Consider the following 46,367-nt stretch of genomic DNA (forward strand, 5'->3'; position numbering starts at 1 on the left):
AATGTATTAGGATCGAGTTCTAAAATTTCCTTTCCTTTTTTCAAGAAGAATCCCTGTCCGGATTTACTCCCAAGCCAGCCGTTTTCAATCATCTTTTTCAAAAATTCCGGCACCTTGAATGCTTCTTTTTCTTCGCCATCGACTTTTTCATAGACGTTGCCAGCAACATGATAGAAGGTATCTAACCCGACCACATCCAATGTACGGAAGGTAGCGCTCTTTGCTCTGCCAATCAGCGGACCTGTGATCGAGTCCACTTCACCGACACTGAGCCCCGCTTTCAGCATTTCCTGGACAGTGACTAAAAGTCCATAAGTACCAATACGGTTCGCGATAAAGTTTGGTGTATCTTTGGCGACTACTACGCCTTTGCCTAATACATCTTCACCAAAGGTTTTCATAAAGAACAAAACTTCTGGATCCGTGTATTGAGTGGGGATGACTTCAAGCAATTTTAAATAGCGCGGCGGGTTAAAGAAGTGTGTCCCGAGGAAGTGCTTCTGAAAGTCTTCGGAACGCCCCTCCGCCATTGCCTCTACAGAAATGCCGGAAGTGTTAGAGCTGACAATGCTGCCCGGCTTGCGGAACTGGTCTACTTGCGCAAACACCTGTTTTTTTACGTTCAGGTTTTCAACTACGACTTCGATAATCCAATCCACATCCTTCAGTTTGACCAGATCATCCTCTAGGTTGCCTGCTTCGATTAAGGCGATATTTTTCTTTGATGTCAGGGGTGCAGGCTTTTGTTTTAATAATTTTTGAATGTTTGCCGCACTGATACGATTCCGTACCTGTTTATCCTCTAAAGTCAGTCCTTTTGCTGCTTCTTCCTTTGTCAGTTCACGTGGAACAATATCTAGCAGCAGTGTTGGAATACCGTTATTGGCCAGATGGGCAGCAATCCCCGAGCCCATGACGCCAGATCCTAGTACAGCTGCTTTTTTAATTAATTGGTTCAACATTGTCTCCCCCTTCAGACTTTGAATGAATACTCATTCATTTTTTGTTGAAAAAAAATAAGCTGAATGAGTTTTACTACTAATAACTATAAGATATTTCTAAAAATTGTGCAATTAGTAAATGTGGAAAAATGAAATTTTTTTGACAAATTAGTTTTTCCTATAAGATTGATAAGATGTATTAAATTGGACACTCTAAGTGTTGAGGTGATCAGTTTGGCAAAAATGAAGAAAAACCCTTCTAAAGCAGGTGTTAGTGCCGCCAGCGTGAAGGGGAATTCAGGCCCAGGCCGTGAAGCAAGTGGCGTTGATAAACAAAACAGCCAAAATAGTCAATATAAGCATTAAAAAAACAGGCAATTTTTTGCCTGTTTTCTTTATTCTTTCTTCGAGCTCCGATGCTGTTCATTCAGGACCTTAATTTCCTGAATCAGCTGCTTCATCCCAGCACGGGCTTCTGGATAGAGGGCACTCCAGTGGCTGATTAATGCCGGCATGGTCTTTCCAATATGGGTATAAAGAGCCCATGTTTTCACTTTTTTCACCGTTTCTTCGTCCGTTTCCCCTACTAAGAGTTCACTATATTTTTCAAGCAATGTCTCAAATTGCTCGTCAAATTCGTTTTTCATCGAAACACCTTCCTCCCTCTATGCAGTAGTCGAAAACATGTATTTTTTATAATGGTACCGAATCGAGAAGATTAACCCCAATGCCATCATGTTGCCCATCAAAGAACTTCCCCCGTAGCTGATAAATGGCAGCGGAATACCTGTGATCGGCAAAACGCCAATCGTCATCCCAATATTTTGGAATACGTGGAAGGTGATCATGCTAATCACACCCACACAAATATAGGTGTAAAAATGGTTCTTTGTTTCCATCCCCACCTTAGTAATGTGGTAAATTAATAAGAAAAATAAACTAATGAGTACACTTGCTCCAATAAAGCCATATTCTTCGCCCACGATACTAAAAATAAAATCCGTTTGGCTTTCCGGCAAATATACCTCACGGTTGCCAAGACCTTTCCCGCTTGTCTGCCCCGAGCCGATGGCCAGCATCGACTTTGTCAGCTGGAATCCTGTGGAGCTTTGGTAGTTATAAGGGTCAAGCCAAGAATAAATCCGTCCGAACATATACTCCTTGACACCCAAATATTTCTCCAATACTTCAGGCTGCCATAACACAAAATAAAAAATAGTGGAAATTAGAAGGATGCCAGCCGAAAAAATGGGCACTAACAGCTTCCAGGTAATTCCCGAAATAAAAATCATTCCTAACAAAATCGCCAAAAACACCAGCGATGTCCCCAAGTCCTCTTTAATGACCAGCACCAATGGGCCGAGAGTGACAAGTCCCAGTTTAATCAACAACCAGAAATCAGTTTGAACGGTTTTGATCAGATTTTTTTGATGATGATCCTCAATTACCCTGGACAGGGTCAAAATCAGAAATATTTTCACAAATTCCGAAGGCTGAATGGAACCAAGTCCCGGCAGCCTAAACCAGTTCTTGGCTCCATTTATTCTAGGTGCAATCGATTCAGGTGCAAGGATTAACAGAATAAGGAGCACAAGCCCCAATCCATATACGTACCAGGAAATCTTTCGGAGCTGGTCAGAATCCAAAGTCATCACTCCGGCTATAATGACACACCCCACACCATACCAGGCAATTTGCATGATTAAGAAGTTACGGTCGTATTGCCCCGTAGATTGGGCACTATAAATCGCTAGACAGCTTGCTAAAAATAACAATAATAGTATGAGAACTAGACTATAATCCAGTTTAGAAGTTGCAGTTTTATTGGAAGTCATGCGAAAGTCTCCACCTTGAATTAAACTTGTACATTCCTTCATTATATTTTTTTATCAGCAAAATCACAACTTCAAAAAGACCCATGGGTAGAATTACATATTTAAGGAAGTTCCCTCCATAGCTGGGCGCTCGCTTATACAACCTCTTTTTTAAAATATAGTTTTTCCACTTCCTCAGCCATCCAATTCAAATTGTTTGGCACCTGTGGAAGGCCATAGCCGATGTATAATGGAGTCGTCACAAACCGGGGAACGATTTTTGCATAAATCCTTTTATTCAAATGATAAAAGAAGACATTATAACTCGTTGCCTTAAAAGGAAAATGGTTCAATATATAATGAACCGCTGTCTGAAGATATTCGGCAAACTTTGGCTGATATCCATCATCTTTCATCCAGATGTTAAATTCGTAAAAGCCTACCTTTGGCTTGGTCGAAAGAGTTAGGGCCGTCCCCTCGTCCTCCGCAATCAAGATTCCATCAAACATCTCAGGAAGCACATGTTCCATGTAGTCAAGATCATTTAACCCAACAATTTGCATATGTGGATGAGCAATCGTCCCCCCTGATAACGGGCCATGATTCTTGAAAAAAAGGACCGAGCGATATTGGCCCGTTTGCTCCATGTCAAGCCAATGCCGGATTCCAAATTGAATCAGTCTATGCAGGTGCTCAGTTGAGTAGGTGGATAGTTCAGCGTGGCAATCATCCGTTTCAATTAACACAGTTTGATAAGCATTTTCTAATACTGGGTATTTATTTTTCAACAGAATAATCGGGCCATCGACGGCAAGGAGGCCGGTCAGCTTTTCTCTTTCACAAAAAGGACATGCAGTCTGCTTGTTTCGATAATTCTCTGGCTTTTTGACACCAATCGCCGTATTAAAATGAAGATGTTTATTTTCCAAACCCGTTTCTCCCCTCCGTTACATATATTCCTATTTTATGGCAGTCCTCAACACGATTGCACTTTTTTTGTTTTGCACATTAAATTTTTGATTAACCGCAGACATTCATGAATCAGTAAATAATGGCATATTATTCATTGGACAGACTGCCAAAAAGTGGAGAATGTGAGGGAAAGTATGTTAACGAAATTAGAAGCATTTATCCTAGGAATCATTCAGGGGCTGACAGAATTTCTGCCTATTTCCAGTACGGGGCATCTATATCTTGGGAGAAATTTATTTGGATTGCAGGAAGCAGGACTCTTGCTTGATACGATGCTTCATGTCGGAACCTTGCTCGCGGTATTTGTATTTTATAAAGATGAATTTAAGAAGATCCTTAAAAATCCGTTTAGCAAAGTGACCTATTTATTGATAATCGGAACGATTCCTGCGGTTATCTTTGGACTTGCCTTTAAAGATTATATTGATGAAATTTCCAAAACAGGGGTAACGATTGGATGGGAGTTTTTAATGACCGGGTTATTTTTGTGGCTTGCAGATTCCGCTAAAAATGGCTATAAGAAAATGGATGATATCGGCTATACGGATGCCTTGATTATCGGTACATTTCAGGCAGCCGCGATTATGCCGGCGATTTCCCGGTCAGGCATGACCATTGCTGCCGCTCTATGGCGGAAATTAGACCGTGAGACTGCCGCTTACTTTTCATTCCTCCTATCCACGCCAGCCATTGCCGGGGCGCTTGTCCTGCAAACGAAGGAACTGCTGGGCGGCGGCGGCGAGGAAATTTCCTTGTCTGCCTTGCTGGTTGGAATCATCTCATCCGCTTTCTTTGGATATGTGGCGGTAAAATGGATGGTTGGTTATTTGAAGAAACATTCCTTAAGGCCATTCGCCGTCTATGTCTCGATTTTGGGACTGGTCGTTCTTTTTTTCCAGTTTACGGGCAAATTCTAATGAAACAACCAGCCGAAATGAGATTCGCAAATAAAATCTTATTGGACTGAAAAAAGTGCATAAAAAAGTGGATTTCCCAATAAAAACGGCCCGAACGAAAGGTTCGAGCCATTTTTTTATAATGTGACCGGTGTTTTGGCCATTTCTTTTGCAGCCTCCGCTGCTTGTTCCTTCGCTTTCGCCATAATCTCCGGCGCTTGTTTCGGAAAGTGGTCCATACCTTCTGCCACAATTGTTTCCAGCTGGTCAAAACCGAGAAACTCCAGTGCTTTACTTAAATAACGGTCACCCATTTCATATTCGCTCATGGGGCCATTCGAATATATGCCGCCGCGTGTTTGAATATGAATCGCCTTGCGGTTTGTAAGGAGTCCTTTAGGACCGCTCTCTGTATTCGTAAACGTCTTTTCCGCAATAAACACATTATCCATGAATGATTTTAAGATTGCTGGTGCCCCAAGGTTCCAAAGTGGTGTGACAAATACATAATAATCGGCATCGATAAACCGGTCAGCAAGCGCGTGCATCTTCTCCAGCTTGGTCCGTTCTGCTTCCGTCAGCTGGTCTTTTGTATAGCCCATAAACGACAATTTAGCACGGGCATATAATAGGTCCATGTCAATTTCCGGGATATCCATGTCATATAAGTGCCAGCGTTCAATTTCCACATCCGGCTGGATTTTTTGAAACTCTTCTAAAAATACTTCCCCGATCTGCATCCCTTTCGATAGCTTGACAGTATTTTTTGGATTTGCGGTAATATACAAGAGCTTTGCCATAACAACCCTTCCTTTAACTTAAAAATTTTTCTTCTATCTTCTATCCTACACTAATTTACCATGCTCACTATTGAACAATCCGTGACGATTTTGAGAAGTTTATGAAAAGAGGAAAAGACTTTTGAACAATCGGTGACAATTCTCAACAAAACTCAATAAAACTCAATGAAACTTAACAAAAGTCACATTCAATATGCTATGATTCATGTAAAATGGTAAAAAAAGGAGGTAAGCATCATGGAAGAAAAGGCCTATACTCCCGATGAGGTCGCACGGATTTTTCAAATATCAAAACATACGGTTTATGAACTCATAAAACGCGGAGAGCTCCAGGCCTTTAAAATAGGAAATAAAATGCGGATTGAACATGCGGAATTGGAACGATTCAAAGAAAGCACAAAAGCACCGGCAAAGAAACACACAACAGAGCACAGCAATACTGCAGCCGCTTATAGCATTCGTCTGTCAGGCAGCCACGACTTTCTTGTGGAGCACTTAACCAAACAGGCAGCCAGCAGCTTAGGGTTGCAAATTCAACCTTCTTTTATCGGCAGTCTAGAAGGATTAATGCTCCTGTATCGAGGACAATCAGATATAGCTGCCATGCATCTGTTAGATCCCACATCAAACGAATACAATCTGCCGTTTATCCAGCAGCTGTTTGTGTATGAATCGATTCTCGTCATGAGATTAGCAGCCCGTGAGCAAGGATTTATCGTGGCCAAGGGCAATCCAAAACAAATTCTTGATTTTTCCGATCTAGCCCGGAAGGACGTACAATTTATCAACCGGCAAAAAGGCTCCGGCACGCGGTTCTTGCTTGACTCCAAACTATCAAGCTATGGAATTGATCCCGGCAAAATCAATGGGTATGGAAATGAGGAATGGACTCATCTTTCAGCAGCCTCCTACATAAACAGGGGCATTGTCGATGTTGCTTTTGGAATTCAGTCAGCGGCCAGCCACTTAGGACTGGACTTTATTCCAGTCACTAAAGAAAAGTTCGACCTTGTATTTCGCTTTACAAAAGAAAACAAACAAAATTTAATCAGCATCATCCATTATCTGCAATCCAGCCAATTCAAAGAAAGTTTAACCTTTTTAGAAGGCTATGATATCTCTGAATTAGGGAAACTGATCTATCAAACTACTACGACGGAGGAACTAGTATGAAGAAAAATCGCTTATTATCCTTTTTATTTGCAGCCATGCTGATTCTTTTAGCGGCATGCGGAAGCACTGACACGAAAGATTCCGCTGGAGCATCTGAGAAAAAGGAAGCACCTAAAGCAGAAGCAACCGAAATGATTTTAGCTACAACCACCAGCACACAGGACAGCGGCTTGCTGGATGAGATTATTCCACTATTTGAAAAAGAAAACAATGTCAAAGTGAAAGTCATTGCTGTTGGTACAGGACAAGCCTTAGAAATGGGCACCAAAGGGGAAGCCGATGCCCTGCTCGTCCATGCCCCAGCATCAGAACAAGCCGTAGTTGACGCTGGTGATGCTATCAACTATAAACGGGTTATGTACAACGATTTTGTCTTAGTCGGTCCTAAAGAAAATCCTGCAGGCCTTAGCGGAGATGATATCAAAGCAGCATTAGCAAAAATAGCTGACAGCAAGGCCGTTTTCATTTCTCGCGGAGATGATTCCGGAACAAACAAAAAAGAACTTGAAATCTGGAAAGCTGCAAATATTACTCCTGAAGGAGATTGGTACGTTTCTACCGGTCAAGGTATGGGACAAACCTTACAGGTGGCTGCAGAGAAAAAAGGCTATGTGCTGACAGACCGTGCTACATGGCTGGCACAATCCAAAAATCTTGACACTCTTCAAATCGTGGTTGAAGGGGCCCCTGATTTAATGAATATCTATCATGTTATGCAGGTTAATCCAGAAAAGCATGATAAGGTCAACGCAACAGACGCCGAAAAATTCGTCAACTTTATGGTGGACGACGAAACCCAAAAAGTCATCGAGAACTTTGGTAAAGAAGAATACGGACAATCCTTATTTGTTGGTTATACAGAATAATAGGAAATTGGACTGGAAGGAGACTTTGAATAGTCTCCTTTCTGGCACATAGAAACCATATCCGGGAGGCTGTTATGGAACTGCTAATTGATGGATTAAAAAAAGCAATTGAGATCATCTTGACCGGTAATCAGGATATCCTCGCAATCACCTTGCTGACTCTAAGAGTTTGCTTTATTTCCACCTTGATCAGCACCCTCCTTGGATTACCGATTGGCATATGGCTGGGGCTGACCCGTTTTAAAGGCAGAAAAATTCTCTTAACCTTTGTCAATATTGGCCTGGGGCTGCCTCCTGTTGTAGCGGGTCTTTGGATTACCATGCTGTTGTGGCGCTCTGGTCCATTCGGAGAGTTGGGCATGCTCTATTCGCCAACAGCGATTGTCATGGCCCAGATTTTAGTCTCTTTGCCGATCATTATCAGCCTGACCTGTTCAGCCTTTCAGCAAATTAATGAAAAAATGCTTTTGCAAATCAAGGCCCTTGGTGCCACTAAGCTGCAAATGCTATTGTTGCTGATCAAGCAGTCCAAGGTGGCGATTATGGCCGCCATTATGGCCGGATTTGGCCGGGTCATCGCCGAGGTGGGCGCAGCCATGATGGTCGGGGGCAATATTCAAGGCGATACAAGAATCTTGACCACTACCATCGTGATGGAGGTATCCAAAGGAAACTTTGATATCGCCCTGGCACTTTCGTTTATTTTATTATCCCTGGCCTTGCTGATTACAGCAGCCCTAACCTTTTTACAGCAAAGGAGGCGGTTTTCATGAATCCATTACTAGAGTTGAAAAACCTGACCTTTCATGCCCAAGAAAGATGGATCTTAAATATACCTGAGTTTTCCATCCATAAAGGAGAATTTCTTGGAATCATGGGGCCGAACGGCGCTGGAAAAAGTACACTGTTAAAACAATTGGCGTGTTTGGAAAGCCCGACAAGCGGGGAGATCTACTACGAGGGCACATCCATTCCAGCAGGAGGTGCCCCAATTGAACTGCGCCGCAAATTCTCCATCGCCCTGCAGCAATCACTATTGTTAGATGGATCTGTATTTTATAATGTTTCGATTGGCTTAACACTAAGGAAGGTGCCGAAATCGATTATTAAGGAAAAAGTCAACCATTGGCTGGAGCTGTTCGGCATTCTCCATTTAGCGAAAAAAAATGCCCTCTATTTGTCCGGCGGTGAAGCGCAGCGTGTCAATCTTGCCCGCGCCATGATTGTCGAGCCGGAAATCCTGTTCCTTGATGAACCATTTTCGGCGCTTGATTTTCCAACTAAAATTAAGTTAATGGAAGATTTTAAACAAATTATGGCCGATACAAAAACAACTGCTGTTTTTGTAAGCCACGATATCATGGAAATTCATTACTTAACAAATCAACTTGCGATTATTGTGGATGGTGAGGTCAAACAAATTGGACCTACCACTCAGGTCTTAAAAAACCCGAATGCTTCTACTCAGTCCTTCCTAAATGAGTGGAAGAAATTCTATCCCCTTGCACGTTAAAGGCAGCTTCCGACTCGGAGCTGCCATTTTTTTAACCTTGTACTGAAATAAGGCCACTTATATTCTTTTCAGGCACTTAAATCATCTTGGCTTATTGGGCTTCACTAAACGGACGCCTGCGCTTTTCTTTTATGGCTGCCTGTGCCAGAGCTGCCCGTTTTTCCTCAAGTTCCCTTGGAAACCATAACGTGATGCTTGTGCCCTTATTCAGCTTGCTTTTGACTTTTATCCGTCCCTCATGGGCTTCCATCAAAGCCTTCACAATTGACAAGCCGATCCCAGCTCCGCCAGTTTTTCGGTCCCGAGACTTATCCCCCCGGTAGAACCGTTCAAATATAAATGGAATATCATCTTCCGCAATCCCGGAGCCTTCATCCTGAATTGTAAAACCAACATAACTTTCCCGTTCTGTTACAACAGAAATGGTTACATTTTTCCCGGCAGGCGTATACTTGAGGGCATTGTTGAGAATATTCGAGAGGATTTGCATCAGTTTGTCCTTATCAGCTTCAAATATCTCCTCCTGAACGGGATCCTCGATACGAAGTCCCACCCCTTTTTCCTTGAATATCGGGAAAAACATTTCCCCGAGTGCTGCCAGTACACTGCCTGCTTCAACCTCCATCTTTTCAAGTCTAATTTGCGGATTTTCTGCAGCAAGCAATTTTTCCAGCTCGTTGACCAGCCTTACCAGCCGCATAAGCTCCTCATGACATATCTGCAGCCGCTGGGGCGTCGGCTCCCAAATCCCGTCTTGAAACGCTTCGATCTGGCTCCGCAGCGTGGCGAGAGGCGTGCGCAGTTCATGTGCCAAGTCACCTGTAAATTGCTTTCGCAGCATTTCCTCTTTCGAAAGCGACTCCGCCAATTTATTAAATGATATCGCCAGCTGCTTCACCTCACTGGGCAATCCTTTTAATGGAATCCGGATATCCAGATGATGCATTTGCAGCTCATTCGCCGCAAATGACAGCTTGTTCAAACCTGAAGTGATTTTTTTTGAAAAAATAAAGCTCGTCACAATCGCCAGAATTATGGTTAAACACACCGCCGCATAAATATATAACTGAATGGTTTGAATAAACGTATATTCATCATCAATCAGGCCTTCCGGGTAGATGGCAACCAACTTGCCAATCATCTTATTATTCACCTTAAGGGTATAGGTATTGGAATGCCATTCTTCTCCGTCCGGCTCCGGCTCAGACAGCCCAAGGCTATTAAGCATCGATCGGATATTGGAAGAGTCCATTTGGATTTGCCCAAAGCGGTCAGACAGCTGAAAGTAAAGCTGATCTGTCATGGCATATTCATGCAGCATCCCAAATACTGGGTCGCTCGTAAAATGGCCATTCGCCCGATAGTCTTTCTCGATTTCCGTTATCACCCGGTCAATCTTTTTTTCCCGGTTATGATCCAAATAACTTGTAAAGCTTTCCTCAAACCCATATTGAATAAAATAGCTGACAATCAAGATTCCTATCAAAGAGATCATGATTAAATAAACCAGAATCTTAGACCGCAGCGTTTGCAGCATCGACTACCCCTCCAAATTTGTAGCCCATACCAAAAACGGTGATAATAAACTCGGGCTGCCTGGAATCCAGTTCTATTTTTTTTCGAAGATTTTTGATGTGGGTATCAACGCTGCGTTCATAGCCTTCATAATACATGCCTTCATCTTGAATTTTTTCCAGCAGATCCATTCTGCTGTAAACTCTGCCAGGATTCAGAGCCATATTGGTTAATAATTTATATTCTATCGGAGTCAGCGTTACCGGCTGCCCGTTTACCGTTACCTCTTTTTTAATGAGGTCGATAGCCAGCCGGTTCCTATTAAATACCAGCCGTTCGACTTTTTCTGTTTTTTTCACCCGCCTTAGGATCGCCTGGACACGGACAACTACTTCCCTTGGACTGAATGGCTTGGTTAAATAGTCATCAGCCCCCATCACGATGCCGTTAATCCGGTCATCCTCCGCAGATTTAGCGGTCAGCATCAGGATGGGAACATCAGATTCCTTTCGGACAAGCCGGCAAACCTCTTCCCCTGAAATATCGGGCAGCATTAAATCTAGTATGATTAAATCAGGGTGGATGGTTTTGACTTTTTTTAAAGCATCAAGGCCATTATCCGCACTGTGAATTTCATAGCCTTCTCTTTCCAAATAAGCTTCAAGAACCTCTATAATTCTGCGTTCATCATCAACTAATAATATTTTCATACTATTCACTCCCCATAACTTAAATATATCATGGACAGTCAGTGATGTTTGTAACTTCACAATATCACCACAAGTTCTTCATAACATCTTCAATTTTTTCCGATAAGATATTCATGCAGTTAACAGAGAAGATAGGTTCAAGGACCCCCAAGTTATTGTCTATCTGCTCTAAGATGCAGTAACAGCTATTTGCTCTTGCTCATCCCAAAATGACCTCTCTTTATATAAAATGGTGTCCTATCGTTGGGACACCTATTTTTTTGGAGAAAAATAGGGCATAAAAAAAAAGGGGCCGTCCAAAAAGCCCCTTTTTCCTCTATTAATCTTGGTTCTTTTTCATTTGGCCAGCCAATTCTTCGATACTTTTCTTGACATTCGATTTTCCTGAGTAGTTTTCAATCAGTTCTTTTACGTCAATACCACTCGCTGCTTTTAATGATTCCTGGAGGCTGGCCATTAGGTTTGTTGCATAACTGGTCACCTTATTGGCACCGCTATTGGCCCCATTGCCGCTTCCCGTATCCACGACCGTAATCTTATCAATATTCGATAGCGGCGCAGCCACTTGTTTGGCATACTCCGGCAGCATTTTGATAATCATGTCGAGAACCGCAGCCTGACCGAACTGCTCGAACGCTTCGGCAATTTTCTCCTTGGCTTCCGCTTCCGCCAAGCCTTTCATCCGGATTACTTCTGCCTCAGAAAGACCCTGAGCTTTTTGCGCCTCCGCCTTGGCCAGACCGTCAATCCGAACCCGTTCCGCTTCAGCTTTCGCCATCGCTTCAATCCGGAATTTATTCGCTTCGGCATCGGCCATCTGTTTGGCTTTTTCAGCAGCAGCTGCCTGCTCAACTGCATAGCGGTCAGCATCTGCTTTTTTCTTTACTTCAGAATCATATTGCCGTTCACGGCGAAGAATTTCTTTTTCTTCCAGTTCAATCTGCTTTTGTCTTTCAACTATTTTTACCTGCATTTCCTGTTCTGTAACGTCTTGCTTCGCTTTGGCGCTTTCAAGATCATAGGCCATATCGGCACGCGCCTTGGCAATATCTTGCTCGCGGCGGAACTCTGCAATTTTCAATTGGTTAATTTTTTCAGCCTCTGCAATTTCTGTCGCCCGTTCTAATTCAGAACGCTTGGCATCTTTAGCTGCTTCTGCCTTCTTAATCCGTGTTTCTTTCTCGGCTTCTGCTGTGGCGATATCGGCATCCCGTTTTACTTGGGCAATCCGTGGTTTACCTAGAGCATCAAGATAGCCATTTTTATCCCGGACATCCTTAATCGTAAATGAAACGATGACTAATCCCATTTTTGCCAGGTCCTGTGACGCTACTCGCTGCACTTCTTGAGAAAACTTGTCACGGTTTTTGTAAATCTCTTCAACAGTCATGGACCCGAGGATGGAACGTAAATGCCCCTCTAAAACCTCTTTTGCTTCATTCTCTCTGTCTTCCTTTGGCTTTCCAAGAAACTGCTCAGCAGCTGTCGCAATTTCGCTGATAGAACCGCCAATTTTAATAATGGCTACCCCATCAGCCATTACCGGCACCCCTTGCTCCGTGTAAACTTCTGGTGTCGTAACCTCAAGTTTACTAGAAAGCAAGCTTAATGGTTCAGCTTGCTGGAATACTGGCAAAATAAAGGCACCGCCGCCGCGGATAATTTTGATTTTATTCCCGGATTCATCCACATGCACATTTTTATTTCCCAGGTAGCTGCCGGTAACAATCAATGCCTCATCAGGACCTGCTGTCCGGTATTTGGTAATAAAAACACCAATCAATGCAAGTAAAATGAGTACAACCACACCTATAACTACCCATACAAAACTAAATTCCATGCCATTTCCTCCTCTATATATCTATTTGGTGAAACATCATACACTTTTCTAAAGAAAACTTTCTAATTCTTGATGACTCGATACTTCCAAAACACCGTCCTTTACTTGAACAACAAGGACGCGGGCGCCGCTTGGAATCGAATCACCATCAAAGCTTGCTGCCGGTTTGGCAATTCTGCCGCTTGCATTCTCAATCATGACTTCGCCATATCCATCAGCAGGGATGGCCGTAATCACGGTTCCAATCCGGCCTCGTAAATCAGATTCCCGATAGACTAGCGACTCCTCAGCAGATGACATCGGGACAAGAATAAAAACATTTAATAAGGTTACGAGAATAAAAGATAGGATGGCTGATATTCCGAAAATAAGCAGCTCATTCAAAGAAGACAGCCGTTCAAACAAATAACCGCTTGCTGAAAGGATCGTAATAAATGCAAACACTAAGACCGGATTTAAAAAGGACAATCCGCCGTCACCCGTGTCAATATGAAACACATCTGAAAACAGCACATATATGACGGTAAATACCCCTGAAATGATTAACCCGTATAGGTATATGGAAGCTAAAGGCATGCCGAAAAGTTCCATATGCTTCACCCCTTACTTCGTGAATGGGAGTTTCTATTTTGAAAGAAAGGACCCCAGTAATGGGACTTTCTTCGGATTATGTATATTCTTTTATACGAATAAAAAAAGAAAAAGATTCAAATATTACAAAAAAATAAAGCTTCCGCTGCCAATTTCCAAAATGAATTTCGACAGCGGCTTCAATCACTATTCATATTCGGCAGACAAGTTTTCCTTATCTTCATTGGTGCGCTTTTTAAGGAGCGGTCCGTAAAATAAGATCCCGCTTACAAGTAATAGGACTCCATAGAGAAATGTCTTAATGTCCGCTGTACCGCCAATAATCACCCATACCGAATAAATGGTGGCAAGAGCGGAAATGATTCCATCTCCCAGCCGCGATTGGCTGGTTGAATAGGTCTCCCCAGTCAAAACCAGCTTTAATAGATAGATGGAAGCAATGAAATAAGGGACTAAGTAAGCCAAGGTTGCAATTACAATCACGAAGTCAAAGGCATCCGCAATCGACTTTGAAACTGTTGAAAAAATAAACAGCTGTGTAATCAAATTGGTGATCCATAAGGAGAATGCCGGAAACCCTTGATGATTTTCATTCAAAAATCCTGGGAGGAACACATCCTGTTTGGCAGCCTGAAAGGGCACTTCGGCACTTAGCATAATCCAGCCAATCATCGAACCAAGGAGACTAATTAAACCGATGGCTGCCAGGAGCTGCCCTCCCGCTCTTCCTAATACTGTCTCCATTGCATCGATCAACGGTTTTTCTGATTGAATTAAGGTCTCTTGGTTTAGCATTCCCATGACAAGAATGCTGATCGCCATATAGATGGCTAATGCAATAAATAAACCGGCAATCGTGGCCCGTTTCACATCACGTTGTTTCTTCGCCCGGGAAGAGAAAACAACAGCCGATTCTATCCCAAGAAATGCCCACAGAGTAGCTAATGCCGCATTGTTTACCTGTGGCATCATGCCAATCGTGTTTCCGGCCGCATCCACTCTCGTATCGGCAAACGGCATTATATTGCTTTTTTCAAAGGCAAACAATCCGATCACGATAAAAAAGCAGAAGCCTGCTACTTTTGCCAATGTAGCTATAAAATTTAATTTTCCAGCACTCTCCATGCCGCTCAAAATAATAAAATGGACGATCCATAGCATCACTGTACAAACTGCAAATGTCAGTCCATTCCCAACCCTTAAAGTGAAGCCGCCGATGGAAAACCATGTCGCCTCGCTGGTCAGCATCGGAAAAAAGGCAGTTAAATAGCTGGTGAAGGTGGTGATGACCGCGACATTGGCCGCAATATTCCCAATCCAGTACCCCCAGGTAGCCATAAATCCCGACAAGATCGAAGCTTGGGAACCAGGCCTAAACAGCGATTTGGCATAAACCTGCGGCCCACCGGTAATTTCCGGCTTTCGGTTAGCTAAATTGCCAAATACAAGGGCAATCATCAGGACTCCAAAACCGGTCAACAGCCATGCCGTCAGCACTCCGGCAGGACTTGCGGCCTCAGATAAGGACCGGGGCAGCATAAAAATTCCTGAACCAACCATATTTCCGACGACCAGTGCCGTCAGCACCCAAAAACCAAGCTGATTTGATTTTGACATGTTGTATAGGCTCCTTGCTGTTTTATCCATAATGTTCCCGTTTCCAGTTAATTTAGCATCACTTCCTTTAAATTCGATAAAATTACCATCCCGTTCAAAAGGTTACATAACCGTAAATTTCACTTTTTTCTTCCCTTTTTGGACAAATGCAGGTTCCTCATGAAGTCCCGTCACATCAATAATCGTACCAAGAATCACTTCTTTTTCGCCTTCTTCGATTAGCGGTTTAATAGAAAACAGCAGCACTTTATCAAAAAAGTCAAAATCAAACACAATCCTTTCCTGAAGCCTTAGAGATAAATGGCAATAATCATGAATTAAAATATGATTTCCCAAGAAAATCTCCCTAAAGGACTTTCCCGCCATCTCTTCGGGTTCAAGCGCGAAATAGCGAATCAATTCACCGTGACAAATGGTAAGAATAAACTCCTTCTCATATTTTTCTGCTTTAAAAATGAGACTTGGAACTTCTGACCAAAAGGTTTGAAGCGGGAATTTCGTCTCTTCTTGTTCCTCCATCGATTTAAAAAAATAAACCCCCCGCAAGATAAAATAAAATCCAAACACCTTAAAGATATGACCTGAGAAATTATAAAAGTCAAATACACTCTGATAAATCGTGAAAATCAAATCGGTCAGCAGCAATAAGACTAAAGCCAACGCCCATGTTAAATGGGCTTCGGACTTACTGATATAGTATTGATATAGGGCTGCAATTAATGAAATAAACTGAACCGCACAAACGGCATATTCAAATCCATTTTTTAAGTTTGTCGTCCCATCACCTTCAATAACCAGTAACGGCAAGGCCTTTTCAAAATAAAAAACAGTAAAGATAAGGGCACCAGAGAGCGCAGCTGCTAAGCACAACACTATCGGCCGAAAATCTCTTGAAAGTTTTCGGTCTGGCAGCACTAAGATTAATAAGATCATTACAGATTGAATGAGCCTGGCAATGACCCAAAACCAAGTGGCTTTATCGACAGAACTGTTTGTAATAAAAAAAGGCATTCCTTTATAGGAAAGGGTGTGAAACAGGTCAAGGATCCCAACGATTAAAAAAGTAAACGATACAAGCAGCATCCTGCTTGATTTTGTGTTCTGAGATTGTTTGAAGCCATAAAAGAAAATAGTTGCTGAAATACAAATACTGAAGGTCTCAAGAAGGGTATGGAATCCAGTTGAATTTTCCGGATTATAGATGGCATTCAGTTCCGGCTGGTAGAGATGGGTTGCCATGAGTATGATAATGGCAGCTGTTGCGTACAAAAGGAATTTGATTTCTGTTAAATTGGACTTCACCTTGGCACCACCTTTTTTAAACACTTTTTTCTGACTTTATTATAGTGCTTAAAACAAGCCGAAAGCGCTCCGTATTGTAGCATTTTTATGAATGTTATGATTTCTTTCCAAAAAAAGAAAGAGACTGCCGCTTTAAAGGCAATCTCTCCTTGTCTATTTCCACCAATCATCAAACATATTGGCAGGAAGTCTTCGTTTATGTTCTGTCGCCATATAGCGCTGTTCAATTTTTTCAGCAATTTCTTTAGAGACAGGTTTACCTTCTAAATAATCATCCAGCTGTTCGTAGGAGATTCCCAGCTCTGTTTCATCTGCCTGTCCTGGTTTTTGATCCAATAGATCCGCAGTCGGCGTTTTTAAATACAGCCGTTCATCTGCTCCCATCTCCTGTAACAAGGCTTTACCCTGACGCTTTGTTAAACCGGATAACGGAAGAACATCCGCCCCTCCATCTCCATACTTGGTAAAAAATCCGGTTACCGCCTCAGCTGCATGATCGGTTCCGACCACCAGAAGCCCCTCCATGCCTCCAATGGCATACTGGGCAATCATCCGCATCCTTGCCTTTACATTGCCCTTATGATAATCGCTCAATGGTGCATGATCATTGGAGGCATTGTATTCATTTTGAACCTCATCCACAGCATCCTTAATATTAAAAACTAAATCCCGATCTGCACGGATAAATGCCAAGGACCGCCGGGCATCCTCCTCGTCGTGCTGAACCCCGTAAGGCAGCCGGACCGCAATAAATAGGGCCTCTGTTCCTTCGCTGCGCAATTCCTCTACAGCCAGCTGTGTCAGCCTGCCGGCCAATGTGGAGTCCTGCCCGCCGCTGATGCCTAACACAAAACCCTTTGCCCCGGTTTTCCTCAAATAATCTTTCAAGAAGTCGATTCGTTTGCGAATCTCTTCTTTTGGTTCAATGGCAGGAGAAATATTTAATTCCCTCATAATTTTCTCTTGTAAACTCAATGGATGAACCCCCTTCTATTAAATTTTGCAGATTCAATAATCCCTTTTATTGTACTGTACCACAAAACACTCTTTTTCACTAAAAATTGAGATATCAGCCATTATTGGGTAAAGTATTAGTAGTTGTTACATCATAGGAGGATTTGAAATTGGAAACAAAGACATGCAATGAAACAAGAGTAGTTAGAACAAGCAGAATATTTCCAAATGACGTTAATAACCACAATACCTTGTTTGGGGGTAAACTGATGAGTGATATCGATATGCTCGCCTCCATTTCCGCTGCAAGGCACTGCCGGATGGAATGTGTCACGGCTTCCACGGATTCCGTTGATTTTCTAAGTCCGATTACGATGAAAGATTCTGTTTGCTTAGAATCGTTTGTCAGCTGGACTGGAACGTCCTCGATGGAGGTATTTGTCAAAGTCATCGCCGAAGATCTATTAACCGGTGACCGTAAGATCGCCGCAACCGCTTTTCTAACCTTTGTTGCGCTGGATGAGAAAGGAAAGCCGACCAAGGTTCCTGCGATTATTCCTGAAACAGAAGAAGAAAAAAAATTACATGAAACTGGAAAGGAACGGGCAGAAAAACGAAAAGCACACCGCCGTCAAAGCCGAGAACTGGCCAACTATTTAACAACTCATAAACCTTGGGAATAAGAAAAGGTTCGCGTACTTGCTGCGAACCTTACTCGCCCATACACTGGTTAATCACTGACTGGTTCTTTTTGATTCTTCCAAGTCATGACTCCGTCCTCTTCATCTATTTCTATTGTGACATCGACCACACCATTTTCACTGAGAATTTTCTCCTCCAAACGGTCCTTAATATCATCGGCGGCTGCAACAGTGAGATTGGGGTCAATTTCGATTTCCAGTTCCACATGTAAGTCCTCGCCCTCCTTGATGACCGTAATATCCTGAATATCCTTGACATCAGGGTCCGCCATCACCAATTCACCGATTTTATTCTCCATTTCCTCATCGGCTTGGCCGATAACCCCTGCAGCATTATCCAAAAATACTTTTCCAACCACAAAAAACATCATACCGCCAATCAGAATCGATGCGATTCCCTCAAGCTGGTGAAAATCCGTGAACCGTGCTGCGACCACAGCGATTATCGCCAATAATCCTCCTAACGTTGCTACCGTATCTTCCAAAAAAACTAATTTAGTTGCGGGTTTGGCTCTTCCCAGATAGGAAAAGCTTTTGAAAAATACACCGAGACCGCCTGCCTCCACTTCATTATCATGGAGAACCTCCTTCATAGCCTTGAACAGCACAAAGGTTTCAAGCAGGGTTGCAACAGCTAAAACAAGGATATTAATCCAAAATCCGCTTGACTCTGTTGGATGGATAACATGATGGTATCCTTCCCGTATCGTTTCAAATGCCATAATCCCAACGATTAATACCGCGCCAAGCAGAACTAAATTGACAAGCCGGCCAAATCCGTTTGGAAACTTCTCGGTCGGAGCCTTTTTGCTTAAAGCAGAACCCACAAATACAAAAAATTGATTGGCTGCATCGCCTAAACTATGCATCGTTTCTGCAAACATGGCAACATTCCCTGTAATGACATAGGCAGCTGCCTTTATGATGGCAATGATCGTATTTACAATGGCTGCCAGCATGGCCGATCGGTTGCCGCGCTTTAATAATTTGAATAATTCTCCCATTGTATCCGGTATCCCCTTTTTCTCAACCCATTTATTAACCAATGGATTTTCTCTCCTTTAATTTTTCCAACTTTGTATCTTTTCATCAATTTATTATTTTCCAAAGATAAACCCGCCTGCAAGCAGGCGGGCATTCTTGTTAAAGATTGCGCAGCACTAGATACAATCGGTTGTTTCGTTCACTTCTTTCCTTTTCTGAAGCCAAGTCATATTTTTTCAGCAGATGGAACACATCATTTACTATTTCTTGCGTATGATCTTTTTCGAAAAATTGTTCAAATAAAGGCCTCATATCTTCCGGCAAAAAAGAAACTTGAGATTCAAACTTCTTTTTAACATCCTCCTGCGAATGATCCAGCTTACACTCACTCATGCGGCTTCCTCCTATGTTTCATTTTTTTTAGCATACCATTTTTCAAGGCAAATAAAAAAGCCAAGCGGACGCCTGACTTTTCATTCCGTTGTATTTTTTTCTGGTTTTCCTGTTACCTCTAATACATCCAGGAGGAAAACAAAAACAGGTATCCCAATAATCAATCCCCAGACACCAAAGAAATGCTCTGAGAAAATTAGGACAATAAATGTATAAAAAACAGGAAGATTCGTCTTAGAACTCATGAGGTTCGGGTTTAAGATATAGGCCTCAATTCCATGAATAATCGCAATCGCAATCCCTATATATAAAACCTTGATCATACCGCCGATACTATAAGCAATAATCACCAACGGAATGAGTGAAATAATAACCCCGGCAACCGGAATTAACCCCAAAATGAAAACCATGATCGACAGACCGCCCAGCTGTGGAAAATCAAGCAGCCAAAGAGAGATGGTCGTCAGAACACAATTTACGACGGCAATGATTAACTGCGCCTCAATTACCTTTCCGAACGTTCCGACAAATTTTTTGGCAAAGTATTCAATTTCCACATAAATCGATGAAATCTTGCTTGTTTTAAACTTTTGAGTAAATTCCATTAACCGCGGTTTTTCTAATAAGAAAAACAGACTTAACAGCAGGGCCAGCAGCACTTGTAAACTGACTTTACTAATATCAGTAAAATACCTTAATACGAAGGTCACACCTTGTTCAAGGTAGCTGGATATTTGAACTTCTTCAACCCGTTTCACAATATAATTTAAAACGACATTATCATGTTTCGAGGTATAAAAGGCCGTCAGCTGCTTAATTAAAGCAGTAATTTCATTGACAATCATCGGCAGATAGGTAACTAATCCATAGGAAAGCAAGCCAACGATACTGGCGTAGGAAATGACCACGATCAGCTTGCGGTTCAGAGGAATTTTCCCTTCAATAAGATGGACAAGCCGATCCATCAAAAACGCAAAAATAAATGTCAGCAAGATTAAATTGATCATGGAACGCATCGCGTATAAAACTAAGGCAATAACGATAAATATAAGTAATCTTTTGAAACCGCTGCTCTGTAAAATTTTATTCATCATGGACAGTTATCGAACCTCAACATTCCTACTAAAGATTTACCATCATATTCAGTGAAGTATACATATATTATATCAAATTCAGTTTCAAATTTCCTTGACAATTCGTTTAAAATTGAACAGGAGCAACTGAGCGATCAATCGCTTTACACTGATATCCCTGTGATTGTAAATAATCAAGGAGCTGTGGCAAATGTGCCAGCGTTTCCCGTTTCTCATGCATCAGAATAACCCGCGGCCCATTATAGCCTGCCATGTTGTTAAGCTGATCAATCACACTCTGGATATACCGCTCGTCTTTGTAATACCAGTCCTTACTGTCTATATTCCAATCCCACAAGATGTAGCCATTCTCTTTCACAGCTGCCTTGTACTCGTCTGTCATATAAGGCGAACTTCCATAAGGGGTTCTGGCTAAAGGAGAATTGACGCCGGAAATTTCCATTAACGTATTACGGTTCTGGTTTAGCTCACCAATAACGGAATCCTTTGATGCATAAAATATGTCCTTTCGGTGAGATACACTGTGAAGCCCCAACCCTTCACCAGATGCCGCCATTAACTTTACAGCATCAGGAAATCTTCGGATGTTTCCATCTATCATAAAAAATGTCGCCTTAAACTGATAGTGCTCCAGTTGAGCTATGATATCCCCCGAAATCGCAGATGGTCCATCATCAAAGGTCAAATAAATCGTCTTTGCCTTATTTTCTTCTTGAGTGCCTGCCGGTTGAGATGCAGTAGAACTTGTGTCACCAGTTGGTGCCTGCGGGGATGCAGGCTGGTTAGCAGCCGTCTGTTTCGGTGCAGGATTTGCCGTTTCGGAAGTCTGTACAGGATGATTCGGCTGATGGTTTTCTTTAGCCGCTGCCTGTTTCGGCTTGTTTGCCCTCCATTTCTTATCCCCAATGTAATCTTTATTGCTCCGCAAACCTTCTTTTGAATATTTACTAGTTTCATGTTCTTTCAAATGAGTAGTCTTACCCGCTGTATCTGTTACAAAAATGCCTAAGACCAAAAGGCCAATCAGAAAAATAACCGTCAATGCCCCTTTAACACGGCGGCGCCGCTTTAATTTTCCCATTATTTCAAAACCTCACTGCCTAATAATTAACGTTTCTTCACCATTATAGACGATTTTATTACAATTATGTTTCAATTCTATTAAAAAAATGACAAAACTATCAAAAGAACTTCCATAAAAATAGAAAATCAGACAAATTCCAACAAAAATACACTTCCTTATTGTACCGAAAAAAAGAGGATTTGTGTGGAAATTTTATTATATTTTTCCAGTTTTTAGACTAATAAATATTTTTACTCGTTGACATGTCTATCATTTTATTTCCTTGTTAAACCGAAGCTTTTAGTTGAACTAAGTTGGCTGCTACAGCTAAAATCAGTAGGAGTACATACTTTATAATTTACGGAGGAGCAGCATGGAGCATTTATCACAACTAACAGCAGAATTAAAAAGTATTGAAGCTGATTTTCATCAGGCATTACTGGACCTGGTCGCGATACCTAGTGTGATTAACGAAATGGAAGCAGGCTATCCTTTTGGCAAAGCAATTGATTCTGCTTTAAAAAAAGCTTTAGAAATTTGCGGCCGGCTCGGATTTAACACCTTTTATGACCCGGAAGGCTATTATGGCTATGCCGAGATTGGCGAAGGAAAAGAGATGATTGGCATTCTGGGACATCTTGATGTCGTGCCCGCCGGAAAATTAGATGAATGGGTGTCCCCTCCCTTCCAGCCTGTTATCAAGGACGGAAACATGTATGGCCGCGGGACTCAGGACGACAAAGGACCGACACTGGCTGCCTTATTTGCCGTCAAAGCTTTAATGAATCTTGGCATTACTTTTAACAAACGTGTCCGCTTTATTTTTGGTACAGATGAGGAATCCCTTTGGCGCTGTATGACCCGATATTGCAAGCTGGAAGAAATCCCAGAGATGGGCTTTGCGCCTGACTCTGTCTTCCCGATGGTTTATGCTGAAAAAGGACTGCTCCAGGTCCAGCTTGAAGGCAAAAACGAGACCGAATTGCGATTGAACGCAGGAAATGCCTTTAATGCAGTGCCTGATACAGCTGGATATGCCGGCCCAATGGCAGCCGAGCTGAGAGAGGCCTTACAAAAGCTTGGTTTTCATTTTGAAACGAATAATGATGGACTAGTCGTACTTGGAAAGGCGGTCCATGCTCAGGCTGCAGAAACAGGCATCAATGCGATTGCTCGATTGATGATGGGATTAAAGCAAATTGGCTGTTCCTCTAAAACCATTGATTTTATGAATGACTTGGTCAAAGAAGATGCATTTGCGGAAAATATTTTTGGGAAATGTGAGGATGAGGCGTCCGGAAAGTTAAAGTTTAATGTAGGAAAAATAGAATTGACCGAAGAGATTGAAAGACTTTCAATTGATCTCCGGATCCCTGTCACAGCAGATAAAGAAAGGATTGCAAGCCAGCTTGCTCATGCTGCTCAACAATATGGATTGGCATACAAGGAATACGATTATCTGAAATCCATCTACATTCCAAAGGATCATTTTTTGGCCAAAACGTTAATGAAGGTCTATCAGGAAGTGACAGGTGATTTGGTTTCCGAACCGATTGCTTCAGGCGGGGCGACCTATGCCAGAGCAATGGACAATTTTGTTGCGTTTGGGGCAGCTTTCCCGCAGCAAAAGAAAACGGAGCATCAGCCCAATGAACATATTGCATTAGACGCCATGTTTAAAGCGATGACCGTTTATGCAAGGGCGGTTTATGAATTGACCCGTTAATCGGTCTTGAAAATAAACTGCATAACAAATTTCTCCTGAAACATAATAAAAGTGGCTATGGCCGATTTTTACTTATGGAGGAGATGGATATGTTGCAAAACCAGAACCAGCAAGAACAAATGCACCAGAATATGCATACAGGTGCTGTACCGCCGCAGTTAAACCACGGAGGTCATGAGGTTTTTGATGTACATGAAGTGTTATCCAGTTCAATTGGAACGATGAACCAATATATGATGCTGCGCCAGCATGTTAAAGATCAAGAATTACTTGATATTTTGGACCGCCAATACCAATTTATGCAAAATGAATATAATATTACGTTAGATTGCTTTAAATCGGGGAAAAATCCTGCCCAGCCAACGTCAAGCTATAAAATGAACCAAGATAATGACTTTATCTATGGAATGAAGCCAGCAGCTCCCAAAAAACCTATGCAATCCATGAGCGAAATTTCGGATGAATTTATTTCAGGCTGTATGCTGACAGCCTGCAAAACTGGCGCCTCGCAAAAAACAATGGCGGCTCTGGAGACTACCAATCCGGTTGTCCGCCGTGTTCTAGCTGACTCGATTCCAAACTGCATTGAAATGGCTTATGAATTATCTATTTATCAAAATAAACACCATTACTATCAAGTGCCGCAGCTGTCACAGCAAGACATGACTATGATGGTGAATGCCTTTGCACCAGCCCAAGGAATGCCGCAAACGATGAATCAGAACACTAATATGAATATCAACACCAGTATGAATTACATGAAACACTAATCAATAAAGAAGCTATCCAACTTGGATAGCTTCTTTGTTTCCCTAATATAAATAAAAAAGACCAGCATTTCTGCCAGCCTTGTTATCCACCTATGTATGGTGGAGACGGCGGGAATCGAACCCGCGTCCAAAGATATCGGCACTTAAGCTTCTACGAGTGTAGTCGATATATTGGCGCTTCGCTGATCCTTTTGCCTACCGACAGGCGGCCGGTCAGCTAGTCTGGTTGTTCTCTTCCTTCTTCCTCAGACGGTGGAATCCGGCGTAGCCCACTAAGAGTGAGTCCCTGACCCTACCACATGGGCGATGGAGGGAGGAACCGCTAAGCGCTTATTAGGCAGCTAAAGCGAAAGATTTGTTAGTTTTGCCAGTTATTGGCTTTGGCGTTTTAACGAGGCCGGCCCCCTCGACTCGCAACCCAAGCTCGAACTACCCCTGTCGAATCCGTAGCGTCCCCATTATAAAATGTGCTGAAAACTTTTCAGCAAGACGTTTAGGAAACTGGCAAGATGTCAGAGCAAAAGATTGTGTCGCATCTTAGCGACAAACTTATTATAACATACTTTCATCATTTTTCAATTGTAAGTAACTGTAAGAAAAATGGAAATTGAACCAGCTGCTGGCTACATCTTCTGGCGCTCACGGAAGGCACGCTCGATTTCCCTTTTTGCTTCCTTCCTCTTCAAATCTTCCCGCTTATCATAGTTCTTTTTCCCTTTTGCCAAACCAATTAACACTTTGCAATAACCATTTTTTAAATATAGCTTTAATGGTATTAACGCATATCCGGCCTCTTTTGTGTCACCGAACAATTTCATAATTTCCTTTTTATGCAGCAGCAGCTTCCTTGTCCTTAATGGATCATGATTATATCGATTTCCCTGTTCGTAAGGGCTGACATGCATCCCAAAAAGGTCAGCTTCCCCGTTTTGGATTCTAACATAGGAATCTTTCAGGTTAACACGCCCAGCACGGATCGATTTGATCTCTGTCCCCTGCAGCACAATACCGGCTTCGTATGTTTCTTCGATAAAATAGTCATGATAAGCCTTTTTATTTTGTGCGACTGTTTTCCCTTCACCTTTTGGCATTGTTATCACCTCATATCTATGGATTTTATTTTAACAGAACAAGCAAGCCCATACAATGGAAAGAGAGCCGTCAAGCGGCTCTCTTCCCTTTACCGTTTCTTATTTTTCCGTTTTGTGCTTTTTGAAACGGGGACGTTTTCATAATGCTTGCGCTTCTTCTTTTTCTGTTTCGGGCCCTGACTTCCACCGAATTCTGGCCTTCCGCTCCGGTCACCTTGCTTATTGCGCCTCGGTTTATGGGTATCGCTTCCTGTTTTAAACACTTTGGGAGCCGCTGGCCGTTCGCGTCGGGGAGTTCCCTTCATGCCGACAATTTCAAAGTCAATTGACCGTTCATCCTTATTAACATTCACAACTCGGACAGTAATTTCATCGCCTATCCGGAAAACCTTCCCTGTCCTTTCGCCGATCATGGCATAATGACGTTCATCGAAGCGATAATAGTCATCGGTCATGTAGCTGACATGAACAAGACCCTCAATCGTATTTTGCAGCTCGACGAACATGCCGAAGTTGGTGACAGAACTAATGATGCCATCGAATTCCTCACCAATTTTATCTAACATAAACTCCGCTTTTTTCAGCTCATCTGTTTCCCGCTCGGCTTCCACTGCCCGGCGCTCCATCTTGGAAGAGTGGGCGGCAATATCCGGCAGCTGGGCATTCCATTTTTCCCGCGTCGCCTCATCCAATTTGCCCTCGATTAAATACGTGCGAATCAACCTATGCACGATCGTATCCGGATAGCGGCGGATTGGTGAAGTAAAATGGGTATAAAACTGGGTAGATAGTCCGAAGTGCCCCAGGCTTTCAGGATCATATTTAGCCTGCTGCATCGAACGCAGCATGACAGTAGAAACGACCATTTCTTCCGGCTTTCCTTGAACCTCTTCAATGATTTCCTGGAGTGCCCGGGGATGAACGTTGTTTGCGGTCCCTTTTACGATATAGCCGAAGTTAGTGATAAACTCGAAAAACTTCCGCAGTTTGTCCTCTTTCGGGTCCTCGTGAATCCGGTAAATAAATGGAACATCCATCCAATGAAAATGCTCAGCCACCGTTTCATTCGCCGCCAGCATGAATTCCTCAATCAGACGTTCCGCCACAGACCGATCCCTTAGAATGACATCCGTCGGCTTTCCTTCCTCGTCGACCAGAACCTTGGATTCTTTAAAATCAAAATCAATGGCTCCTCTTGTCATCCGTTTATTTCTTAAAATGGCTGCAAGCTGTTCCATTAATTCAAACATCGGAACAAGTGATGCATAACGTGCCCGCGTTTCCTCGTCCTTATCAACAAGAATCAGATTCACGTCATGATAGGTCATCCGTTCTGTCGTTTTGATGACACTTTGAAAAATCTCATGGGAAACAGCCTGGCCTTCCGTGTCAATTTCCATCTCACAGGATAACACGAGACGATCAACCTTCGGATTTAGGGAACAGATGCCATTGGATAAGCGGTGTGGAATCATCGGGATTACCCGGTCCACTAAATAGACGCTCGTAGCCCTGTCCGCAGCTTCTCGGTCAATTGGCGTCCCTTCTTTTACATAATAGCTGACGTCAGCGATATGGACCCCAAGCTTGTAGTTCCCGTTATCCAGCTTGGTTACAGTAACAGCATCATCCAAATCTTTAGCATCAGCGCCATCAATCGTTACAATGACTTCATTTCGTAAGTCGCGGCGATTGGCCAGCTCGCTTTCATCAATCGTATCAGGCGTTTCATTAGCCTGCTGGAGCACATCGTCCGGAAAGGCCATTGGGAGTCCATGTTTATGTATTACTGAAAGGATATCCACTCCTGGGTCGTTTTTATGGCCGAGGATGGTAACGACTTCCCCTTCCGCACTTTTCCTTCCCTCCGGATAAGAGGTCAGTTCCACGACAACCTTATGTCCCTCCACTGCCCCTTTAGAAGCAGCTTTTGGAATAAAAATATCACTGGCAAATTTTTTATCATCCGGAATCACAAAGCCAAAGTTTTTACTTTCTACATAGGTTCCAACAATTTGCTTTATGCCTCTTTCCACAATCCGAATGACACTGCCTTCCCGGCGCTGTCCGGAGGTTTCCGCGGAAACCCGAACAAGAACGGTATCGCCGTGCATGGCATTATTAATTTCAGTTGGCGGTATAAATATATCATCCATACCCGGCTCATCGGGAACCACAAAGGCGAATCCCTTGGCATGTCCAGATAATTTTCCCCGGATTAGATTCATCTTTTCCGGCAGGCCATAGCGGTTGGCCCTTGTACGGACGACAAGCCCTTTTTCCTCCATTTGGACAAGAGCTTTGACAAACTCTTTAAAGTCTGCAGAATCCTCAATGCCGAATGCTTCTTCAAGCTCTTGAACGGTCAGCGGCTTATAAGCCTCGTCCTTCATATAATTCAAAAGTTTATCAATATGATTTTGGATAGTATCCAAATTTAATCCCTCCTTATAAGGAATTTTTAATCGTGCCAATCGAGTTTTTCTAAAAAGGCGTACACATCTTCATGCAGCTGTTCCCGTTCTTTATCCAGCGTGATGACGTGGCCTGACTTCTCGTACCATTTTATTAGCTTCGTATCAGATTCAATACTGCTATAAATAATATTGGCACTTTCGGTATTGATCATTTTGTCATGGCGCGCTTGGACAACAAATGTCGGGGCATAGATCATGTCGACATTTTCCCTGACATCCGCGATCAATTCCTGAAGTGCTTTTAGGGTTTTCATCGGGGTCTTCTTGAACTCATTCATCTCTAATTCAATTTGTTCCTCCGATTTTCCTTCCCGTTTTTTAAACTCGCGGGCATATTCAAGCACGCCTTCATACATAATCTCTTCGCTTTTTATATGCATGGGGGCACACATCGGTACAATTCCTTTTATAGGTACAGTGTATCCTAATTTCAAAGAAAATACCCCGCCAAGCGATAGTCCGGCGACAGCAATTTCCTCGTGGCCCTTATTTTTTAAAAATTGATAGCCGTTTAAAACGTCCTGCCACCAATCCTCCGGACCTGAAAGAACCAGTTCCTCTGGCGGGACGCCGTGACCTTTATAATGCGGCGCATGACAGGTGTAGCCTTTGTTTTCAAGAAAACGGCCAAGCATTCGGACGTCGGATGAGTTGCCGGTAAAGCCGTGCAGCAACAGGACAGCCCGTTTTCCGCCCTCAAAAGTAAATGGTTTTGGCAATGCAACTTTCATGATGTAAACTCCTTTATGTACAATCTGTTTCTTAGTTTAGTTTAAGCATTAATAGGTTGAAGATTCCACCAAAAAGACTTGATAAGAGTATCTAAGCGATACTTTTTTTTGTGTGATAGACAACAAAAAACCTGGCATATATTTGGCCAGGTTTTCTTTGAATTAGATTTGAAAATAAGTAACTCCAAGAGCAAGCAGGAAGAACAGTATAGATAGAACAACTGTAATCCGATGCAGGATCAAATCAATTCCCCGAGCTTTTTGCTTGCCGAATAGGGTTTCAGCACCACCCGAAATGGCACCTGATAAACCGGCGCTTTTTCCTGATTGAAGTAAAACCACAGCGATAAGAGCGATACTGACAATAATCAAAAGAACGACTAAAAATGTATGCATAAAGGCCACCTCCCGTAAATACGTACATGCTCACAATATTTTAAATTTACCATAATATCGCGATTTTAACAATAGGTGCATTGTGACAGCTTCTGGCAAAGATAGGGCTGTATATTTATTTCCTTCTAATCCCATTACATTTGGTGAAAGGTATACCAAGTAAAAAGGCACCCATATGCATGGATGCCTTTTTACCTAAATTGATTATCGGCTTAAGTTATAGAAAGACTTAATGCCGTTGAATTGAGCAGTTTCGCCTAATTGGTCTTCAATGCGAAGCAATTGGTTGTATTTTGCTACACGATCCGTACGGGATGGAGCACCTGTTTTGATTTGGCCAGCGTTTGTAGCAACCGCAATGTCAGCGATTGTCGCATCTTCTGTTTCACCAGAACGGTGAGATACAACAGCTGTATAGCCAGCGCGTTTTGCCATTTCAATCGCATCAAAAGTTTCAGTAAGTGTACCGATTTGGTTAACTTTGATTAGGATGGAGTTGCCGATTCCTTTTTCAATACCTTCAGCAAGCTTTTTCGTGTTTGTTACAAATAAGTCGTCACCAACTAATTGAACTTTTTTGCCAAGACGCTCAGTTAAAAGCTTGTGGCCTTCCCAGTCGTTTTCATCTAAACCATCTTCGATCGAGATGATTGGGTATTTAGAGCAAAGCTCTTCGTACCAGTCAACCATTTCAGCAGAAGTCTTCACAACGCCTTCGCCAGCAAGATGGTATTTTCCGTCTTCTTTGTTATAGAACTCAGAAGAAGCAGCATCCATCGCAAGTCTAACTTCTTCGCCTGGCTTGTAGCCTGCTTTTTCAATAGCTTCCACAATGGTTTGAAGAGCTTCTTCGTTTGAACCTAAGTTTGGTGCAAATCCGCCTTCATCCCCAACAGCTGTGTTAAGGCCTTTTGCTTTAAGAACCGATTTCAATGTATGGAAAATTTCAGCGCCCATGCGAAGTGCTTCTTTAAAGTTTGGAGCACCAACAGGCATAATCATAAATTCTTGGATATCTACGTTGTTATCAGCATGCTCACCGCCGTTAACGATGTTCATCATTGGCACTGGAAGCTGCTTAGCGTTGAAGCCGCCAAGGTATTGATATAAAGGCACATCAAGGTAGTTAGCTGCTGCATGAGCTACCGCTAAAGATACACCAAGGATGGCGTTCGCACCCAATTTACCTTTGTTTTCAGTTCCATCAAGATCAATCATCGCTTTGTCGATAGATACTTGGTCAAGAACACTGAAGCCTTCACCAATCAATTTTGGTGCGATAATTTCATTTACGTTGTCAACTGCTTTTTGAACACCTTTTCCAAGATAACGGCTCTTGTCACCATCACGAAGTTCAACTGCTTCGTATTCACCTGTAGAAGCACCACTTGGAACTAATGCACGGCCAAATGCGCCTGATTCAGTGAACACTTCCACTTCAACAGTAGGGTTACCGCGGGAATCTAGTACTTCACGAGCATAAACGTCAACAATATATGGCATTATAATCTCTCCTTATTTTTAAAAAATTATTTTAAAAGTTATTTATTGATTAATGATTTTCCAGTCATTTCAGCAGGCTGCTGAACATTTAATAAATCCAGTACCGTTGGGGCTAAATCACCCAAAATGCCGCCGTCACGCAATTCTGCCCCCTTTTTCGTCACAATGACAGGAACAGGGTTCGTCGTGTGGGCCGTCATAGGGTCGCCGCCAAGTGTAACCACTTCATCGGCGTTACCATGGTCAGCAGTAATAATCGCTGCGCCGCCTTTTTCAAGGATTAAATCGACCACTTTACCTAAGCACTCATCAACGGCCTCAATGGCTTTAATCGTAGGCTCAAGCATACCCGAGTGGCCGACCATATCCGGATTCGCAAAGTTAAGGATAATCGCATCGAATTTATCCGCGCTGATTTCCTTTACTAACGCATCCGTTACTTCATAAACACTCATTTCCGGTTTAAGGTCATAGGTTGCAACCTTTGGCGAGTTGATTAAGATACGCTCTTCGCCAGGGAATTTAGCTTCGCGCCCGCCGCTCATGAAGAAGGTAACATGCGGATATTTCTCTGTTTCCGCAATCCTCAGCTGCTTTAAGTTATTTTGCGCCAGTACTTCACCCAATGTGTTATCCAAGTTAGTTGGTTTAAAAGCAACATACCCGTCAACCGTTTCACTGAAGTGAGTCAAGCAGACAAAATATAAATCCTTCGGATGCTTTGGTCCGCGGTCAAACGAACGGAAATCTTTGTTCGTAAACGTGTTAGAAATCTGGATCGCCCGGTCCGGACGGAAGTTATAGAAAATAACCGCGTCGTTATCTTGAATCGTCGCAACCGGTTGTCCGTCTTCCTTCGTAATGACCGAAGGAATCACGAATTCATCAAAGATTCCATGAGAATAAGAGTCTTCTACAACCTCTAATGGATTCGTATAGGTTGGCCCTTCTCCATACACCATAGCGCGGTAGGATTTTTCAACACGTTCCCAGCGCTTATCACGGTCCATTGAATAATAGCGGCCAGAAATGGTGGCAAACTCGCCAATCCCATACTCCTTCATTTTATCCATTGCCTCTTTAATGTATGTTGGCGCTGTTTTCGGTCCAACGTCACGTCCATCAAGAAACGCATGGATATAAACTTTTTCTACACCCTCTTCTTTGGCAAGCTTGAGAAGTGCAAACATATGGTTAATATGGCTATGTACGCCGCCATCTGACAGCAAGCCAAACAAGTGCAATGCTGTTCCGTTCTTTTTCACATGGTTCATGGCACCAAGGAAGGTTTCGTTTTTTTCGAATTCTCCTTCACGTATTGCAATGTTTACACGGGTTAAGCTTTGGTAAACAATCCGGCCGGCACCAATATTTAAGTGGCCAACCTCGGAGTTTCCCATTTGCCCCTCCGGAAGGCCCACTGCTTCCCCGCTAGCCGTTAAGTGTGTATGGGGGAAAGAAGCCCAATACCGGTCAAAGTTTGGTTTTTTTGCTTGGGCAACCGCATTCCCTTTTATTTCATCCCTGCATCCAAATCCATCAAGAATGATGAGGGCCACTGGAGCTTTACTCATATTGACCCGCCTCCAGTAATTTTAAAAATGATTGCGGCTCAAGGCTGGCACCGCCGACTAAGGCACCATCGATATCAGGCTGCGCCATGTATTCTTTGATGTTTTCAGGCTTCACGCTTCCGCCGTATTGAATTCGGACGGCATTGGCCACGTCTTCTGAAAACTCTTTGGCAACAACCTGACGGATATGGGCACAAACCTCATTCGCATCCGCAGATGTGGAAGATTTTCCTGTTCCAATTGCCCAGATTGGCTCATAAGCAATGACAGTTTGTTTCACTTGCTCATCAGTTAATCCTTTAAGAGCCTTGGCAACCTGATCGCCCACTAATTGATTCGTTTCGCCCTTTTCACGCTGTTCAAGGGTTTCGCCACAGCACACAATGGGAGTTACATTGTATTTAAATGCAGCCAAAACTTTCTTATTTACCGATTCATCCGTCTCATTGAACATTTCACGGCGCTCGGAATGTCCGATAATGACATATTGTACGCCAAGGTCAGCAAGTGCTTTCGGGCTGATTTCGCCTGTAAACGCGCCGCTTTCCTCAAAGTGCATGTTTTGGGCACCAATTTTTACTTCGCTGCCTTCTGTTACTTCCAATAGGCTTTGCAAAAATAAAGCAGGTGCGCAAATGACCGAATCCATTTTGTCTGCAGCAGGAACAAGACCTTTTACTTCCTCCGCAAAACTTTTTGCTTCCGAAAGTGTTTTGTTCATTTTCCAGTTACCTGCAATGATTGGTTTACGCATACTGGAACATCCTTTCTTGATTAGCTTACTTATCGTTTAAAGCCACAACACCTGGGAGTTCTTTACCTTCCATAAACTCTAAAGAAGCGCCTCCGCCTGTAGAAATATGGCTCATTTTTTCTGCTAGGCCAAATTTTTCAACAGCTGCAGCTGAATCTCCGCCGCCAATGACTGAGTAGGTGCCTTTTGCATCTGCAAGTGCTTCCGCGACCGCTTTTGTACCTTGGGCAAATGTATCGATTTCGAAAACACCCATTGGTCCATTCCAGATGACAAGCTTTGATTTTTCAATAACATCACGATAGATTTCACGAGTTTTTGGCCCAATATCAAGAGCTTCCCAATCAGCCGGAATTTCTTCGATGCTGACTACTTTTGTGTTGGCATCTGCTGAAAAATCGTCTGCAACGATCACATCAACTGGCATATAGAAGTTGACACCTTTTTCCTTTGCTTTAGCCATAAATGATTTCGCCAAATCCATTTTATCTTCTTCAAGCAAGGATTTGCCGATTTCGTGGCCCTGTGCTTTAACAAAGGTATAGGCAAGTCCACCGCCGATAATCAGGTTATCTACTAATTCTAAAAGATTTTCGATGACGCCAATTTTGTCTTTTACTTTTGCTCCGCCGACGATCGCTGTAAATGGGCGTTCTGGGTTGGATAGGGCTTTCCCTAAAACATCAAGCTCTTTTTCCATTAAGAAGCCGGATACTGCTGGAAGATAATGTGCAATTCCTTCTGTAGATGCATGTGCACGATGTGCTGCTCCAAATGCATCGTTCACATAAACATCTGCAAGTTCTGCAAATGATTTTGCAAGCTCAGAATCGTTCTTTTCTTCACCAGGATAGAAGCGGACGTTTTCTAATAGTAATACATCGCCATCATTTAATGTGCCAATTAAGGCTTTAACAGAATCACCGCAGGCTTCATCTGCCTTTTTTACTTCTTTTCCAAGAAGCTCAGACAGTCTTGCTGCAACTGGAGTTAACCGCATTTCTTCGACTACTTTCCCCTTCGGGCGTCCAAGGTGGCTGGCGAGAAGAACTTTTGCCCCTTGTTCAGTTAAATACTGAATGGTTGGCAGTGCAGCGCGAATCCTTGTGTCATCGGTGATTTTTCCATCCTGCATTGGTACGTTAAAATCCACTCGGCAAAAAACGCGTTTACCCTTTACATCGATATCTTTTACAGATTTTTTGTTCATCGACATGGTCCTCCTATACGAATTCATAAGAAAAGGAGTGGGGGAATTCTCCCCACTCCCCTTTGGAAACACAGTATTTATAATAGTCAGTTCAAAATAGGATTTTCAATCCTGTTTTGAACTTAAAGACCTTTTGAAGCGATGTAATCAACTAGGTCAACAACGCGGTTAGAGTAACCAACTTCGTTATCGTACCAAGAAAGAACTTTTACCATGTTGCCTTCAAGAACCATTGTAGATAAACCATCAACAGTTGAAGAAACAGTAGCACCATTGTAATCGCTAGATACTAATGGAAGATCGCTGTATGCAAGGATTCCTTTTAACGGACCTTCAGCTGCTGCTTTTAATGCAGAGTTTACATCTTCAACAGTAACGTCTTTTTCGAGTTCTGCAACTAGGTCAACGATTGAAACGTTTGGAGTTGGAACACGCATTGCCATACCGTTTAATTTGCCTTTTAATTCAGGCAATACAAGTGCAACTGCTTTAGCAGCACCAGTTGAAGTTGGGATCATGTTTTCAGCTGCTGCACGTGCTCGGCGGTAGTCCTTATGTGGCAAATCAAGGATTTGCTGGTCATTTGTATAGGAGTGAACAGTTGTCATCATACCGCGTTTGATTCCGAAAGTATCGTTTAATACTTTTGCAAATGGAGCCAAGCAGTTTGTCGTACAAGATGCGTTAGATAATACATGGTGGTTAGCTGCATCGTATTTATCTTCGTTAACACCCATTACGATTGTGATATCTTCGTTAGTTGCTGGAGCAGAAATGATTACTTTCTTAGCACCTGCTTCAAGGTGCTTCGCAGCATCTTCACGCTTTGTGAAACGTCCAGTAGATTCAACTACTACATCTACGCCAAGGTCGCCCCAGCCAAGTTGAGCTGGATCGCGTTCAGCGATAACTTTCACTTTTTTACCGCCTACTACTAGATATTCACCATCAACAGTTACATCCTCAGAAAGAGTTCCGTGAACTGTATCGTATTTTAAAAGATGCGCAAGCATTTTAGCATCTGTTAAGTCATTGATTGCAACGATTTCGACGTTGCTGTTCTTCAATGCTGCACGAAATACGTTACGTCCAATACGACCAAAACCATTAATACCAACTTTTACTGCCATGATTATTTCCTCCTTATTGCGTGGATATTTTTTTATAAAAAGGGTAACCCTTTTTCAAATATTCATTCGGGTGAATAACTGTTATCCTTTTAACAGTTTTTTTGCTGCACCTTCATCAGTAATTAACACTGTTGATTCCGGTGCTTGTTTCATATAGGCTCTGATTGCTTTCGCTTTCGAAGCCCCGCCGGCTACGGCGATGACATTAGAAATCGAGGGTAGATTTTCTAATTGCAGTCCAATGGTCAATACTTTGTGGACGATTTCGCCTTGTTCATTAAAATAGTAGCCGAATGCTTCCCCGACTGCCTTTCCAGCTTTTAATTTTTCTAAAATTTCGGGGCTGGATTTTCTTCGCTCGGCCATTGTCATAGCATTCCCAATTCCGTGCACAACTATGTTCGCGGAATGAATTAGCTTTAATACCTCATGGATGCCTGGCTCATGGATTAAGGAATCGTAAATATTGGGACTGACCTGATCAGGAACATAAAATACACGATGTCTCGCATGGCTGTTCTCCGCCATTTTTGAACAAATCGTGTTTGCCTGATTTTGGACTTCCTCACCTACGCCACCGCGTGCTGGAACAAATACAATCTCCTTATCGCTTGGCTCAGGAGATAATTTTTCTGCCACAGCCGCCATGGTGGACCCGCCAGTTACAGCGATGATATTTTTTCCTGTTAAAAGCTTTTTCATGCAAATTGCGCAGGCCTTGCCAAGTTCACTCTTTACCATAGGCGATTCATCACTGTCACCCGGCACAATAATGACCTTCTTTATGCCCAGCCGATGCTTCAGTTCCATTTCTAGGACATCAAGCCCTTTTACTTCCCGCATGAATTCTTCTAGATCTTCTAGTAAATTTTTCCCCTCAGAGGTCAAGCTCATTCCTACATTATTGGTATTAATAAGATTTTGCTCTTTGAGGAATTCTACTTCAGTGCGAAGAACCCGTTCCGTTAAACCAAGGCTTGAAGCTAAACTTCTGCGCCCGACCGGCTGCATAAAACCTATGTATCGTAGAATCGAGTATCTTTTTTGCAGGACTTGAAGGAAATCAGGTAATAATCTTTTCGCAATGTCAATAAATGATTGCATGATAGCCTTCTCCTTTAATAATATGCTGCTGGTCAAAAAATGTCCACCATAGACATATTATGTCCCACAACCTCTAAAAAAAATCACCCTGTCTACGTGTTTCATTGTAGCAGTAGTGATATCCAAATTTCAACCTATAAGTTTGAGATATTTTCTTGTAATCGTTTTCTTATGTCAAATTTGTTAATTTGCCCATATGCCGCTTGCTCTCCATTGATATAAACAACGGGTATCATTAGGCCGAAGCGTTCGGTTAATTCGTCATTTTCATAAATATCAATTTCTTCAAGTTTAAAGGAGATTTCATCTTTCATCTCCAGCAGGGCCTGTTTCGCCTTATCACATAACGGGCAGCTTTTTCTTGTGTATAGTGTAATGGTTTGAGGGATCATTTTTGTTTTCCTTTCTAGTTTGATGTTGCAGCAGGCTTTGTTCAATTAAATCTTTTTCGCTTAGAAGAGGAGGGTATCCCCAGCTGTTCCCGGTATTTGGCGACGGTTCGCCGGGATACAGCCGTCCTCTCCTCTGCCGCTAATTTTTCCGCAATATCCTGATCGGACAGCGGCTTTTCTTTATTTTCATGGTCAATGATTTGGCGGATCAGATTTTTTACATGAGTGGATGAAAGGGCCTCTTCACTGTCCACTGATTGAATGGTGCTTGTAAAAAAAGACTTTAATGGATAGGTGCCTGCCGGTGTCTGGACATATTTTTCCCTGACTGCCCTGCTGACAGTTGATTCATGAATTTCAAGTTCAGCAGCAACCTCTCTCATGGTCATCGGCACTAAAAAGGACGGCCCTTTATGGAAAAAGCCGGGCTGCTTTTCCACAATCTTCATGACAACCTTTGTCAGGGTTTCTCTGCGCTGCTCCATGCTTTTGACAATCCATTGATAGTCCTGAACTTTTTCCTGCAGAAACCGATTTACTTGCTGGTTTTTATTGTGGAATTGTTGAAAATAGGAAGTATTAAAGCTAATTTTAGGAACGGATTCATCCAGCGTTCTGACGACTATTCCCTCTGCTGTTTGCTCAATCATCACATCGGGAATGATGTAGGCCGATGCTTCCTTTACCAAGGAGGCCCCTGGCTTCGGGTTGAGCAGCTGAATTTCATCAAAAACATCTTGAATTTCCTTTAAAGTTACATTTAGTTCTTTTGCAATTTGTTTCCATTTTCGTTCCGCCAATAGGATAAAGTAATCTTTTATAATGGTTAATGCGAGTTGGTTTTCAGGGTTTCTTTTTTCCATTTGCAGTGCAAGGCATTCTTGAAGGCTTCTTGCCCCGATGCCAGAAGGCTCAAGTGTTTGGATGAGCGCTAAACTTGCTGCTGCCAGTTCAAGGCTGACGGACAGTTTATTGGCGATTTGTTCCAAATCATCGGTGAAGTAACCGTTTTCATCCAAATGTTGGATTAAGTTTTGGATGATTTTCAGTTGAACTGGCGATATCGATTTCATATCTAATTGTGAGATTAGTTGTTCTTCAAGGGAGGTGGATTGATCTGCAATCTGCTCAATCCAGTCCCGCTCTATTTTTTGGTATTTCCGGCGCTGGCGGTCGATTAGGGGGTTCATTGGCTGGACAGTAACGTTTTCCAGCTGGATGAGCGGGTTTTCGAGTGTCTTATTCTCTAAGAAGGCCGTAAGCTCCTCAGCCGAATATTGCAATAAGGCAATTGCTTGTGACAGCTCTTGTGTCATTGTCAGCTTTAATGTTTGCTGCTGCCATAAACCTGCTTTAAACTGCATCCCAATCCCCCCTTATGGTTTATTTTACATGAAAGAGGGGTATTCGTGAACGGAATTTAACAGATGATTAAAAAATTGGGAAATGGGCGACAGTTGGATGGGGGTATCCGACAGTTATTAGCTTTTATGCGGCAGTTGGCGAGTGCTATCCGACAGTTACTAGCTTTTCTGCGACAGTTACCTTGTTCAATGACACTTAGAGAAAATTTATCACGGCAGCCCCTGCACCACCGATATGATGATTTTAGCAAAAACGGCAAAATAAAAACCCCATGTTCTCAAAGGAACATGAGGCTTTTATTACGCCCTCGTCAGGACTCGAACCCGAATTTCAAGAACCGGAATCTTGCGTGCTATCCATTGCACCACGAGGGCTAATCATTAGCGACTTAATTATTATATGACATCACATCGACTTTGGCAAGGGGTTTTTTAGGTTTTAAATTGAAATAGATTGGTTATGCTGAATGAGGGAAAGTTGTCGAACAAAATGAGAGACGAATTGTTTGACCTTTATTGACCATCAGTGTATGATAACAATACAGAAGATTTTACCTTTTCTATTCAAAGGAGGAAGAAGAATGAATTTGATTCCTACAGTCATTGAACAAACGAATCGCGGCGAAAGAGCTTATGACATCTACTCTCGTCTATTAAAAGACAGGATTATTATGCTGGGAAGCGCTATTGATGATAATGTAGCCAACAGCATCGTGGCGCAACTATTATTTTTAGAAGCTGAAAACCCTGAAAAAGATATTACCCTTTACATCAACAGCCCTGGCGGCAGCATCACTGCCGGTATGGCGATTTACGATACGATGCAATACATTAAGCCAAGTGTATCAACTGTATGCCTTGGAATGGCTGCTTCGATGGGTGCCTTCCTGCTTGCTGCTGGAGAACAAGGCAAACGCTATGCCCTGCCAAATGCGGAAGTGATGATTCACCAGCCGCTAGGCGGTGCACAAGGCCAAGCAACCGAAATTGAAATTGCAGCCAAGCGAATCTTGTTCCTGCGTGAAAAACTAAATGGAATTCTTGCAGAACGCACAGGCCAGCCGCTTGAAGTGATCCAAAGGGATACCGACCGTGATAACTTCATGACAGCTGAGAGAGCAAAAGAATACGGTCTAATCGATCATATTATATCTCGAAATACATTAGACAAAAAAGATAAATAATATAAAAAAAGCAATTGGCACATAAGGCCGATTGCTTTTTTTATATAATTATTCTTATTGTTCTTTTTCAATAAAATCAGTTAACGATTGGATCGCTTCATCCTCGTCTGAGCCGTCAGCGATAATATTGATGGCAACCCCAGAACCCACGGCAAGGCTCATTAACCCCATAATGCTTTTAGCATTAACCTTCTTGCCATCCTTTTCCAGGAAAATATCAGACGAGAACCGGTTTGCTTCCTGAACAAATAATGCCGCAGGGCGAGCCTGTAGCCCCGTTTTCAATTTGACTGTCGCTTCTTTTACCACCATTTAAAATTCCTCCTCGTTTAGATGTATCTATCTATTTCTATAAAAAATATATTCCCGCAATTACTTAATGGATGGCGCTTCCCCAGTCCGTAATTTTTCTGCAATCTCATCGATTTTCCGCAGCCGGTGATTAATGCCCGATTTGCTGATGGTCCCCCCGGACACCATTTCACCCAATTCCTTCAAGGTGACATCCGTATAATTCAAGCGGAGTTCAGCAATTTCACGTAATTTATCAGGCAAAATCTGCAAACCAACCGTTTGGTCAATATAACGGATGTTCTCCACCTGCCTCAAGGAGGCGCCAATGGTTTTATTTAAGTTGGCTGTTTCACAATTGACCAATCTGTTAACCGAATTGCGCATATCTCTTACAATGCGAACATCTTCAAACCGAAGCAAGGCATTATGTGCCCCTATTATATTCAAAAACTCGGTTATTTTTTCGGCTTCTTTCAGGTAGGTGATAAAGCCTTTTTTCCGCTCCAGCGTTTTGCTGTTGAGCCCAAATTTGTTCATCAACTCACATAAAGAATCATTGTGTTCCTTGTACATCGAAGCAATCTCTAAATGATAGGAAGAAGTTTCCGGGTTATTGACGGACCCTCCAGCCAGAAAAGCGCCACGCAAATAAGAACGCTTACAACACTTTTTCTTCACAAGATTCTCTGATATATGATGGATAAACGTAAAATTTTCACCAATGATTTGCGTATCTTCCAAGATTTCTTTGGCCCGTTCCACCAATCGGACAATATAAACATTATTTTTTTTCAGCCGCATTTTCTTTCGAACAAGAAGCTCTACTTGCACCTGAAAGCTCTTTTTGATTAATGTATAAATTCTTCTGGCAATCGCAGCATTTTCCGTTTGAATATCGACAACGACCTTACGATTAGAAAAGGAAAGGGAACCGTTCATCCTGATTAACGCTGAGAGCTCAGACCGAATACAGCAGGGTTTCACTTCCAAGTTCGTTAATTCCTTTTTAGTTTCTGAAGCGAAAGACATCCCCCTTACCCCCTTAAACAACGAATACTTTTACAAAAACGGATATCTATCTGCTGCCAAAACCTCCAGCAGCAGCCGGATTGGCCGCCTTAGTTTTTTACATAGAAAAGGATAAAAAAACAATTACAGCTTATTTACGCTTTATAACGCCTTTTGGTTTCAGCAATAAGCAAATTATATAAAATTTCTGCGACTTTTTTTGGATCATGGCGCAAGGCCCCATCCTCCAAGTCAGCGATGTCCGCATGGACGACCTCAATTCCAAGTTCGGATAACTGAGGCAAATCATATTGGACAGGATAGGCCAGTTCTTCATTATAGCGAAGCTGGACATCCTCAGGAATTTCCTCATTGTTCACCAAAATCGTATGAATAAACGCACAGCTCATATGGTCATATAAAGCTTTAACATGGTCACTGGCGGTATACCCAAGAGTCTCCCCTGCTTGTGTCATTAAATTGCAAATATAAACCTTCTTTGCATGCGAGCGGCAAACTTCAAGCCCTAATCTCGGAACAAGCAGATTTGGCATAATGCTCGTATACAGGCTCCCAGGTCCAATGACGATCATATCAGCCTGGCGGATCGCTTGAATCGTTTCCGGAAGCGGGCGAATATTTTGGGGAGTCAAAAACACCCGACTGATTTTTTTCCCTGAATACGGTATTTTCGATTCTCCCGAGATCACCGTTCCATCCTCCATTTCAGCATGCAGGACGACATTCTGATTGGCCGCAGGCAGGACTTTTCCCCTGACATTTAACACTTTGCTCATTTCCTGGATGGCATGAACAAAGTCTCCCGTAATCGAGGTCATGGCTGCCAGGATCAAATTCCCCAGCGAGTGGCCGGACAACTCATTGGACGTATTGAACCGGTGCTGAAACATCTCCTCAACAAGCGGTTCCACATCGGAAAGCGCCGCAAGCACATTGCGGACGTCTCCCGGAGGAGGAATATGCAAATCCTCGCGAATTCTGCCCGAACTGCCGCCATCATCAGCTACTGTAACAATAGCCGTAATATCTACAGGGTATTGTTTTAGGCCGCGCAATAGCACTGGCAGCCCCGTCCCCCCGCCGATGACGACAATTCTTGGCTGACCGTAATCTCTCATGTTGACTTTTCCTTTCTCCTCTCAATGTCACGATGGGATACCACTGTTTTATAATCCTTTTGGAAAAATCGGCCAATGTACTCGGCTAAGGCAACAGAACGGTGCTGGCCGCCCGTGCAGCCAATGGCAATCACTAATTGTGACTTGCCTTCCCGCTTATAATGCGGCAGCATAAAGCTTAACAAATCGGTCACCTTTTCCAAGAACTTGCTGGTTTCATTCCATTTCAAGACATAGCTGGAAACCTCTTCGTCCAATCCTGTTTTAGGCCGCATATGGTCGATATAATGCGGGTTAGGCAAAAAACGCACATCAAACACAAGATCCGCATCAATCGGGATTCCATGTTTAAAGCCAAATGACATGACATTGACAGTAAAAATTAAATGGCTGTTCGCGGTAAATTCAGATAATATTTTCTCACGTAATTCCCGCGGTTTCATCTGGGAAGTGTTGTAAATAATTTGCGCCCGCCCCTTAAGCTCCTCCAGCAGCTCTCTTTCCATTGTAATGCCTTCGAGAGGAGAGCTGGATTTAGCTAACGGATGGAACCGTCTTGTCTCTTTGTATCTTCGAACCAATGTGGCATCATCCGCATCTAAAAATAAAATCTGCGGCGTAACCCAGGAGGTTTCGGCCAGATCATCCAATGCTTTAAATAAATGATCAAAAAACTCCCTGCCTCTCAGGTCCATGACAAGAGCCACTTTATTCATTTTATTCCCCGATTCCTTCATGAGTTCAAGGAATTTTGGCAGCAATGTAGGAGGCAAATTATCCACACAAAAGAATCCTAAATCTTCAAAACTTTGTATGGCTACTGTTTTTCCAGCTCCGGACATTCCGGTTATAATGACCATTTGAATATCATTTGTCGAACCGGTGCTCATGTATATTCCCCCTATATTTTAGCGTGGATGCTCGTACATCTATTAGCTTGGATCTAATCGATAACCAATTAGGTCAAAATCCTTTGTATAGGTAAAGGTCCCATAGATAATGCCTTTGCCATGAATCATGTAGTCGATGATATGATAGTCGCCGGCAGCCATAGGCAGCCCTTTAATTTGGTCAATCGGATGCCACTCCAGTTTTCCTTCATCCGATTCTTCTAAATCAACCCCATCAGATTCAGTGGCCATAAACGTAAACATCATCCACTCTGAAAGAAGTTCTTCTCCCTCTTTCATAATGAATGTAAAAATTCCTTTTAACTGGGGATTTTTTAAATAAATACCCGTTTCTTCACGAAATTCCCGAATGCAGGAATCGCGAACCGATTCTCCGGGCTCCATCTTTCCGCCTGGTGCTGACCACCATCCTCTGCGCGGTTTCTGAAGCAGTAAAACCTTCTCTTCTTTAATTAGTACACAATTGGTGACACGCTGCATGATTTCACCTTCTTTATAAAGCGTAGGCGCCCTGTGCGCTATGCTGGCATGAAATATCCTGATATAATAACCTGTTTATTCATTTTATTATACTATTTTTAAGATACCGCTACAATGAATACAAAATTGACTTTTCAGTTTATTTTATGATTTGGCATGTGATGCGGCGATTAAGATTTTTTCCACAAAGAGATATGTAAACCTCCCAGTTGGCTTCGGAAGAGCGGCAATGGCAAAAAGAAGGCACAGGCTGCTGGTCCTGTGCGGAAAAGGTCTATATTTTTAAAGGGGGTCAATATCTATTATCATATACCATCTTTGTTTCACTACTGTTACAGTTGGGTGAAAAAAGAGTTACTTTTTTGTAAAGGTTCCTGTTGGTAATTTTACAAAAAAGTCACATCCCCCGGTTTATTGCTTTAATTTCATTTCCTCTTTAAGCTCCTCCACAAAATGTTGGGCGCTTTGGGCCGCAATGCTTCCGTCACCTGTTGCGGTTACAATCTGGCGCAGTGTTTTTTCACGGATATCCCCGGCAGCAAAAATGCCAGGCACCTTCGTTTCCATCCGGTCATTCGTTTCAATATAGCCATTTTGATTGGTAATTCCCAAGTTTTCAAATGGTTTTGACAACGGCACCATCCCAACATATACAAACACGCCATCCGCCGGCAAGGTTTGCTCACTGCCATATTTCGTGGATACAAGGGTGACACTGCCCACTTTTCCGTCTTTCTCATTGATGGACTTCACTGTATGGCTCCAAATGAAGTCGACCTTTTCATTGGCAAACGCACGGTCTTGCAAAATCTTTTGGGCCCGAAGCTCATCGCGGCGGTGGACAATGGTTACCTGTGATGCAAAACGAGTTAAATAAACCCCTTCTTCCACCGCCGAGTCGCCGCCGCCAATAACAAACAGCCGCTTTTGCTTGAAAAAGGCTCCGTCACAGACCGCACAATAGGACACTCCGCGTCCGCCCAGTTCTTTTTCACCTGGAACACCCAGCTTTTTATATTCAGCCCCTGTGGTGATAATCACGGAGTAAGCCTTATATTGTTTAGATCCAGCGTTGACAATTTTGTAGCCGCCATGATCGATGATTTCCTTAATATCGCCGTATGCATATTCAGCACCGAACTTTTTCGCATGTTCAAACATTTTGGCTGATAAGTCAGGCCCTAAGATACTGTCAAAGCCTGGATAGTTTTCTACATCCTCGGTATTGGCCATTTGGCCTCCCGGCATTCCCCGTTCAATCATGAGTGTCGAAAGATTTGCACGAGATGTATATACAGCTGCGGTCATGCCTGCAGGGCCGGCCCCGGCAATAATGACGTCGTAAATTTTTTCATCAGACATCGTTTTCACTCCTTATATAAAAAAAACGATTAAGTATAGTATTCCCTACTTAATCGTATTAAACAATCCATTTATAGTCCAACAAACTGCTCAACATTGTCAATAGTTACATTAGTCTAATAGCTCATTCACGATCTTGACGTATTTTCCAATCGTAGCTGCCGAGATTCCGTAGCGGCTGGCCAGTTCTTGCTGTGATACTTTTTCACTGCGCAGCCGGTGCCATACATATTCTACAGCACCTGCCCACGCCCGTTTATTGGATAACCGAATATTGGCTTTAAATCCCTCGACAAACACAGAAAACCACATTAAATATAGGCCTGACTCCACTGCGCCGATAGGCTGGTAGTTTTCGTAAAAAAGCTCTGCCACTGCTTGAGCATCGGCTGTGACCGACTGTTTTCCTGAACGGATCAAGGAGATATACTCTTTTTCCAGCTGAGTAAATTTCTGATTTTGGAACAGCTGATTTGATGTGATGATTTCCTCTTTATTATCCGAAACGGTTGTCAGGAACAAGGCAAATAAGCGTTCCTCTACGAAATCACTTTCTAATTTTTGAAAAATAGAACCAGTCAAATCCTCAAACCCGTTGGCAGCAACCTCTTTTGCATTCCACGGTTCCTGTCCCTCTTTTTCCGGGTTAAGTTCTAGCAGCAATTTCCAGATATTTTTCGCGAAATTTTCGCGTCCTGTGTAATATGCTGCATAAGAAAGCCAATAATAAAAGGGAGCATCGGCTTCAAAGTTCTTTTTATATAATTTTTTTAACCAGAAATAGGCCAAGTCGTATTCCCCGACAAGTGCAAACGTGGTACCCAGTTTAAACTGCTGCTCACTAATCATCGGCTGGACTTTTTTCAAAGGTTCAAGCATCTCTGAAACATATTTATGCCGCCCTTGATAGTGGGCAAATACCGTTTTGTTGCATAAGGCATGCAAATTTCCTGGATTCAGTTCCAAAACTTGATTTAAAATGTCTTCAGCTTTTTCAGGTTTGCCTAAATAAAAATAGGCAAGCGCTAGGTTATTGTATGCGGACCAGTATTCCGGATATTCTTTAATAACTTCCTTTAACAGCTCAATGGCTTTGCTAAAATAGCCAGATTCGAGCAATTCGCGGGCCTGCTCCTGCATAGTAATAAGGTCATCCTGCCCGTAGTATTCTTCTTCAAGTTCTTCCGATTCCAACATGAGCAGTTCCAGCAGTTCCTCAGCATCGTCCGCAAAATCGCCATTTGGATCCATTTGCAAGTATAGCTGAGCATGATGAAACGCATCTTTAAAATACCCCAAGTGGGCGTAGTTGTTCGCTAAGAAGTAGTGGCATTCTACTAATTCTTGATCAAGATCTTCAAGGATGAGATGCAGAAGACGGTTGGAATTTTCGAATTCGCCTAGTTCAGTTGAGACTATCGCTAACTGGCAGGCAATCATCGGTTCACCTGGCTCAAGCTGAAGCGCCCGGTCAAGGTATTTCTTTGCTTTGTAGAAATCACGCCGATGGTAGGCCTTTATTCCTTTTTTAAAATAATATTCACCTGTAGGTACAAATGAAAGTATTTTTCCGTTTTGTATTCCTGCTTTTGCGTTTTTACCCATGAAGTCCTCCACTAACCTTTAATAACTTATGTAGTATACCACAAGAAGTGCCCGTACGAGAAGGATTTAGAGTTGGCTTGTATGGAAAAATTATCAATTGTGAACAAGTTGTCATGTAGTAAGAGCAATTATGTGGTTTAAGATGTTCATGACGACAGAACTGAGGCTCTGACATTGACTTTTGTCCTCTTGAACGCTTCATGACGACAGAATTGGGGCTCTAGCATTGACTTTTGTCGTCTTGAACGCTTCATGGCGACAGAACTGAGGCTCTGACATTGACTTTTGTCCTCTTGAACGCTTCATGACGACAGAACTGAGGCTCTGACATTGACTTTTGTCCTCTTGAACGCTTCATGACGACAGAATTGGGGCTCTAGCATTGACTTTTGTCGTCTTGAACGCTTCATGGCGACAGAACTG

General features: G+C 42.7%; 45 protein-coding genes, 1 tRNA gene and 1 other RNA gene (1 of these 47 cut by a window edge). 10 read left to right on the plus strand and 37 right to left on the minus strand.

Features of this window, described 5'->3' with window-relative positions:
- Nucleotides 1–959, minus strand: the start of a protein-coding gene (locus tag NFS43_RS04885) for a 3-hydroxyacyl-CoA dehydrogenase/enoyl-CoA hydratase family protein (RefSeq protein WP_251550037.1). 1,426 nt of this gene lie to the left of the window's left edge; 959 of the gene's 2,385 nt are visible here — the first part of the coding sequence; it begins with the start codon at nucleotides 957–959; its stop codon lies beyond the left edge, outside the window.
- Between the two features lie 216 nt (nucleotides 960–1,175).
- Here NFS43_RS04885 and NFS43_RS04890 point away from each other — a divergent pair, with 216 nt between their 5' ends.
- Complete coding sequence (locus NFS43_RS04890) at nucleotides 1,176–1,307, plus strand: YuzL family protein (RefSeq protein WP_251550039.1); 132 nt, start codon at nucleotides 1,176–1,178, stop codon at nucleotides 1,305–1,307.
- Nucleotides 1,308–1,336: 29 nt separating this feature from the next.
- Here the strand turns inward: NFS43_RS04890 and NFS43_RS04895 are convergent, their stop codons facing one another.
- The 3 genes from NFS43_RS04895 to NFS43_RS04905 all read right to left on the minus strand — a co-directional run bounded on the left by NFS43_RS04895 (nucleotide 1,337) and on the right by NFS43_RS04905 (nucleotide 3,684).
- Nucleotides 1,337–1,588 carry a DUF2573 family protein gene (locus NFS43_RS04895; protein ID WP_251550041.1) on the minus strand — a complete coding sequence of 84 codons (252 nt, stop codon included), beginning with the start codon at nucleotides 1,586–1,588 and terminating at the stop codon, nucleotides 1,337–1,339.
- Between the two features lie 18 nt (nucleotides 1,589–1,606).
- Entirely contained in the window at nucleotides 1,607–2,776 is a 1,170-nt protein-coding gene (locus NFS43_RS04900) for an FtsW/RodA/SpoVE family cell cycle protein (RefSeq protein ID WP_251550043.1), read from the minus strand.
- Nucleotides 2,777–2,910: 134 nt separating this feature from the next.
- Complete coding sequence (locus NFS43_RS04905; protein WP_251550045.1) at nucleotides 2,911–3,684, minus strand: DUF4931 domain-containing protein; 774 nt, start codon at nucleotides 3,682–3,684, stop codon at nucleotides 2,911–2,913.
- Nucleotides 3,685–3,861: 177 nt separating this feature from the next.
- On the opposite strand from NFS43_RS04905, the gene NFS43_RS04910 reads away from it, so the two are divergent.
- Entirely contained in the window at nucleotides 3,862–4,644 is a 783-nt protein-coding gene (locus NFS43_RS04910) for an undecaprenyl-diphosphate phosphatase (protein ID WP_251550046.1), read from the plus strand.
- A gap of 116 nt (nucleotides 4,645–4,760) precedes the next feature.
- On the opposite strand, the gene NFS43_RS04915 is transcribed toward NFS43_RS04910, so the two are convergent.
- Nucleotides 4,761–5,423, minus strand: a complete 663-nt coding sequence (locus tag NFS43_RS04915) for an FMN-dependent NADH-azoreductase (RefSeq protein WP_251550049.1) — start codon at nucleotides 5,421–5,423, stop codon at nucleotides 4,761–4,763.
- 237 nt (nucleotides 5,424–5,660) lie between these two features.
- Here NFS43_RS04915 and NFS43_RS04920 point away from each other — a divergent pair, with 237 nt between their 5' ends.
- From NFS43_RS04920 to NFS43_RS04935, 4 genes are all read left to right on the plus strand, one after another.
- Nucleotides 5,661–6,596, plus strand: a complete 936-nt coding sequence (locus NFS43_RS04920) for a substrate-binding domain-containing protein (protein WP_251550051.1) — start codon at nucleotides 5,661–5,663, stop codon at nucleotides 6,594–6,596.
- On the plus strand, nucleotides 6,593–7,462 hold the full coding sequence (locus NFS43_RS04925) for an ABC transporter substrate-binding protein (RefSeq protein ID WP_251550053.1): 870 nt from the start codon (nucleotides 6,593–6,595) through the stop codon (nucleotides 7,460–7,462). The genes NFS43_RS04920 and NFS43_RS04925 overlap by 4 nt, the downstream gene beginning before the upstream one ends.
- Before the next feature lie 74 nt (nucleotides 7,463–7,536).
- Nucleotides 7,537–8,235 carry an ABC transporter permease gene (locus NFS43_RS04930; protein ID WP_251550055.1) on the plus strand — a complete coding sequence of 233 codons (699 nt, stop codon included), beginning with the start codon at nucleotides 7,537–7,539 and terminating at the stop codon, nucleotides 8,233–8,235.
- A complete protein-coding gene (locus NFS43_RS04935) occupies nucleotides 8,232–8,975 on the plus strand; it encodes an ABC transporter ATP-binding protein (RefSeq protein ID WP_251550057.1) in 744 nt (247 codons plus the stop codon). Before NFS43_RS04930 ends, NFS43_RS04935 begins: the two co-directional genes overlap by 4 nt.
- 91 nt (nucleotides 8,976–9,066) lie before the next feature.
- On the opposite strand, the gene NFS43_RS04940 is transcribed toward NFS43_RS04935, so the two are convergent.
- The 7 genes from NFS43_RS04940 to nadE all read right to left on the minus strand — a co-directional run bounded on the left by NFS43_RS04940 (nucleotide 9,067) and on the right by nadE (nucleotide 17,525).
- Nucleotides 9,067–10,512 carry a HAMP domain-containing sensor histidine kinase gene (locus NFS43_RS04940; RefSeq protein WP_251550059.1) on the minus strand — a complete coding sequence of 482 codons (1,446 nt, stop codon included), beginning with the start codon at nucleotides 10,510–10,512 and terminating at the stop codon, nucleotides 9,067–9,069.
- Complete coding sequence (locus tag NFS43_RS04945; protein WP_251550061.1) at nucleotides 10,490–11,200, minus strand: response regulator transcription factor; 711 nt, start codon at nucleotides 11,198–11,200, stop codon at nucleotides 10,490–10,492. The genes NFS43_RS04940 and NFS43_RS04945 overlap by 23 nt, the downstream gene beginning before the upstream one ends.
- Before the next feature lie 319 nt (nucleotides 11,201–11,519).
- Entirely contained in the window at nucleotides 11,520–13,040 is a 1,521-nt protein-coding gene (locus tag NFS43_RS04950) for a flotillin family protein (RefSeq protein WP_251550063.1), read from the minus strand.
- A 48-nt stretch (nucleotides 13,041–13,088) separates the two neighbouring features.
- Nucleotides 13,089–13,631 (minus strand): NfeD family protein, encoded by a 543-nt coding sequence (locus NFS43_RS04955; RefSeq protein WP_251550065.1) that lies wholly within the window; start codon nucleotides 13,629–13,631, stop codon nucleotides 13,089–13,091.
- A 186-nt stretch (nucleotides 13,632–13,817) separates the two neighbouring features.
- A complete protein-coding gene (locus NFS43_RS04960) occupies nucleotides 13,818–15,248 on the minus strand; it encodes an amino acid permease (protein ID WP_251550067.1) in 1,431 nt (476 codons plus the stop codon).
- 102 nt (nucleotides 15,249–15,350) lie between these two features.
- A complete protein-coding gene (locus NFS43_RS04965; protein WP_251550069.1) occupies nucleotides 15,351–16,550 on the minus strand; it encodes an MASE3 domain-containing protein in 1,200 nt (399 codons plus the stop codon).
- A gap of 153 nt (nucleotides 16,551–16,703) precedes the next feature.
- Nucleotides 16,704–17,525 (minus strand): ammonia-dependent NAD(+) synthetase, encoded by an 822-nt coding sequence (nadE, locus tag NFS43_RS04970; protein ID WP_251550071.1) that lies wholly within the window; start codon nucleotides 17,523–17,525, stop codon nucleotides 16,704–16,706.
- Between the two features lie 149 nt (nucleotides 17,526–17,674).
- Between nadE and NFS43_RS04975 the strand changes: the two genes are divergently transcribed.
- Nucleotides 17,675–18,187 (plus strand): acyl-CoA thioesterase, encoded by a 513-nt coding sequence (locus NFS43_RS04975; RefSeq protein ID WP_420910291.1) that lies wholly within the window; start codon nucleotides 17,675–17,677, stop codon nucleotides 18,185–18,187.
- 47 nt (nucleotides 18,188–18,234) lie between these two features.
- Here the strand turns inward: NFS43_RS04975 and NFS43_RS04980 are convergent, their stop codons facing one another.
- The 4 genes from NFS43_RS04980 to NFS43_RS04995 form a co-directional block, all read right to left on the minus strand.
- A complete protein-coding gene (locus NFS43_RS04980; protein WP_251550143.1) occupies nucleotides 18,235–19,209 on the minus strand; it encodes a cation diffusion facilitator family transporter in 975 nt (324 codons plus the stop codon).
- Between the two features lie 139 nt (nucleotides 19,210–19,348).
- Nucleotides 19,349–19,582 (minus strand): group-specific protein, encoded by a 234-nt coding sequence (locus NFS43_RS04985; RefSeq protein WP_251550075.1) that lies wholly within the window; start codon nucleotides 19,580–19,582, stop codon nucleotides 19,349–19,351.
- Nucleotides 19,583–19,662: 80 nt separating this feature from the next.
- Nucleotides 19,663–20,673 (minus strand): AI-2E family transporter, encoded by a 1,011-nt coding sequence (locus tag NFS43_RS04990; RefSeq protein WP_420910292.1) that lies wholly within the window; start codon nucleotides 20,671–20,673, stop codon nucleotides 19,663–19,665.
- Nucleotides 20,674–20,782: 109 nt separating this feature from the next.
- The gene (locus tag NFS43_RS04995; RefSeq protein ID WP_251550079.1) at nucleotides 20,783–21,757 is read right to left on the minus strand and encodes a polysaccharide deacetylase family protein; all 975 of its coding nucleotides are present in this window, start codon (nucleotides 21,755–21,757) and stop codon (nucleotides 20,783–20,785) included.
- Nucleotides 21,758–22,112: 355 nt separating this feature from the next.
- Here NFS43_RS04995 and NFS43_RS05000 point away from each other — a divergent pair, with 355 nt between their 5' ends.
- Together NFS43_RS05000 and NFS43_RS05005 are read left to right on the plus strand one after the other, a co-directional pair.
- On the plus strand, nucleotides 22,113–23,465 hold the full coding sequence (locus NFS43_RS05000; RefSeq protein ID WP_251550081.1) for a M20 family metallopeptidase: 1,353 nt from the start codon (nucleotides 22,113–22,115) through the stop codon (nucleotides 23,463–23,465).
- A gap of 89 nt (nucleotides 23,466–23,554) precedes the next feature.
- A complete protein-coding gene (locus NFS43_RS05005) occupies nucleotides 23,555–24,235 on the plus strand; it encodes a spore coat protein (protein WP_251550083.1) in 681 nt (226 codons plus the stop codon).
- A 97-nt stretch (nucleotides 24,236–24,332) separates the two neighbouring features.
- Here the strand turns inward: NFS43_RS05005 and ssrA are convergent.
- From ssrA to NFS43_RS05075, 14 genes are all read right to left on the minus strand, one after another.
- Nucleotides 24,333–24,692: a transfer-messenger RNA gene (ssrA, locus tag NFS43_RS05010) on the minus strand.
- 166 nt (nucleotides 24,693–24,858) lie between these two features.
- A complete protein-coding gene (gene smpB, locus NFS43_RS05015; protein WP_251550085.1) occupies nucleotides 24,859–25,326 on the minus strand; it encodes an SsrA-binding protein SmpB in 468 nt (155 codons plus the stop codon).
- Nucleotides 25,327–25,415: 89 nt separating this feature from the next.
- Nucleotides 25,416–27,719 carry a ribonuclease R gene (gene rnr, locus NFS43_RS05020; RefSeq protein ID WP_251550145.1) on the minus strand — a complete coding sequence of 768 codons (2,304 nt, stop codon included), beginning with the start codon at nucleotides 27,717–27,719 and terminating at the stop codon, nucleotides 25,416–25,418.
- 68 nt (nucleotides 27,720–27,787) lie between these two features.
- Nucleotides 27,788–28,534 (minus strand): alpha/beta hydrolase, encoded by a 747-nt coding sequence (locus NFS43_RS05025; protein ID WP_251550087.1) that lies wholly within the window; start codon nucleotides 28,532–28,534, stop codon nucleotides 27,788–27,790.
- Between the two features lie 162 nt (nucleotides 28,535–28,696).
- Nucleotides 28,697–28,930, minus strand: a complete 234-nt coding sequence (gene secG / locus NFS43_RS05030) for a preprotein translocase subunit SecG (RefSeq protein WP_251550089.1) — start codon at nucleotides 28,928–28,930, stop codon at nucleotides 28,697–28,699.
- Between the two features lie 204 nt (nucleotides 28,931–29,134).
- The gene (gene eno / locus NFS43_RS05035; RefSeq protein ID WP_251550091.1) at nucleotides 29,135–30,433 is read right to left on the minus strand and encodes a phosphopyruvate hydratase; all 1,299 of its coding nucleotides are present in this window, start codon (nucleotides 30,431–30,433) and stop codon (nucleotides 29,135–29,137) included.
- 38 nt (nucleotides 30,434–30,471) lie between these two features.
- Nucleotides 30,472–32,007, minus strand: a complete 1,536-nt coding sequence (gene gpmI, locus NFS43_RS05040) for a 2,3-bisphosphoglycerate-independent phosphoglycerate mutase (protein ID WP_251550093.1) — start codon at nucleotides 32,005–32,007, stop codon at nucleotides 30,472–30,474.
- Entirely contained in the window at nucleotides 32,000–32,761 is a 762-nt protein-coding gene (gene tpiA / locus NFS43_RS05045; RefSeq protein ID WP_251550095.1) for a triose-phosphate isomerase, read from the minus strand. The genes gpmI and tpiA overlap by 8 nt, the downstream gene beginning before the upstream one ends.
- A gap of 25 nt (nucleotides 32,762–32,786) precedes the next feature.
- On the minus strand, nucleotides 32,787–33,971 hold the full coding sequence (locus NFS43_RS05050; protein ID WP_251550097.1) for a phosphoglycerate kinase: 1,185 nt from the start codon (nucleotides 33,969–33,971) through the stop codon (nucleotides 32,787–32,789).
- A 122-nt stretch (nucleotides 33,972–34,093) separates the two neighbouring features.
- Nucleotides 34,094–35,101: a type I glyceraldehyde-3-phosphate dehydrogenase gene (gene gap / locus NFS43_RS05055; RefSeq protein ID WP_251550099.1), complete on the minus strand. Its 1,008-nt coding sequence runs from the start codon at nucleotides 35,099–35,101 to the stop codon at nucleotides 34,094–34,096.
- A gap of 81 nt (nucleotides 35,102–35,182) precedes the next feature.
- On the minus strand, nucleotides 35,183–36,205 hold the full coding sequence (locus NFS43_RS05060) for a sugar-binding transcriptional regulator (protein ID WP_251550101.1): 1,023 nt from the start codon (nucleotides 36,203–36,205) through the stop codon (nucleotides 35,183–35,185).
- Between the two features lie 134 nt (nucleotides 36,206–36,339).
- A complete protein-coding gene (locus NFS43_RS05065; protein WP_251550103.1) occupies nucleotides 36,340–36,597 on the minus strand; it encodes a glutaredoxin family protein in 258 nt (85 codons plus the stop codon).
- 41 nt (nucleotides 36,598–36,638) lie between these two features.
- On the minus strand, nucleotides 36,639–37,961 hold the full coding sequence (rpoN, locus tag NFS43_RS05070) for an RNA polymerase factor sigma-54 (protein ID WP_251550105.1): 1,323 nt from the start codon (nucleotides 37,959–37,961) through the stop codon (nucleotides 36,639–36,641).
- Between the two features lie 303 nt (nucleotides 37,962–38,264).
- Nucleotides 38,265–38,336: transfer RNA gene (locus NFS43_RS05075), tRNA-Arg, on the minus strand.
- Between the two features lie 206 nt (nucleotides 38,337–38,542).
- Between NFS43_RS05075 and clpP the strand changes: the two genes are divergently transcribed.
- On the plus strand, nucleotides 38,543–39,145 hold the full coding sequence (gene clpP / locus NFS43_RS05080) for an ATP-dependent Clp endopeptidase proteolytic subunit ClpP (protein ID WP_251550107.1): 603 nt from the start codon (nucleotides 38,543–38,545) through the stop codon (nucleotides 39,143–39,145).
- Nucleotides 39,146–39,199: 54 nt separating this feature from the next.
- On the opposite strand, the gene NFS43_RS05085 is transcribed toward clpP, so the two are convergent.
- The 7 genes from NFS43_RS05085 to NFS43_RS05115 all read right to left on the minus strand — a co-directional run bounded on the left by NFS43_RS05085 (nucleotide 39,200) and on the right by NFS43_RS05115 (nucleotide 45,944).
- The gene (locus tag NFS43_RS05085; protein WP_251550109.1) at nucleotides 39,200–39,457 is read right to left on the minus strand and encodes an HPr family phosphocarrier protein; all 258 of its coding nucleotides are present in this window, start codon (nucleotides 39,455–39,457) and stop codon (nucleotides 39,200–39,202) included.
- Between the two features lie 60 nt (nucleotides 39,458–39,517).
- Entirely contained in the window at nucleotides 39,518–40,468 is a 951-nt protein-coding gene (gene whiA, locus NFS43_RS05090; RefSeq protein WP_251550111.1) for a DNA-binding protein WhiA, read from the minus strand.
- Between the two features lie 134 nt (nucleotides 40,469–40,602).
- On the minus strand, nucleotides 40,603–41,586 hold the full coding sequence (locus tag NFS43_RS05095) for a gluconeogenesis factor YvcK family protein (protein WP_251550113.1): 984 nt from the start codon (nucleotides 41,584–41,586) through the stop codon (nucleotides 40,603–40,605).
- Nucleotides 41,583–42,476, minus strand: coding sequence for an RNase adapter RapZ (gene rapZ, locus NFS43_RS05100; protein ID WP_251550115.1), 894 nt, complete (start codon nucleotides 42,474–42,476; stop codon nucleotides 41,583–41,585). The genes NFS43_RS05095 and rapZ overlap by 4 nt, the downstream gene beginning before the upstream one ends.
- A 42-nt stretch (nucleotides 42,477–42,518) precedes the next feature.
- The gene (locus NFS43_RS05105) at nucleotides 42,519–42,977 is read right to left on the minus strand and encodes an NUDIX hydrolase (protein WP_251550117.1); all 459 of its coding nucleotides are present in this window, start codon (nucleotides 42,975–42,977) and stop codon (nucleotides 42,519–42,521) included.
- Nucleotides 42,978–43,388: 411 nt separating this feature from the next.
- A complete protein-coding gene (gene trxB / locus NFS43_RS05110; RefSeq protein WP_251550118.1) occupies nucleotides 43,389–44,339 on the minus strand; it encodes a thioredoxin-disulfide reductase in 951 nt (316 codons plus the stop codon).
- Nucleotides 44,340–44,450: 111 nt separating this feature from the next.
- Entirely contained in the window at nucleotides 44,451–45,944 is a 1,494-nt protein-coding gene (locus NFS43_RS05115) for a tetratricopeptide repeat protein (RefSeq protein WP_251550120.1), read from the minus strand.
- Nucleotides 45,945–46,367: the final 423 nt, after the last annotated feature.

The organism is Neobacillus muris (assembly GCF_943193175.1).
GTDB classification, from domain to species: Bacteria; Bacillota; Bacilli; order Bacillales; family Cytobacillaceae; genus Neobacillus; species Neobacillus muris.

What these genes read in the sequence shown, in the direction of transcription:
- NFS43_RS04915 (WP_251550049.1), bottom strand. Translation starts at nt 5,423, where the DNA reads ATGGCAAAGCTCTTGTATATTACCGCAAATCCAAAAAATACTGTCAAG.
- NFS43_RS05060 (WP_251550101.1), bottom strand. Translation starts at nt 36,205, where the DNA reads ATGCAATCATTTATTGACATTGCGAAAAGATTATTACCTGATTTCCTT.
- NFS43_RS05115 (WP_251550120.1), bottom strand. Translation starts at nt 45,944, where the DNA reads ATGGGTAAAAACGCAAAAGCAGGAATACAAAACGGAAAAATACTTTCA.
- NFS43_RS04935 (WP_251550057.1), top strand. Translation starts at nt 8,232, where the DNA reads ATGAATCCATTACTAGAGTTGAAAAACCTGACCTTTCATGCCCAAGAA.
- NFS43_RS04995 (WP_251550079.1), bottom strand. Translation starts at nt 21,757, where the DNA reads ATGGGAAAATTAAAGCGGCGCCGCCGTGTTAAAGGGGCATTGACGGTT.
- NFS43_RS04960 (WP_251550067.1), bottom strand. Translation starts at nt 15,248, where the DNA reads ATGTCAAAATCAAATCAGCTTGGTTTTTGGGTGCTGACGGCACTGGTC.
- NFS43_RS04925 (WP_251550053.1), top strand. Translation starts at nt 6,593, where the DNA reads ATGAAGAAAAATCGCTTATTATCCTTTTTATTTGCAGCCATGCTGATT.
- rpoN (WP_251550105.1), bottom strand. Translation starts at nt 37,961, where the DNA reads ATGCAGTTTAAAGCAGGTTTATGGCAGCAGCAAACATTAAAGCTGACA.
- NFS43_RS04985 (WP_251550075.1), bottom strand. Translation starts at nt 19,582, where the DNA reads ATGAGTGAGTGTAAGCTGGATCATTCGCAGGAGGATGTTAAAAAGAAG.
- NFS43_RS05000 (WP_251550081.1), top strand. Translation starts at nt 22,113, where the DNA reads ATGGAGCATTTATCACAACTAACAGCAGAATTAAAAAGTATTGAAGCT.
- NFS43_RS04930 (WP_251550055.1), top strand. Translation starts at nt 7,537, where the DNA reads ATGGAACTGCTAATTGATGGATTAAAAAAAGCAATTGAGATCATCTTG.
- NFS43_RS04940 (WP_251550059.1), bottom strand. Translation starts at nt 10,512, where the DNA reads ATGCTGCAAACGCTGCGGTCTAAGATTCTGGTTTATTTAATCATGATC.
- NFS43_RS05065 (WP_251550103.1), bottom strand. Translation starts at nt 36,597, where the DNA reads ATGATCCCTCAAACCATTACACTATACACAAGAAAAAGCTGCCCGTTA.
- rnr (WP_251550145.1), bottom strand. Translation starts at nt 27,719, where the DNA reads ATGAAGGACGAGGCTTATAAGCCGCTGACCGTTCAAGAGCTTGAAGAA.
- NFS43_RS04910 (WP_251550046.1), top strand. Translation starts at nt 3,862, where the DNA reads ATGTTAACGAAATTAGAAGCATTTATCCTAGGAATCATTCAGGGGCTG.
- NFS43_RS04920 (WP_251550051.1), top strand. Translation starts at nt 5,661, where the DNA reads ATGGAAGAAAAGGCCTATACTCCCGATGAGGTCGCACGGATTTTTCAA.
- NFS43_RS04990 (WP_420910292.1), bottom strand. Translation starts at nt 20,673, where the DNA reads ATGAATAAAATTTTACAGAGCAGCGGTTTCAAAAGATTACTTATATTT.
- NFS43_RS04955 (WP_251550065.1), bottom strand. Translation starts at nt 13,631, where the DNA reads ATGGAACTTTTCGGCATGCCTTTAGCTTCCATATACCTATACGGGTTA.
- NFS43_RS04980 (WP_251550143.1), bottom strand. Translation starts at nt 19,209, where the DNA reads ATGGGAGAATTATTCAAATTATTAAAGCGCGGCAACCGATCGGCCATG.
- gpmI (WP_251550093.1), bottom strand. Translation starts at nt 32,007, where the DNA reads ATGAGTAAAGCTCCAGTGGCCCTCATCATTCTTGATGGATTTGGATGC.
- NFS43_RS04950 (WP_251550063.1), bottom strand. Translation starts at nt 13,040, where the DNA reads ATGGAATTTAGTTTTGTATGGGTAGTTATAGGTGTGGTTGTACTCATT.
- NFS43_RS05050 (WP_251550097.1), bottom strand. Translation starts at nt 33,971, where the DNA reads ATGAACAAAAAATCTGTAAAAGATATCGATGTAAAGGGTAAACGCGTT.
- trxB (WP_251550118.1), bottom strand. Translation starts at nt 44,339, where the DNA reads ATGTCTGATGAAAAAATTTACGACGTCATTATTGCCGGGGCCGGCCCT.
- gap (WP_251550099.1), bottom strand. Translation starts at nt 35,101, where the DNA reads ATGGCAGTAAAAGTTGGTATTAATGGTTTTGGTCGTATTGGACGTAAC.
- NFS43_RS04900 (WP_251550043.1), bottom strand. Translation starts at nt 2,776, where the DNA reads ATGACTTCCAATAAAACTGCAACTTCTAAACTGGATTATAGTCTAGTT.
- rapZ (WP_251550115.1), bottom strand. Translation starts at nt 42,476, where the DNA reads ATGAGCACCGGTTCGACAAATGATATTCAAATGGTCATTATAACCGGA.
- NFS43_RS05085 (WP_251550109.1), bottom strand. Translation starts at nt 39,457, where the DNA reads ATGGTGGTAAAAGAAGCGACAGTCAAATTGAAAACGGGGCTACAGGCT.
- eno (WP_251550091.1), bottom strand. Translation starts at nt 30,433, where the DNA reads ATGCCATATATTGTTGACGTTTATGCTCGTGAAGTACTAGATTCCCGC.
- NFS43_RS05095 (WP_251550113.1), bottom strand. Translation starts at nt 41,586, where the DNA reads ATGAGAGATTACGGTCAGCCAAGAATTGTCGTCATCGGCGGGGGGACG.
- NFS43_RS04895 (WP_251550041.1), bottom strand. Translation starts at nt 1,588, where the DNA reads ATGAAAAACGAATTTGACGAGCAATTTGAGACATTGCTTGAAAAATAT.
- NFS43_RS05005 (WP_251550083.1), top strand. Translation starts at nt 23,555, where the DNA reads ATGTTGCAAAACCAGAACCAGCAAGAACAAATGCACCAGAATATGCAT.
- secG (WP_251550089.1), bottom strand. Translation starts at nt 28,930, where the DNA reads ATGCATACATTTTTAGTCGTTCTTTTGATTATTGTCAGTATCGCTCTT.
- NFS43_RS05025 (WP_251550087.1), bottom strand. Translation starts at nt 28,534, where the DNA reads ATGAAAGTTGCATTGCCAAAACCATTTACTTTTGAGGGCGGAAAACGG.
- tpiA (WP_251550095.1), bottom strand. Translation starts at nt 32,761, where the DNA reads ATGCGTAAACCAATCATTGCAGGTAACTGGAAAATGAACAAAACACTT.
- NFS43_RS04945 (WP_251550061.1), bottom strand. Translation starts at nt 11,200, where the DNA reads ATGAAAATATTATTAGTTGATGATGAACGCAGAATTATAGAGGTTCTT.
- clpP (WP_251550107.1), top strand. Translation starts at nt 38,543, where the DNA reads ATGAATTTGATTCCTACAGTCATTGAACAAACGAATCGCGGCGAAAGA.
- smpB (WP_251550085.1), bottom strand. Translation starts at nt 25,326, where the DNA reads ATGCCAAAAGGTGAAGGGAAAACAGTCGCACAAAATAAAAAGGCTTAT.
- whiA (WP_251550111.1), bottom strand. Translation starts at nt 40,468, where the DNA reads ATGTCTTTCGCTTCAGAAACTAAAAAGGAATTAACGAACTTGGAAGTG.
- NFS43_RS05105 (WP_251550117.1), bottom strand. Translation starts at nt 42,977, where the DNA reads ATGCAGCGTGTCACCAATTGTGTACTAATTAAAGAAGAGAAGGTTTTA.